The organism is Ardenticatenales bacterium (assembly GCA_020634515.1).
Lineage (GTDB): Bacteria > Chloroflexota > Anaerolineae > Promineifilales > Promineifilaceae > JAGVTM01.
Genome location: JACKBL010000006.1, coordinates 1 through 57,671, shown reverse-complemented (window position 1 = coordinate 57,671; position 57,671 = coordinate 1). Strand labels below are relative to the sequence as shown.

Sequence of the window (57,671 nt, the reverse complement as noted above, 5' to 3'; positions counted from 1 at the left end):
TCGTACCGGAGCGAATGAGCGCTTCGGCGATCTCCAGCGCCTGTTCGCCCGTATCCGGTTGGGAGACGTAGAGGTTGTTCACGTCTACGCCGCATTTGGCCGCGTAGCTGGGATCGAGCGCGTGCTCCATGTCAATAAAGGCGCATACGCCTCCCATCTTCTGCGCTTCGGCGATGACGTGCTGGCAGAGGGTGGTCTTGCCCGATGATTCCGGGCCGTAGATTTCGATGACGCGGCCGCGGGGCACACCGCCGACGCCGAGGGCTATGTCCAGGGAAAGAGAGCCGGTGGGGACGGCTTCCACGTTGAGATGTTGGGCATCGCCCAGGCGCATGATGATACCTTCGCCGAAGCGTTTGGTAAGGGATTCCAGGGTGCGACCTAACGTGTCTTCACGACCGTTTGCTTTAGCCATGAGGATTGTTCTCCTTGTGCGGTTGGTATGGGGGAAAAGGTTGGCTTCCAGTACTCTGTCAGGAAAGCGTCATTGGGGGGAGCAACGAATTGGTCAGGATGAATGTGGGTAACTGTTCCGCAACACGCCAGTCTCCGTGTTTAGCCTTCCCTTTTGCATCAGAAACTTTGAACATATGTGCTATTATACCGTGGCAAAAGGGGGTGTCAAGACCGATTTTAAGATAATGAACGGTTGTTCAAAACTTCGCGGGCAATCAATCAGGTACGCTGGCGCGCGAGCCGCCATAGTTGGGGCAGTTCCCGTCCACCGAGGAGGATATTGAGCAGGGCATACGCGAAAATGCCGGCACTTCCTCCCCCCACCACCAGCAGCAACGGCGACGACACCCAGCGTTGTACCGCCAAAATAACCAGCGCCATGCCCCCCGTCGCCAGTAGCGCCCGTCCCCCACTCACCAACAGCTCCCGCTCATACAACCCACCCAATCGCCAGCGATTGAGCAGATACAGGGCCAACGATTGCAACGTGAACGCCACCGTACTCGCCAAAGCCAGCCCCGCCACCCCCAGCGGCTGCACCAGTATTCGGAACAGCAGGAGACTCACCCCCAACCAGCCTAACGCCGCCAGCATGGGGATCAACGTGTTGTGCTGCGCAAAAAAGAGGCGCGCCAAAATCTCCAGGCTGGCCTCGCTGACCACGCGCACGCTAAAATAGATGAGAATGCTGTACACCAGCCGCGTTGAGGCCGCATCAAACGCGCCGCGCTGGAAGAACACCGCGATGGCCGGCTCGCCCAACAGCACCAGCAGCGCCGCCGCCGGAATCGTCAGCGTCCAGATAACACTCAAGGCAGAAATGGCCGTGCGCTTCAGCCCTTCTATGTCACCGGCGTTGAATAACTCCGCCAACGTGGGGAAAACGACAATAGCAATGGCCGTACCCAGCAATGTTTCCGGTAGCTGCTGCAAATAGTAGCCGTAGAAATAGCCGGACGTGCTGCCAGAAGGCAGGCCAGACGTGATGCGAATAATGAAGAGGTCGGCGAACTGCACGGTCCCCAAAGTGACGATACGTGGCCCCATCAGGCGCACAATTTCGCGCAGCCCCGCCAGATGAAAGCCCAGTAAAGGACGGAAACGAAACCGGTAGCGGATAAGGGCGGGAACCTGGATGAGAATGTGCAGGAAGCCGCCAATGACGGTCCCCCAGGCGAGACCATGGATGCCCATGCGGGGGACGAAGAAGAAGACGCCAACGAGGTAGCCAATGTCCAGGGCAATCGGGGCTAATGCCGGCAGCGCAAAATGCTGATGCGCGTTAAGCAGACTGCTAAGGACGCCGCTGACGCCAAACAACGTCGTCTGCACCAGAATAATGCGCATCAACGAAGCCGTCAGCGCCTGCTGCGCCGGTGAGTAGCTGGGAACAAGCCAGACGCGCACCAAAAACGGGGCAAAAAGGATGCCCAATGCCGAAATACTGCCGAGAAGGAGCAGCACCAGCGTCAGCGTGGCGTTTGCCAACTGGGCTGCTTCCTTTTGCTTCTCGTCGGTGAGGTGGGCGGAGTAGACGGGTATGAAGGCCGCCGCCAGCGCCCCGCCCGCGATCAGGGTGACGAATACTTCGGGAAGCTGGTTGGCGGCGGTGAAGGCGTCAAAAGCCGGGCTGGTGCCGAAAGCGCGCCCAACGAACTGGGCGCGAACCAACCCCATGAGCTTGCCAGCGGCAAAAAAGATGATAACAATAAGGCTGGACTGGAAAAGATGGCGCGCACGATTCATGGGCGCGGATTGTAACACGGAGGCGTGGCACGCGACGAGTAACCGGCGTCCACTAACCACGGTTAACACCCACCGGAGTGGTTTATGACATTAAGCGATCAACAAGTGACGATTGAAGAAAAACCAGAGTGGCAGAAGGTTGTAATGCCGGCAGAACGCAATTGGCTCCTCTTCCTCATCTACACCATCCTCATGCTCGTCTGGACCGGCATGTTTGGCATCATCCTCGCGGGGCTTCTCAGCAACCCGTTCAATTTCGAAGTCCGCGCCCTGTTCATCTGGGTGTGGCGCATCCTCCTACTGCTCTGGCTCGCCGTCTGGGTCTGGTTCGCCCGCCGCTGGCTCTGGCGCTACTGGCAGTACTACGCCGCCTCCCGCGAAATCCTCTTCATCAATGCGCAAGAATTCATTGTGCGCCGTCCCGTTTCCCTCCTGGGTGTAACCGATGTCTATGACATGAAACACGTCACCCCCCTGCGCTACGATGCCGAAGAAAAAGCCATTGCCTTCGAATATGGCGTGCGCCCCGTCCGTTTTGGCCGCGCCCTCGCGCCAACGGCAGCGCAAGACCTGGTGGAACGGCTCAACCGGCGGCATTTTGCCGTAGATGATGAGGAACCGTTCATGACAGCCTGAGCGCCCGACGCGCGAGTTGTAACCGACGAGTTAGAAAAGCGTATGAAACTCGCCACCGCCGTTGACAGCGGTTGTCACCCCTTTCTTTTCCGCGTACAATGCACCGTAACATTCCATTTTCACGAACTCCACATAGCGCAAGGAAAATGCCGATGTCTCTGATAGACGTCAACGAAATTGAAGTAAGTGAATCGCAAAAACCACGCCGCCGACCGGAGTGGATTCGCGTGCGCGTGCCCAGTGGCGAAAGTTACCAAAACCTGAAACACCTCATGCGCAGCAAGCAATTACACACCGTCTGCGAAGAGGCACGCTGCCCCAACATTGGCGAATGCTGGGGGGCGGGAACCGCCACCTTCCTCATCATGGGCGACACCTGTACGCGCAGTTGCGGCTTCTGCGACATCAAAACGGGTCGCCCCGCCCCGCTGGACTGGAACGAACCCGAGCGCGTGGCCCAGGCGGTAAAGGCGATGAATTTGCGCCATGTTGTCATCACTTCCGTGAATCGGGATGAGCGGGAAGATGGCGGCGCGCCTATTTTCGCTCTCGTCATTCAGCGCATCCGTGAACTCCAGCCCGGCTGCACCATTGAGGTGCTTATCCCGGATTTCAAAGGCTCCGCCGCTGCGCTCAAAATCGTGATGGATACCCGTCCCGAAATTCTGAACCATAACGTCGAAACGGTGCCGCGGCTTTTCAAGAAGGTGCAGCCCCAAGACCATTATGAATGGGCGCTGACCACGCTGCGTCAGGCCAAACAGATGGAACCGGATGTCCTCACCAAAAGTGGCATTATGGTGGGATTGGGGGAATCTCTGGACGAAGTGGTGACGGTGATGGCGGACCTGGCCGACTGCGGTGTGGACATCCTCACTATCGGCCAGTACCTGCAACCAAGTAAGAAACATTTGCCTGTTGAACGGTATTATATGCCGGCAGAATTCGAGACCCTGAGCCAAAAAGGATACGAACTCGGCTTCAAATGGGTTGAAAGCGGCGCGCTCGTACGCAGCAGCTACCGCGCCGAACAACAAGTCGCTGCCCTCTCCCCCATCTACAAAGCATACATGGCCGCCAGAGAGCAAACCGCCTAAACCTTCCTGGAAGCTGCGATAATGCACAACTCCAACCTGTAAGCGAGCTTCCAAAAAGGTTCATTTCATAGGAAAGACATGGACGAACAACAAAACAACCGATCTACTATCCCTCCCTGGGTCTGGATCGTTACCGCCATTCTGCTCATCTTGGGCGCGCAAATTATTTTCAGCGGCGGATTGAACACCAACGAAGTCATCCCGTTTTCCGAAGTCGTCGCCTACGTAGAAGACCAATCGGTCGAACGCCTCACCGTCAGCGGCAACCGCCTCACCGTCATCCTCAAGAATGGCAGCACATACGCTTCCGTCAAGGATGAAGGCGCAGACATTTTCCAACAACTCCAGGCCAGTGGCGTCGATACCGCTATTATTGGCTCCGCGCCCATCTACATCAACGACGCTTCGGGGCGAACCACCTTCTTCAGCATCCTCTTTTCCGTTGGCCCCATCATCCTCTTGATCTGGATTTTCTCCCGTGGCCTCCGCCAAATGCAAGGGGGTGGTAATAACATCTTCGGGTTTGGCCGCAGCCGCGCGCGCAACATCAACGAAGGCGACCGCCCCACCGTCACGTTTGATGACGTGGCCGGCGTAGACGAGGCCAAAGAGGAAGTGCGCGAGATCGTCCAGTTTCTGAAAGAGCCGGAGAAATTCATCCAGGTCGGAGCGCGTATCCCCAAGGGCCTGTTGATGGTCGGCCATCCCGGAACAGGCAAGACGCTGCTGGCGCGGGCCATCGCCGGCGAAGCAGGCGTCCCCTTCTTCCACATTTCCGGCTCCGAATTTGTGGAAATGTTCGTCGGCGTCGGGGCCAGCCGCGTGCGCGACCTGTTTAACAAGGCCAAAGAAAACGCCCCGTCTATTGTCTTCGTAGACGAAATCGACGCCGTGGGACGGCAGCGCGGCGCGGGACTCGGCGGCGGCCATGACGAACGCGAGCAAACGTTGAACCAGATTCTGGTGGAAATGGATGGGTTTTCCAACGAAACCAACATCATCGTCATTGCGGCCACCAACCGCCCTGACGTCCTTGACCCAGCCCTGCTGCGTCCTGGTCGCTTCGACCGCAAGGTTATCGTAGACCTGCCCGACATCAAAGGACGAGAGGAGATCTTGAAGGTCCACGCGCGCGGCAAGCCAATCGCCTCCGACGTGGACTTCAATGACATCGCCCGCCTGAGCGTCGGCTTTGCCGGCGCGGACCTGGAGAATCTGGTGAACGAGGCGGCCATTTTCGCCGCGCGCCAAAACAAACGCCAGATTGACGCCAAAGATTTCCAGGATGCCTTCGACCGCGTGGTGATGGGACCGGAACGGAAAAGCCGCGTCATCAGCGACGCCGACAAGGAAACGGTTGCCTATCATGAGGCCGGGCACGCCATTGTCAGCTTCTTCCTGCCCAATGCGGACACCGTACAGAAAATCACGATCATCCCTCGTGGGCAGGCAGGCGGCTACATGATGCCGCTTCCTGAGGAAAGCATAGTGAAAACACGCGAATACTTCGAGGACCAGATCGCCGTCACGCTAGGCGGTCGCGCCGCCGAGGAAGTGTTCTTCAATCGCCTGACGACGGGCGCATCCAGCGATTTACGCAAGGCAACCGAGGTTGCCCGCGACATGATCATGCGCTATGGCATGAGTTCGGAGTTGGGTCTGCGCACCTACGGCGACCAGACCGGGAACATCTTCCTGGGACGCGACATGACCTACGGGCGAGATTACAGCGAGGAAGCGGCGCGGGCGATTGATCAAGAAGTCCGAGATATTTTGGATCGCGGCTATGCGCGCGCCAAGGGAATCATTGAGGAGCATCGAGACAAAATGGTGCGGTTGGCGCACACGCTTCTGGACATAGAAACGTTGGATCGCCTCACGTTTGAAAACCTCATGAACGCCTAGCCGATTCCGTCTGATCAGCATGTCAGGTAACGGCTAAGGACTCTCGATCAACGGATGCGCCCTTAGCCAGGTTGGACCCATTTTCTCGTGAAACTGGTTCAATCTCCAGACAGTGGTAGTTACCATGTTGGTATGCAAACCCTCCCGGCAGCGAGCTGCCGTGGAGGGTTTTTGTTTACGGCGAAGTAGGAGATAATGGGGCGGCGCATGACGCTTTTGGCGCCGCGGGCTATCACGCCACGATGCGGAACGGCGATAGTGCATCACGAAAACAGGCACGGATTCACCCGAATGTGAATTGGGAGGTTTTATGGAAACGATTGCCGTGCAAACGGCCGGGCAGGTGATGACGGTGATACTGAATCGTCCCCAGAGCCACAATGCATTTAACCCACAAATGATTGCGGAATTGACGGATTTGTTTCGGGAGATAGCGGGTTCGTCCCCGGCGCGGGTCATTGTGCTCACGGGCAGCGGGCGCTCTTTTTGCGCGGGGGCGGACGTGACTTTCATGCGGGCGGCGGCGGACTTCACTTTTGCGGAAAACGTAGCGGACGGGGAGGCCATCTTCGACTTGATGCTGGCGGTGAACGATTGTCCTGCCCCGGTGATTGGCCGGATCAATGGGGCGGCCATTGGCGGTGGAGCCGGGCTGGTGAGTTGCTGCGACAGCGTGGCGGCGGTCGCGCGGGCCAAGTTTGCCTTTAGTGAAGCGCGGTTGGGAATTGTGCCGGCAGTTATCTCCCCATTCGTCGTCGCTAAAATCGGCCCGGGTCACGCCCGCGAACTATTCCTCAGCGGCGAACGCTTCGACGCCGCCCACGCCCGGCACATCGGCCTCATCCATCACCTAGCCACCGATGAGGCGGAACTGGACGCCCTCGTCGCCCATCGCGTGACCGAATACTTGCAGGCCGCCCCCGGTGCGCAGGCGACGGCCAAGACCCTGGTGCGCCAGGTTGCCGGACAGCCCCCCGCCGCCATGCGCGACTACACGACAAACCTTATTGCCCAGCGACGCGCCAGCAGCGAGGGGCGTGAGGGCATGAGCGCATTTCTGCAAAAGCGACCGCCTGCATGGCAGCAAAGCTCGGAAACTGTAAAATAGTCGTGACTATACAGGTCATCTGCCCAGATTGGACCAATTTGCTCTGGTTGAATCTTATTGATGTCTACAAAATTGGTCCAATCTCTCGGAGATGTGAATAGTTACAAATAGTCTTCCCGCAGGCTGTTCTACTGCCGTAACGTGAACGACAACCGCTTTTCGACCTGCAATTGCGCTTTCAGGAAGGTTATGTAGGTCGGTCAAATCATCTGGTGTGAGCATGTTTAAGAAAATTCTTGTTGCGAATCGGGGTGAGATCAGTGTGCGTATTTTCCGCGCTTGCCAGGAATTGGGCGTGCGTACGGTGGCCGTTTTTTCCGAACCGGACGCGGGCGCGCCGTGGACGCGGCTGGCGGACGAAGGGTATTTGCTGCCGGGCGTTTCGGCGGCGGACACGTATTTGAACCAGGAGGCGATTCTGCGTGTGGCGGAAGTGGCCGGCGCGGAAGCGATCCATCCCGGCTACGGTTTTTTGAGCGAGAACGGGGATTTTGCGGCGCTGTGCCGCGAGCGGGGCATCAAGTTCATTGGTCCCTCGGCGGAAGCGATCCGCGTCATGGGTAGCAAGGCCACGGCGCGGGCCGTGGCGCAGCAGGCGGGCGTTCCCGTCATTCCCGGCGTAGACGGTGTGGGCGCGCTGGGCATCCACAAGTCGGATGAGGAGTTGTTGTCGGCGGCACACATTATTGGCTTCCCCGTGCTGGTGAAGGCGAGCGCGGGTGGGGGCGGCAAGGGGATGCGCGTGGTGTGGTCGCCGGAGACGTTTATGAATGACTTGCGGGCGGCGCGCAGCGAGGCAAAGTCAGCCTTTGGCGATGATCATGTGCTGCTGGAGAAGTACTTCACGGAGATTCATCACATCGAGGTGCAGGTATTGGGGGATGCACATGGCAATCTGGTGCATTTGTTTGAACGTGAATGCTCGATCCAACGCCGCCACCAGAAGATTGTGGAGGAAAGTCCGTCGCCCGTGGTGACGCGCAAACTGCGGCAGAAGATGACGGAGGCGGCGCTGGCGCTGGCGCGGGCGGTGCAGTACGAAAGCGCGGGAACGGTGGAATTTGTGGTGGATAGTGCCGGCAATTTCTACCTCCTCGAAATGAATACGCGACTGCAAGTTGAGCATCCCGTCACCGAATCCGTTTCCGGGCTGGACCTGGCCGCCTGGCAGATTCGCATTGCCGCGGGCGAACCGCTCAACTTCACCCAGGCGGACCTACGCCAACGGGGGCACGCGCTGGAGTGCCGCATCTATGCCGAGGACCCGGCCAATCAGTTTCTGCCGTCCATTGGCGAGATTAAGTTCTTTCGGCCTCCGAGCGGTCCGGGTGTGCGCGTGGATGCCGGCATTGCCGACACAACTGCCGTCACACCTTACTACGATCCCATGCTGGCGAAAATCATCACCTGGGGCGCGGATCGCCCCGAAGCGATTCGCAAAATGGTGCGCGCCCTGCGTGAAACCGTCATTCTCGGCGTGACCACAAACATCCCCTACCTGCTGGCAATTTTGCAGCATCCAGTCTTCATCCAGGGTCTTACACTGACAAACTTCCTCGCCGAGCATATGCCGGACTGGCGGCACGCACCCACACCCGATGATGAAGTGTGGCTGGCCCTGGCCATGCACGAGGCACTGCAAGGCGGCAGCCGGTACGCCACCGCCGACAATGGCGGCGTGGAACCGGCCACGCCTGATCCCTGGACCTTGATAAACGGCTGGCGCAACAACGCCTGACAACAAACGCCAAATCTTAGGAACGGAAATTAGATAAGACGACGGAGTTGTTTCCTTGCCGTTCCTGCAGACTGACGATGCCATTCCGTACTTTATCGTCAGTCCTTAACGGACATCTTAATGACGCCCGGTTAACCTTGGGTTGACTTTCTGTTCTCCCAATAGCGTTGATCGGACTCCTCCCCCCGGTCAACGCTACTTTTTTGCGCCCGGCGCGTTCTTTCTTTGTCGCGCCTAATATCCGACTCACCTTGCCCTTATGGATAAGTGATAAATTGAATGATGAACCTTCTGTTCTCCTTTCTATGGCGTCACTGCTTTGTAGCAGCGACGCCATAGCCTTTTTAAGGCCGAGCCACAGCGCGCGTGAGGGCCACCCACTCAGCAATGGATAGGGTTTGGGCGCGGCGGGTTCCGTCAATGCCGGCATCTCCCAACACCCGCGCCACCGCCTCATTCGACAACCCCAACTGCGTCAGATTATTCTTCAACTGCTTCCGCTTCTGGCTAAACCCCGCCCGCGCCACGCGGAAAAACAACGCCTCATCCACCCCCTCCAAACCATCCCCCCGCGAAAAGTCCACACGCACAACCGCCGAATCCACCTTGGGCCGCGGCCAAAACGCCCCCGCCTTCACCTGCGTCACAATCCGCGGCACGCCAAACACCCGCACACTCACCGCCAGCAAGCTCATATCCCCCGCCTGCGCCGTCAATCGCCGCGCCACCTCCTGCTGCACCGTCATCACCAGCAGCGACGGGCGCGGCCGACTCGTCAACAAATGGCGCAAAATCCCTCCCGTAATGTAATACGGCACATTGGCCACCACCTTGTAGGACGCATCCCCAAAATACGCCGCCGGATTCAATTCCAACACATCCCCATGAACCAGTTCCACCTGGGGAGAACGGGAAAACGCCATCCGCAGCAACGGAATCAAACGCCCGTCTAGTTCCACGGCCACCACCCGCCCCGCCCGCGTCGCCAGGTGCTGCGTCAAATGCCCCAACCCGGGGCCAATCTCCAACACCTGATCGGCAGTCGCCAGGTCCGCCGCTGCCGCAATCTGCGCCAGAACATTCTCGTCGAAAAGAAAATTCTGGCCTAGACTCTTCTTGGCCTCAATATGATGTTGCTCCAGGATGTGCTTGGGATGATCCATTGCCAACCGCCAACCGGCATCGTCCAACAAAGAACGATGGCCGTACAAACCGCGTCTGACCACTCGCCACGACTTACTGACCCCTTCTACGGCAGCCAGGAAGGTATCAAAAAGTTGATTTGCTCGGGAGGAGGAACGGGGGTGAGGTAGTATACGTCGGTGTAGCCGTACCAGGAAACATAGCCGTCCACGTCGTAACCCAAATCGATCCAGCGCCCCTTGACGCCGCCGCCGGTGTCCGCGGCCAGGCCGACGCCATACCCTTCGACATAGACGTAGGATTTCCACGGCACGATGCTGCGATCAATAGCCACAATGCCCGTGCCTGCCGGCAAACCGCTTGCCGTGATGCCATATGCGGGATGATCAGGCGTCTTGCCCGAAGTTGCTTCCGTGTAGGACGTGACGCGCATACGCACCTTGCGCCAATATGCCAGGGGACCATCAGGCGTATCCAGCACGCGCACGACAATCTGCGTGCCATAGCCGATGATTTCCGGCACGGGGGCCAACGCCACCCACTCCCCGTCCGGCGTCTGGCTCACCTCCACGCCATTTTCATACCGCACCCGCACTCGTTGGCGCAAAATGCCAGGCGCGCCGGCTTGCAGCAAGCCCGTGTTGTCAATCTCATACCGATCCGTAGCCTGCCACAACGTCTCGTAAGGAATCGGCTGGTCCATCACGCGGTAATCGGCTGTGACACGGACAACTTCGATGATCTGGCCGGATTGGAGGAGTTGCTCCGGGCCAGGGCGCGTCAAATCCTCGCCGACGAGGCCAATGCCCGCTTCGGCCAACACGTCCAGCACGTTGTTGTGGTGGCTGCGGGTCTGGATAGTGCGCCCATCGACGAGAATGGTCAGGGGCATGGAGCGGCGGACGGTGATGATGGCGTCCGGCGTGAGCCAATCGCCCAACGGCGGCGTCACGCCATCGGCGGCGTAGATGGTGATGTCGGCTTCCCGCAAAGCCTGCCCCACGGTTTGCGCGCCCGTGCGCACAACCAGTTCCTTTGCTCCGTCCACAATGGTCACGGTGAGGAAATGGCGCAGGTCCAACCGGCGCGGCAGGGGCGTCCGTGCCAGGGCGCTAAACGGCAGCAGGGCGTTATCGGCAAACAGGCGGTCCGTACGCTGGACAGTCTGGTGGATTTCGTTGAGGAATGCGCCCGCCGTGGGTTGGTGGGTCCAGTATTGTTGCGGGCCATCGTCCGTGCGCAGGGTAACGGAGAGGGCTTGCCGCACCTGGATGGCCATGGCGGGATCGGGCGCGGAATCTGGCGAGGGCTGGACAAGGTCTGCGGGACGCAGGGGAATGCGCGCATCCGCCAGCACGGCGGCCACGGTGTCAAACTTGCCCGTCACCATTTGCGCTTCCGCCTCTTGCAGAGGCGTGGAAACGTAAACCGTATAGGTTTCGCGGGCTGCGTCTTGCGCCCACAGGTAGCCTACGCCCGCCAGCACCAGCAGCAATGCGACACCGATCAGGATTATCCATTTCGCCATTCGCGGGAATTTAATCATGGTGCGGGGAGAGACAATGCCGGCATTTATCGAGCGGATAGGGGTCATTCATGAGAACGCTACCCTGTTCGGACGACCATTGACGTTTGACGTTACGGACTTGTCACCCGTGGGGAACTCCTCCCAAAAGAGAAGCAAGGTATGCGCCCATGAGACCGACGACGACCAGGTAGTCCTGATCACCCGAAGCATCCGCCTTAGTGCTGCTTCCTTCCGGACCTGACACGATTCGGCAGCGATTCGCCGCCAGGGACCCAATCATCGCCGGCCCCATGGGCACATACAGGGAGCAAATAGTAACAAAAGTGCCGCGCGTGGTCAAATACCACTAATTCCACACCCCCAACACTTCCGGGCCACGATCAATTTCCCACGGATAGATGACGTAACGATTCGTCACCGCCGCATAGTAATCCGGCGTCAGTCCAGGGTAGAGGGAGTAGGCGGGCTTGTAGTGGAGTACGCAGGTTTCCGGATAACCGCCCGCCGCATCAATGCGGCTGGAAACAGTGACGATGTTACGTCCGCGCGTCCACACATCATCGACGACGAGAATGCGCCGGTCGCGCAGCAGGTCCGCGTCAGGAAATTGCAGGAACTCAGGCAGGGCATGTCGCTCCAGTTTGGGATCAATAGGCAGACCGGGAAAGTCGGCGGGAAAACGCACTGAGGCGGTGAGGATGTAGGTGATATTGAGCGCCTCGGCTAACATGCCGCCGGGGACGATGCCGCCGCGCGTGATAATGACCATCGAGTCAAAACGCCCATGAAACTGGGGGGTGAGGTAATCAATCAAGCGGTCTACATCAGACCAGGTAAGAACTTCTCGTTCCATCCGCAACTCCGAGTCGTGTCAGTTGTTCATTGTCAGTTGCCAGGCGTCGGGGACTGCGCCCTAGAACGGGGGCAACTGGTCGTAGTCTGTTCGTCCGCGACGTGGGATGAACAGGCGTATCAAGATTATGCCGGCAACAAAGCCACCAATGTGCGCGAAGAAAGCAACGCCGCCGTCTTGCTGCCAGCCATTCAGGCTGCCAAACCCACCGAAAAGTTGGATGCCAAACCAGAAAATGAGAACCAGGACGGCGGGCACGCGCACGAAGAAGTAGCCGACGAGGGTGAGGATGCGGGCGGAGGGGAAAAGGAGGAGGTAGCCGCCCATAATGCCGGCAATTGCCCCACTTGCACCCACATTCGGCAAAGTAGAATTCGGATCGATCAACGTCTGCGTCATTGTCGCCGCCAATCCCGTGAGAAAATAGAAGAGCAGAAAACGGGAACGCCCCAACTGATCCTCTATGTTATCACCAAAAATCCACAAGTAGAGCATATTGCCCAGCAGGTGTCCCCAACTGCCATGCAGAAACATCGCCGTCAACAACGTGGGCAGTTCCGCCAGGGGATTTTGCAGCAATTGTGCCGGCACAACCGCCCACGTCATCACAAACGCATTCAACTGCCCCTGCACCTGCATCGTCAGTTCCCACAGCCACACCGCCACGTTGATCACAATCAACGTCAACGTCACGACCGGAACCTGGCGTGTCGGGTTCGCATCCCGCAGAGGGATCATCTTCCCCTACTTCTTCCGCGACGGGAAGCGCGTCAACACCGTAACATCATCCGGTCGCGGCAGACGCGCCCCCAGCTTCATGCTCTTGGGTATCTGCAAGCCGCGCTCGCCGCCACCCAACTGGTAAATCGAGAGCGGCGTATCCGCCTGCGTCAGCGCCAAAGGCAAAACAGCCTGCCCCAACAGATACCCGTCCACGTCAATCGCGCAGCTTGTGACCGTACCCACGACTTTGCCGCGCCGATCCAACACGGGATCGCCCAACTCCGGTCGCCGCACCGCCTTATCATTCATGCGGAAGCGCGCGACCACCCGCTCCCGTGCCTGCTCATGCGCGATAAATGCCTCCCGTCCAATGAAAAACGGTTTCCATAGTTTTACATAACTGGCGAAACCCGCGTCGCCGGGATTCAATCCCAGCGGTCCCGCCAGCTCATGCCCGTACAGGGGCAATCCCGCCTCCGTGCGCGTACTATCTCGCGCCGCCAGGCCGCACGGCTTGATGCCAAACAGCTCGCCCGCGGCCAGTAGCGCCTGCCAGAAGGCGGGGGCCATATCCGGGTGTACAAAAAGCTCGTAAGCAACCCGCTCGCCTGTGTACCCCGTGCGCGAGATGACAATATCAAAGCCGCCCACGCGACCTTCCATCAGCCCGGCCCAGGGCAGTTTCTTCACGCGCGCCGCCAGCTCGCGGTCATCAACAAGCGCCAGGAGAATATCCATGGACCGCGGACCTTGCAACGCAATGTCCACGCGGCACTCATCCCCCCAACGCGGGTCGCGCAGGTCACGCAGCACGCAGGGGCGCTGCACCTTCACCCAGGGGCGTTTGGGGTCCAGCATCACCCGACCCTCGTTGACGGCGGTCAGCCAGGCCCAGTCCTTGTCGTTATTGGAGGCATTCACGACCAGCATGTATTTTTGCGGGCCGCGCCGGTAGACGAGCAAATCATCAACCACACTGCCATCGGGAAACAGCAGATAGGTGTAGTGGGATTGGCCGACCGACAGCGTATTGATGTCGTTGGTGGTCACCATGTTCAGGAACTCGGCGGCATACGGGCCACTGGCCTCCAACACGCCCATATGGCTGACATCAAACAGGCCCGCCGTCTGACGGACAGCGGCGTGTTCCTCGCTAACGCTGGTGTACCAGACCGGCATATCCCACCCCCCAAAGGGGACCATGCGCGCGCCCATGTCGCGGTGGGTCTGGTGCAGGCTGGTGGTGCGTAGAGGAGCATCCTCCGGCTCGCGCCAGGTAAAGGGCGGCAGCGCCGCATCTCCGGCAAGCGCTTCACACCCGACGAAGTAGGGTTTGCTGCCGGCAACGGCGTCCGCGTGGGGATTGGGTGCCGGCATCTGCTTCATCGCCATCACCCGCTTTACGGCTACGGGACCGGGCAACTTGGCGTATACATCGCCAAATTGCACAAACCCATCGGACAGATCACGAAAATAGGTGGCGGCCATTTCCGCCGTATCCGCATCGGCAAAGCGGACGAAGAAATGGCTCACGGTTTGGCGATGGACCGTCGCCGCCACGTCGCCCGTGGGAGCGTACCAGCGGCTGGCCTGCGACTCCCCATCGGCGAGCGCGGCCACGTTGGAAGCCAGCGCCAGGTTGAGAAAGGCCACCGCGTCTTCGCCTCGCACTTCCACGGTGTCTAACGCGGCTTCCCCGCTGACGACATCTTTGAGGTCATGGACAAGGTCGGCGGCGGTTTGCAGCGCTTCGGCGATAAAAGAACCACTCCCCGTCGCGGCGGCGTCGCCCTGGGTCAGTTCACGCACCAGTTCGCGTGCGCGTTGCAAGGCGGCGTACTCGATTTTGGCGCGTCGCAGGGTTTTTCCTCCGGGACCACTATAAGTGAAGGGGACGCAACCGTGCAAGGCGGTGGCAATGGCTTCGGCGAGTTTGTCGATTTCGGCGTCGCCGTAGCCAAGTTGGCTGATCCAGACGGTTCCCAGGCGCACGCCGGTGGCGGAGAAGGCGCTGGTGTCACTGGGAATGGTGTTGCGGTTGGTGACAATGCCGGCAATATCCAAAATCCGCGCCGCCATATCCCCCGACAAATACGCACCATCCCGGTCAATACTCTTGGCATCGATCATCAGCAAATGATTTTCGGAAACGCCGCCCACCAATCGCAGCCCACGCGCCTCCAACTGCTCGGAGAGACGGCGCGCATTACGCGCAATACGCTGCTGCAACTGCCGGAACTGCTCCGTCCCCGCCAGCCGCAGGGCCACCGCCAGCGCCGCAATCGTGTTCAGATGCGGCCCACCTTGCTCGCCGGGAAAAACGGCGCGGTCCAACTTCTTCGCCAGGTCCGCGCGATGCGTAATGATCATCGCCCCACGTGGACCGCACAGGCTCTTGTGCGTCGTCGTCATCACCACATCCGCCACGCCCACCGGACTGGGATGCACCCCCGCCACCACCAACCCGGAAATGTGGCTGATGTCGGCGGAAAGATACGCGCCCACCTTATCGGCAATAGCCCGGAAACGCTGCCAGTCAACAATCGCAGGATACGCGGAGTAGCCGGCAACAATGATCTTCGGTTTCACGGCCAGCACCTGCGCTTCGATGGCGTCGTAATCGAGCAGTTCCGTGTCCTTATCCACAAAATAGGGCACGCTGTTGTAAACCTGACCGGAGCGATTGACCTTCGAACCATGCGACAGATGCCCACCGTCGTTCAGATTCAGCCCCATGATGGTCTCTCCCGGCTGCAACAGCGCCGTGTAGATGGCGCTGTTGGCGGGGCCGCCGCTGAGTGGCTGTACGTTCACATACAGGTTGTCCGCGCCGACGCCATTGGCGGCAAACAATTCCGCCGCGCGGCGACGGGCGAGCGCCTCCAGCAGGTCGGCGTACTCCACGCCTTTGTAATAGCGCGGATCGCCCTGCCGACGATAGAGAGCCATCTCCATGTCATAATCCAGGATTTCCGCCTCCGTCTGGCGACGACTCTCCTCACGCGGATACCCTTCTGCGTAGATGTTGGCGAAGGGCGTGACCAGGGCGTCCAGCACGGCGGGCGGGGCAATGCTCTCCGAGGGGATGAGGATGACGGTGTCGCGTTGGCGCTGCGCTTCACGCTGCACCAATTCCGTTAAAGCGGGATCAAGATCGGCTATTCCACCCTGAAAAAGGAAATCTGTGGGCATGTCGGGCATACTCCTGTCTATAAGGTCGGTAGTGCCGGCAGCGCGTACGCGACAAAATGGGAACGGAAGATGCTCGCCATCTGACGATCAAGATGCGTGAAGCGCGGCCAGGGCAGGCGCGGGCACATATTGGCGGCGGTTCTGGATCAGATGACAACCTGAATCAGGCGCACCGCTATCATTTGGGAAATTAGGAAACGTGCGGATGGTCATGGTCATGGTCATGGTGAGACCACTGCCAAATTGTAACAGGAATCGGAATCGTTGCTAGTGATGGAGGCGAAACCTGTACCAGACCTTCAAGGTCTGCGAGACCTTCAAGATTCGCCGGCCTTAGACGTAGCTGAATAGTCCAGGAATCGGCGGGTGATATGGGCAACCGTTGGTTATACTTAAACCGTCCACGAAGTCGCCGATCACGCGGAAACCCTTGTTATGTCATTTGAATGGCAAACGGAAGAAGAAAATTGGGATGAAACAGCCACACCGGCACCGGTTGCGCGGTCGCGGTGGTCACGGTGGTGGTTTGTGCCGGCATTTATCCTCCCCGCCCTCCTCCTCACCACACTCCTCGTCCGCCGCCAGATCAACCAGCGCGTAGACAACGTCAGCGCCGCCATCACCAACGACGTCAGCACCAGCGTCGCCGTCCTGCGCCGCGCCGTCGCCCAAAACGACGTCGAACTATTCGTCAACCTCCTCTCCGGGCACGACCTGGATTGGGCCAACCAGCAACAAACATGGTTCCGCGGCGGCGCTTACCGCGAGCGCGCCGGACTCGGCCTCACCTGGCTCCCCAAACACGGCCGTATTATCACCACCACCCTCTCCCCCGACCTGCTGCAAGCCACCGTCCTCCTGGAAGAATCCTACGCCATCGACATCGGTCGCCAGCAAACGGAAACCGTCCGTCTGCGCCATGTAGAAACATACCGCCAGGGCGCGACCCACTGGCTTCTGTCCGCGCCCGAACCACCGCCCGCCACCGATCCCGCCACCTACGAAGGGCAGCATCTCACCCTGCGCTACACCACCGCCGACGCCCCCACGACGGAACGGCTGGGACCCGATTTAGACCGTAAGCTGATCGCTGTTTGCGCGCTCGACGCCCATCTCGATTGCCCCCTAAACGTGCGCGTCACCTTCGTGGCGGACGCGCAACTGCTGGCGAACCTGACGCAGCCGGAATGGGTGTCGCGGCAAGGGTTGGACATGACGTTGCCCGCGCCCTCGCTCGTGGGGGAGCCGGTGGACGAAGCCGCCTACCAGGCGCTGCTGCGCGGCTACGCCAACGCGATCATCACCGCGGCCTTCAGCCGGGCCACGGGCTACACTTGCTGCGCGCACGCCGCCTACTATTTCGCCATCCGCGACCATCTCTTGCATCGGCTGGGGTTGAAACCGTGGCGCTTGACGGAAAGGGATTATGCCGGCATTCTCGACCACTCCTCTACGCCCCTCAACGGCGGCGATCTCTGGTCCAACAACACCCCAGATGCCGACCAGATCCCCAACATCGAACGCGCCTACGCCCTCATCGCCTTCATCCTCGACGCCAGACCGGACGTCTCCGAAGCCCACCTCCTGCGCGAAATGACCGTTATCGACAACCCGTTTAGCTTCTGGCTCTTCACCCTGCTCCCCAACAACAGAGCCATCACGCAAGACTGGTTCCGCTTCTTGCAGCGCCAGACCCGCACCCCGGACACACCTCCCATTCCCTGGCCAGATGAAGCCGTCTACCGCCTCTGCACCGCCAGCATTGACAACTTTCGCCAGGACCTCTACGCCTTCGATCCGGCCACGCGCGCCGTCACCACCGCGCAGACATTGGGAGCGCCCCGCCTCATCGCCGCGCCCACCACCGATGACGACAACCTGCTCCTCCTGCAAACGGGCAGCAGCAATCTCCTCTCCCTCTGGCAGGCGGGCCAACCGCTGCGCCCTATCGCCCTGCCGCAACTCCCCCCCTCCCCGATGTTGTTCTTTGCGGGAAATGCCGGCAACGACCTGCTGCTTTCCATCTTCGATAACGAACTGCGCTTCCTGGACACTGGCCGCGTCGCCCCTGCCGCTTGTGCCGCCGACACCTGCTCACTCACCCTGTTCAACAACAACCGCTTCGCCCTCTGGTCCCCAGACGGGGCGCACGCGCTCTGGAGCAATCAACCGTGGAACCGTCGCCAGAGCAGCACCGAACACGCGCTCACCCTCACCGATGGCGACCTGCACCCCCTGGCGGACGCGGGCACAGGACTGCTGCCTTTCTGGCTGGATGCGCAGACGTTCGGTTACATTCGCCTGGAGATGGGACGCGATACGCCACAGCCGCGCATCTACCTGGGCACGGTAGACACGCCACAACCACAGCCGTGGCTGGAGCCGGAGACGTGGTTAAGCCTGCTACCGGGTGACGCCGCCACCGCCGCGTGGGAACCCGCCGGATTGTGGGTAGACAACGCGAATGGCGCGTATCTGCTGCTCGATTTGCGCCAGGCCACGGATGAGTCCCGGCACATCTTGCTGTTGGTGGAACGACGCAGCAAGGCGGTGTCGCTGCTGCCCGGTGCTTATGCCCAGGTGACGGACGCGAAGTTCAGCCCTGCCGGCAACTGGCTGGCACTGGCGCAACAAGATGATACAACCCACCTCGTCATCTACGACCTGCCACAAGGACGACCACTGCGCCACTTCACGCCCTCCGACGCCAGCGTCGCGGACAGCTTCGACTGGTCCGCGGATGGCTACTGGCTCGCGCGCGGCGAAACCCATTACCTGGCCCTTTACGCACCTGCTTTCGACTACCAACAGGTGCTTGTGCCCGACCTGGACTTCTGCAACACTGCCGTCTGGGTCAGGTAGTCACGAAAAACGGCAACGGCGAACCCTCTCGTAGGCTGAGCCTATCGGAGCCGATGTTGCCTTCGACTCGGCGCCGATGTTGCCTTCGACAGGCTCAGGCAACGGGCCGGGTAATTGCGAAACACGAACAACTGTAAACGAGCGGCACGCATCCTGCCGCCCACTGTCCACCAACCACGCCCATGACCTTCTCTTGGCAGACGGAAGACAACGAGAATTGGGACGGCGCGCCTGATCCCGCACAGGAACAGACACCACGCCGCCACATCTGGCCTTTGCTGCTGCTCCTCACGCTGATCGGCGCGGGTGGGCTGCTGGCTTACCGCCAGGCCACCTCTCGCATCAACGAAACCAGCGGCCTGATCACGCAAGATGTACGCGCCAGCGCCCGGTTGCTCCAACAGGCCATAGCGCGCAACGACCTGGAACTGTTTCACGGCCTTCTTTCCGGGCGCGATCCATTCTGGGCGGATGCGCAGCAGGCCTTGTTTGCGGCGGATTTGCTGCAAAACCGCGCCCCGCTGGGCCTCGACCTGGCCGCGTCCACGTCACCGGAGCCGGAGATCACCTTGTCGCCCGATTTGCGGGAGGCCGCCGTGACGTACACACGCACGTTCGTCACGCAGACGGCGAATGGCGTGACGCAAACGGTGCAACTGCGACAAACAATGTATTACGGGCAGGGGAACGAGCGGTGGCTGCTCGTTCCACCGCAAGGGGGAGCGGACCGGGCGTGGGCACAGTCGGCGCAGCCGCTGGTGACGGTGCATTATCCGTTGACGGAGGCGGTGTGGGGCGAGCGGCTGGCGGGGGATTTGCAGGCGTTTTTGGCGGATTTGTGCCGGCATTTTACCCTCTGCCCCCCCGCCTTCCACCTGCAACTCCTCCTCGACCCATCTCCCAACTCCCTCCTGCAACTCAATCGTGACCGCCTCTGGCTGGACGCCGCTGACAGCGTCACGCTGCCCGCCCCCAGCCTCGTCGGCATTCCGGCGGACGAAACCGGCTACCAGGCGATCTACCGCGCCTACGCCAGTCGCCTCTATGGCGTCGCCGTCAGCACCATCATCAACTACACCTGCTGCGAACGCAGCCTCTTTTATCGCGCCTTGCTGGATTTGCAGCGGCAGCAAATGGGGTTGACGCCCCCTCCCCTCACCCAGGCAGACTACCGCCAGGCTCTCTACGCCAACCTCGGCTTCGGCCAACTCGTCAACGCCCTCTCCTGGCAGTGGAGCCACGGCGCTTTTTTCAGCAGTGATGAAACCACTTACAAGCAGGCGCTGCTGCTGCTGGACTTTCTCTTATCGGCCGGTTCGGAGGGAAATGCCGGCACGGACCTCTACCCCGCCATCCTCTTCAACAACACGCTCGCCCACATGGTGCGCAGCGTGTTTCCTGAATTCGACGAGAATGATAGCGCGGCTGACGGCAATGCCGGCATCGAAAACGCCTGGCTGCAACACCTGCTGACGCGCGCCAACCTGCAACAGGCGCAACCGCCCATCCCCTGGCCCAACCAGGCGCTGGCCCTGCTCTGCACCCCCGATCTGCTCCCCGCCGCGGACGTGCGAGCGCAAGTTAACTTCCCCTACGCGCTCTACCGCTACGACCTGGACCAACAAACCATGCGGCCGCAGAGCAGCGACGTCTTCCTCTCTTTCGAGGCATTGCCGGACGACAGCGGCCTGCTCCTGACACGCCTACAGATTCCGGCGAGGAGCCAGGCATACGTGGAGGGAGAAGATTCGATGCAGTTCCCCTCACAATGGTTGCGATGGCAGGGGGGTGTCTGGCAAACGGTCTTTGAATCGGGAGAAAATGCCGGCTATTCCCTCGAATCCATCGCCCCCGGGGGCCACTATGCCGCGCTCTACAACTACTACACCCTCAATGACACGCCCGGCAGCCGCCGTCTCCTCGACCTGACCCGCTGCGACGCCGCCGGCTGCGCCACCGCCTCCCTCGGCGGCACGCCCATCTGGTCCCCCGATGGCCGCCACTACCTCGTCTACCTGCCCGACCACCGCCTGCGACTGGGGCAGTCAGATGCCGGCACGGAAGAGGAAATTTCCGCGGCCTATCCGGTTGCCGCCTCGGCCATCGCCTGGTTGGACAGCGACACTTTCGCCTACGTTTCCCGCCCCAACAACAATGCCTACGACGAGCTAATCATGCTGCAAAATGCCGGCAGCGGCGAAACACACCCCCTGATCCCCGCCACCGCCTTCCTCCAACTCGTTGGCGCGCCAGACTACGCCTATGTGCGTTCCTACTTCCTCGGCGCTGCCCCCGCCGACCCTGACCGGCTCATCGTCGGCTTCGCGCCCCAACCTTTAGCCCGCTTCGACGAACCCAGCTATATCGCCGCCGTGGACCGGCAAACGGGCACGGCCACGCTGCTCCTCACCCTCACCCGCGATCTGGCCGCCGCACCCAACCAGTTCCACTTCACGCCCGATGGTCGCTGGCTGGCATTCATCACCTACGCCAGCAACCAGGAGGAAGCAGAAGTAACCTGGTATGATCCGCGCCAGGGCCGCCAATTTAGCCTGCCCATCAGCGCCTGGTACGCGGATGACACCTTCGACTGGTCCGCCGACGGCAACTGGCTCGTGAAAGCGGGCGGGACCACCCTGCTGCTGACCGCGCCCGCCTACAACTACGCGCACATTCTGCTCACGGGCGTCGCCAATTGCAGCCGCGTCGCCTGGCTCAACCCCTAGTCCCCTGTAGGGCGATTTTCCAAATCGCCCACCCGATTTGGGAAAATCGGGCTACGATGGGCGGTTTTCCCAATCGCCCACCCGATTTGGGAAAATCGGGCTACGATGGGCGCGTTTTCCAATCGCCCACCCGATTTGGGAAAATCGGGCTACGATGGGCGCGCTTCCCAACCACCCACGCGCGACCGCCGGTTATTTCTGGACATCCGGGCGCAAAACGCGCCACAACCTGCTCTTCGAAACAAAAATCATGACTTTTCACTGGCAAACCGAGGACGATGGAAGCTGGGACCAACCCGCCGCGCCGCCGCCACCATCCACGCCATCGAAATGGCGCGCGTGGCCGCTGGCGCTGCTGGTTGTGGCCATTTTGACGGCGGGATCGCTCGTCATCTACCAGCAATTGACCACCCGCGTCACCGGGGCCACGGACGCCGTGCGCGCGGAAGTGACCGCCGCCTTCCACCTGATGCGCGATGCCGGCACGCGAGCCGACCGCGAGTTGTTTCTCAGCCTGCTTTCCGGGCGCGACCCCAGTTGGACCGAAGGGCAGATGCGTCTGCTTGCCGCTAATCAAGTCGGGGGGCGCGCCCAGTGGGACATGGCCACCGCCACCGACCCGGAAATTGTAGACATCTCCCTGTCGCCCGACCTGAACGCGGCCACGGTCACTTCGCGGCAGCCGCTGCGGGCGCGCCTGCCCGATGGCCGCGAGCAAATCGTCACTTTGACGCAGATAGACGTGTTCCGCCGCGGCGACATCTGGTTGTTGTCCCCGCCCGACGAGGCGTTCTGGGGGACGGAAAAGCAGACGACATGGCACTACCTTAATCTGCGCTATCCCGCGCGGGATGAATCGTGGGCACAACGGCTGGCAACTGACTGGGAAGCGGATGTGGAACGATTTTGCCAGGAAAACTTCCCCCAGCCCCCAACGCCCTGCGAAAACCTGCGCATTGACATCTCCCTCAGCCGCAGTCCCCACACCCTGATCAGCCCCCCGGCGGCCATGATTGGCCTGCGCGCCAATACCCAACTCCTGCTGCCCAGCCCCACATTGTTGGGCATCCCCGTAGACGAGGAGAGCTACCAGGCGGTGCGCCGCGCCTACGCCGCGCGCATCCTCAGCGCGGCCATGAACCAGATCGCCGACTACGACTGCTGCACGCTGCCCGCGCTCCATTTCGCCTTGCTCAATCAGGCCCTCCATCAGCTTGATTTGCGCCCGGCTTTGCTCACGACTGATGACTACGCGCAACTTCTACAGGAGGACATGGGTCTGACCGACATCCTGCGCCGCCTGCAAGCCACCCGCAATCTTCCGCCCCAGGAAATGGAGAGCGACGAACTGCCTGTCACGGAGGCGGCGGCCCTGGCGGCCTTTTTGCGCGATCTGTACCCGGAAGTAACGCCGTGGGCGTCTTTCGGGCAAGAGTCGCGGGAAGACAGCCTGGCCGTGTGGGTCTCACAGCAATTGGGGTCCGGCGCGCAGGTGCTCACGACGCAATCCAGCACCAGGCAGAACAGCGACTGGTATCACTTCCTGTTCGCGCAGGCGCAACCGGCGCAGGCCGATCCGCCGCTGCCGCTGTCAGAAGAGGCCATCTCCCTCATTTGCCCGGAGCGGCTAAGCCAGGTCGTGGTTCGCTATGATCTGACGCGGGATAGTGTATCGCGCTCGCTGGAGGGGCGCGCCGGTTATCAGATTTTGGCGACAAGCCCGGACCGGCGCGACATTATCTTGCAGGTGTCTGGCGAGGCGGCCATCGGGTCGAATCTCATGGAAGTGGCGCAGTGGGATGGGCAGACGCTACGGCGGCTGTATGCCGATGCGCAAGGGAGTTATGCCTTTCTGGCAAAATATGATCCCCACCGACGCTATCTGGCGCTGGCGATTTTTGGTCGCCAGGATAGTGAAATGCCCTACATCGTTTTGCTGGACATGGACGAGTGTAATGAAAATGGGTGCGCGGCGACGTCCATCGGTGGCTGGCCGTTCTGGTCGCCGGATGGCCGGCGCACGCTGCTGATGGGCATGGATGGCGCGATCAGTCTGGGGGACGCGCAGGGACTAAACCGCCGCGCCACGCCACCGGGCAAGATTGACGCGCTCGCCCTGGCGTTTGCCTGGTTGGATAATGAGACGTATGTTTATACAATGCCGGCATCCACCCCCACGTCAAACACCTCCGACCTGTACAGCTACTCCCTGACCACCGGCGAAAGCCGCCTGCTCATCTCCGCCGGCGAGTATGCCCGCCTGCTGCCGGACATCCCCGCCAACAACGACGTCGGCCAGATCATCTACCTCGAATCGCTGCCCAACACACCCCGCGACCTCATCTTCGTGACCAACATCAGTTCCATGCTCGGTTCTTACCAGCCGGCGGCCATTTTCCGTCTGGATACCGACACGCAAACGACAACCGTTGTCGGTTCCCAGGGCCTGGCCGTGTACGATTTCCCGCCAATACGAATTTCGCCGGATGGCCGCTGGCTGACCATGCTGGCGGGAAACCGCGAGAGCCAACCCGCGACCTCCTTGTGGCTGTATGATCTGACGGACGCGGCCGATGAGGGAAAACGGATCGCCAGTGGGGAATCCGTGGCGTATGATTGGTCCGGTGACGGTAACTGGCTGGCGGTGTACCACGACCGCCGCTTGACGACGGTGGCTCCCGCTTACAATTACGAGCGCCTGTTCATGCCTGGGGCTGATCAATGCGTGGACATGGCCTGGCAACAATGAGAACGAGAATGGGCAACCCAAAAGGCGGTCAGAGATGAGTTTTCAGTGGCAGGTGGATGAGGAAGGGACGTGGGAGGAGTCGCCGGAGGCGGAGAAGCAGGGACGGACGCGGCGGCGGGTGAATTGGCGTTGGTGGGGTGTGGTCGGCGTGGTGGTGATGAGTGCCGGCATTTTCGCCAGCCTCCAACTCCGCCAACGGGTACGCCAGGCCAACACCGACATCACCCAGGCCATCCGCGCCGCCTTCAACCTCTCCCTCAGCGCCGCCGCCCAAAACGACCTCGAACTCTGGCTCACCCTCATTGACCCCGCCAGCGACCTCGACTGGCGACGACGCGAGGAATCCCTCCTGCAAGCCGGCGCCCTCTATGACCGCCGCGCCTGGGGCCTCACCCTCCTGCCCGGCTCCGAAACCGTCGGCGGCATCACCCTCACACCCGACCTGTCCCAGGCGGAACTCCCCTTCACCGCCGCCTACCAGACCCTCGACGGCAGCCTCATCCACCTGCAACAGACCGCCCAATTCCGCCTGCGCGACGGCCAGTGGCTACGCCGCCAGGGGGATGCCGCCTTCTGGGGCGAAATGGGCACGCAGGAAGGTAAATGGCTCACCCTCAGCTACCCCCGCCGCGATCAGGGCGTCGCCATTCGCCTCACCGCCGACCTGGACGCCCTCCTGGAACGCCTCTGCACCGCCGCGAACGGCCTCTACTGCCTCTCCGAAACCTACTTCACCGTCACTCTCAGCCAGGACAACCTCAGCCTGGTCAGCACCCTGGTCCCCGAACGCACCATCAACGTGCAGCGCCTGCCCACCGGACGCCTGCTCCTGCCCACACCCAGCCTCCTCGGCTACCCCACGGACGAGGCCGCCTATCAGGCCCTCTACCAAAGCTACGCCCGCCAGATGGTCACGCACCTGTTTGAGCGCGTCTACCGCTGGCGCTACACCGGCGCGCCCGACTTCTTCGACGCCGCCTATCTGGCCGAACTGCGCCAGCTTGGCCTGCTGCCCACGCCGGCGGCAACGGCGGAACTCCCCGCCAACGCTCCCACGCCTACGGAAGACGTGCGGCTTCTTTGCCAGACGGAATGGGATGGCGCTTCTCTCTACCGCTACTCGCCCACGACGGGCGTCTGGCAGCCGGAATTGGAAGGGCAGCAGTTCGTTGGGCTGCGCGCCATTGAGGGGCACGAAGGCGTCATTCTAGCGCAGGCGGGTCAGCCATCCGATGTCACCGGCCACGCCCGCTTGTTTCTCTGGCGCAAAAATCAGCTTATCTCGTTATCCGACCTCATCCCCGGCCCATCCTTCCCCATCATCACCGGCGACACCAGCGACAACGGCCGCAACCTGCTCTTCACTTTCGGTGGCAGGGGGCGGCAAGATGACCAGCTTGGCAGCATCAACATGGTCGCCTGCGACAGCGGAAACTGCGCCGTGGATATGCTGCCTCATGCGGGGACGCTTTCACCCGATGAGGCGTATGCCCTCTCGCTTTCCCCCTTCAGCGGCCCCATGCTGTACCTGGTGAACAACAGCACCGGCGAGACGCGCCCGCTGGCGCCTGGCTATGCCACCTTCTGGTTGGACAATGACACCTTTGGTTTCATGCAGACGGACGAGAATGGCGGTGCCGGGGTGGTGGATCTGACGCTGGGGCGTGTTTCCGCGCCAGAATTGGAGGTTGTGCTGCCCGCGGCGGAATTACAGGCGGTGGCGCTCACGCACATGCCGGCAGACGTGACGCTGCGAGGGGTGTGGACGCAATCCCTCTCCAATCATGAAATTCTCCTGATCGGCTGGTCGGACCTCAACGATGCGGCCATCATGCCCATGCACATTATGCGGTATGACGTTGACAGTGGGGCGTTAACGTGGCTGGCGGATCGCAGCATCGCCCGCGATTTGCTGGTGGCTCCGGGCGGTCGCCACCTCGTCACGCAAGAACTGGCCCCCGATTTCTTGCGGCAGCAGTTATTCCTACTCGATCTGGCAAGAGGCCAGGGAGAGGAGATCCCCCTGGCCCCCAAGCCGGCTTTTGCCGTCAGCCAGACGATGGATTATGGCTGGTCGGCGGATGGCGCGTGGCTGTTGTTGTTGGATGGCGGCGTGCTGCATTTCATCATGCCGGAAACAGGCTCTCATTACAGGCTTCTGCCCCCCGTTTCCGGCTGCACCTACGCGGCATGGGGGAATTGACGAACAGCCACCGGGCTTCCGGTCAAAACAGGAGATGCCTTCCTAATCGAGGGGAGGCGTTGTTGGTTCCGCTACCGTTGGCAGCACCGATGGCAGCCGACGACGCACGCCGGGAAAAACCTCAAACAACAGCACCACCCCCATGCCGATGATTGTCAACAAGCTGATAGCCAGCCCAATATAGAATTTTGTGGGGCGGAAAATGAAGGAATAGGTATGCTCGCCTGCCGGCATCCTCGCTCCCAAATAGCCATTGACTGGTTCGAGCGACGCCGGCTGCCCATCCATGTACAGGCGCCAACCGGGAAAATCACTTACCAGCACCACCAGTTGATCGTCCGCCTGCTCAGTCTCCCCGCGAACTTCCACCTGATTCACGCCAACATAGCGAGCCATCAACGGGCGTGTGTGCATCGCAACCGGCGTGACCGCGCCAGACAATTGATCTGGAGAAGCCGCAAACGCAAAAGGCAGCGCATCCGGTAGATACCACAATCCCACGTCGCCAAATTCCGTCAGAAGTTCGGCATTGTCCGGCTTCGGTTGATCGGGCAGTGCCAGCAGGTACTTGGCGGAAGCACGGAACGGAGAATCCGGCTGCGTCTGATAATCCAGCGAACGCACGCGGCGATTATACCGAAAGTTGATCACCGGCATTTCCAGTTCGTAAGCAGCCGGAACCCAATCCCAGTAAACCACGCCACCACCAAGATTGACGTAATAGAGGCCGGGATCATAATCCTTTAGCCATTTCAAAGCCTCGGTAGATTTGGCGTTTCGTTGTTGCGTGGCAAAACCAAACTGCTGGTTGACTCGAAATACGTCGCGCACGGAAAGCGCCATCACCACAAGCAGGAAGAGGTAGACGATCCAGCGCATCGGGATCACCGTCGCTTTGTCTGCTTCGTTTTTGCCGGCAACAACCACGCGCCAGCCCCGACTCCACCGCCGCCCCGCCAGCGCAAAGTATTGCAGCCCAAGCGCCGCCAGTGCAATCAAGGGAATGGCGGCAATAACCAGCAATCGGTTGGGGAACCGAAATGTATAGAGGAAGGGGATTAAATGATAGAGGTAGCTAAACGGCGGATACCGATTCGCCTGCAAGGCCAGAAGAACGAGAAGCAGTACACCTGATGCCGACAGCGCCGGGCGATGCCAGCGGGCGCGGTTATAGACCAATGGCATCAGCATAAGAGCCAGTAGAGGCAGATAGCCGATGTAAAACCAGCTCCAGCCGCTGCCCTTCGCCAAAATATCGGCGCGGAACCATTCCGGCGCGGCCACGATGTAGTTCACGAGGGCGTAGGAAATCGGCTGCGATAGTTTCTGTTCCAGGTCTGGCAGCGCATCACGGCTGGTAAACCGATACCCGTCAATCAAAGGGAGCAAGACAACGGCCAATAACGCGGCGCTGAGCAGGGCGACCATCACGGCCCGGCGCAGCCTGGTCCATCGCTCGGATGGAGGCGTCCACAAGAGCGTCATGACCACCAGGACGCCCATGGAAATGAACAGGTAGAACGGGTAATAGCCGCCGCCGGTCGTGATGACGAGGGCCACACATATCGCGGTCAGGATGATTGAAGCCCGATCCTGGCGGCGCAAAGTCCACCACAGCGCGGCGAAACACCAGGGAAACCAGACCGCGCCGAGCAGCAGTTCATACCATCCCAGCCGCCATAACAGCACCAACCCACCGGAAAGCATGAATAGAAGTCCGGCCCATAGACGTATCAGGCCGCGAATGCCCAGTACGTGCGCAAAGACCCACTGCCCGATTCCCGCCAGCGCCAACGCCATGAACACGGAAATCTTCATGCCATTAATGCCGCCCCAAATCAAGACAGGCAGGGTTGCCACCGGGTTCCAAAAGTGATTGATGAAGTCGCCGGCATGGGGGAAACCCGTCATCATGTACGGATTCCATAAAGGAATCTGACCATATCGGGTCACGCTAATTTCGGCGAGCAAGGGAAGAGTAGCGCTTTCGTTGTGCTCCCCAGTCTGTTGTAGCTGTTGGGCATCCAGGCGCAGCAGCGTCTGACCGGCAAACAGGTAAGCAAGGACCAGTATGAGACACCAATCAACTGCGTAGCGTCTCCATTTCACCCATCGTCCTGGCCGTTGAAACCAGGTGGCGATTGATGCCGGCATTTGCAGTTCCATTTAGCCCTCCAAACAAGTACTGGCAGGATGCCCAACGTTGATTCAGCCCGGAATTAGAGCGCGTACAAAGCGCCAAACTTCGTCCGCAGGTAGCGGATATACGGGTCAATCGTCAGGGGCTGCCCCAGGACGTGCTGGAGCAGTTCCGTGGCCGTATATTTGCTGCCGTGCCGATAGACGTTATCCCGCAACCAGCCATGCAGCGTGCCAAATTGACCCCCGGCAATCTGCGCCGGAATGTCGGGATGCCCCTGCTGCGCTTTCTCAAAAAACGCGGCGGCCATCACGTTGCCCAGCGTATAGCCCTGGAACGCGCCGCCGACGAGGCCGCCATACCAATGCACGTCTTGCAGCACACCGTCCACGTCGCTGGGAGCGTGAACGCCCAGATACGCTTCGTAACGGTCGTGCCACGCTTGCGGCAGGTCCTTGACATCCAGCTTGCCTTCCAGCAGTTCCAGTTCCAGTTCAAAGCGAATGATGACGTGCAGGTTGTAAGTCACTTCGTCCGCGTCGGTGCGGATGAGGGAGGGCTGCACTTTGTTGATGGCGCGGTAGAAGGCGTCCTGGGAGACGCTGCCCAGTTGCTCTGGGAAGGCGCGTTGGAGGGCGGGGTAGTAGTGGTTCCAGAAAGCGCGGCTGCGGCCTACCTGGTTTTCCCAGAGGCGAGATTGGCTTTCGTGAATGCCGGCAGAAGTGCCATTCCCCAGCGGCGTTCCCTCATACTTCATATCAATCCCCTGCTCATACATGGCGTGGCCCGACTCATGCAGGGTGCTGAACAAAGCCTCCGACAGATCATTCTCCTTCACCCGCGTCGTAATACGCACGTCCCCCAGCGAGAACTTGGTCATGAATGGGTGATGGGTCTTGTCCTGCCGCCCCCGGTTGAAATCGTACCCATAGTCCTTGATGACGCTGAGGCCGAACTCAAGCTGCTTCTGCTCCGGGAAAGTCTGATGCAGCGGCGCATCCTCCACGGATGGGTTCCGGGCAATGGCCTCCACAATGGGCACAAGCTGCTGCCGCAGGTTAGCGAACAAATCACGCAAACTGGCAACCGTCATCCCATAGTCGCTAAAATCAATCAGCGGGTCGGCGATGTGCGCGTAGCCGGGGAAGTAATCCGCCAATTGGCGGCTGAATTCAATCGTCTTCCGCAGATAAGGCTGCACGGCGGCGAAATCATTCTTGGGGCGCGCATCCGCCCAAACCTGATAGGATTCCGCGCCGTGGGCGTACACTTGCTCCAGAAAACTGGGCGGTACTTTGATGGCCCGCTCGTACTCGCGGCGGGCAACGCGGACCAGGCTGGCGTCGTCGTCGTCAAAGGGCAGGCCCTCGGCATAGGGCTGCAAATCGTCCAGCAGTTTGCCAACGGCGGGGTCAATGAACATCTCCTGGGCAATGCGGCCCAGCAGCGCCATTTGACGACCACGCGCGGGTGCGCCGCCTGCCGGCATATACGTTGCCTGATCCCAATTCAAAACAGCCGCCGCCAGATTCAGGTCCGTCACTTCCTGCAAACGGGACTTCAACTCACTTAATTTCTCGTTCATCTGTTTCTCCAATCCAAGAATCAACCGCGCTACCTAACAGCTTGGCTTTGCATCGCGCCGCGCGGAATAAACCAGTTTATCCCAACCACAACCCGATTCCAAACGGCTGTCTCACGCTCTTTGCCTTTTTGCCACTTTTGCAGTACGTTTCTGGACATTCACCTTCCTGGAGGCTCGTAGCTTCCAGGAAGGTTTCATTCTGAACCCAACCATCTACCGTCAGCCCGTCGCCATCCTCCCCACAACCGCGCCCGGCTGTCGCCAGACCCATTGAGATGCCGCATGTTCACCGCCATCACCAGCCTGCTTGTCATTTTCCTCTGCGTCTATTTCCTCTCCATCATCACCGATGAATTCTTCATTGAAAGCCTGGACGAAATCGCCAGACACTGGCAGCTCCCCAGCAATGTCGCCGGGGCATCGCTCATGGCCATGGGGTCTTCCATGCCCGAACTCTCCATCGCCTTGCTCGCCCTCGTCCAGCGCGGCGGGCAGCACAGCGACATCGGCGTCGGCAACATCGTTGGCTCCGCCGTCTTCAACATCCTGGTCATCACCGGCCTTTCCGCCCTCATCCGCCCCGCCCGCGTCTCCTGGCAAGTCGTCGTGCGCGACTGCTTCGTCTACAGCGTCAGCATTGGCCTGCTGCTCTTTGCCTTTCAGGATGGCGTCATCACCATCTGGGAAGTACTCGGCTTCCTCGGCCTCTACGCCATCTACATCTTCATCCTCTTCCAATGGGGCCTGATCGTGCCCAACGGCGACGCCGACGTGATCGAACTGGTGGAGACGGAAATCGAAGAGCAGGCGCAAAAGACGGGCGTCTATTACCGCGTCACCGCCTCGTTTGGCAAGGCGCTACGCCGGATCACGGGCGAGCCACGCGAGCATTACGTGCGCACCTTTCTCGTCTCCATCGCCATTATCGTGGGCATTAGCGCCCTCCTCGTAGAAAACGCCGTCATCTTCGCCGAAGCGATCCACGTCCACCCGGTGATCATCGCCCTCACCGTACTCGCCGCCGGCTCCTCCGTGCCTGATCTGATTGCCTCGCTGCTGGTCGCGCGCGAAGGGCGCGGCGAAATGGCAATCTCCAATGCCGTCGGCTCAAACATCTTCGACATCAGTATCGGACTGGGGCTGCCGTGGCTCCTGGTCATCCTCTTGCAGCAACGAAACATCACCGTCGGCACCGATGGCTTGTCGCAATCGGTCTTTATTCTGCTGGTGACGGTGGTCATTCTCTTCATCTTTCTTTCCACAGGCAGACGACTCACGCGGGTTGAGGGAGCCATATTGGTATTGATCTATATCGGCTACGTCCTCTGGATGTGGCTGGGAGGATAACCGTTATGGACACGCCATCAATCCATCCACTGCGGCGGCTGTGGCAATATGGGGCGGCGCACCGCCCCACGATCATCCTGGCAACCGTCAGCTCCATCGCCAACAAAATCTTCGACCTGGCGCCGCCGGCCTTGATCGGCGCGGCGGTAGACATCGTCGTGCAGCAGCAAGACTCCTTCTTTGCCCGCTTCGGCATCACGGACGTGGGCACGCAGTTATGGGTGCTGGCCGGTCTGACCATTGTCATCTGGGGTATTGAATCGCTGTTGGATTATGTTTCCAGCATTCTCTGGCGCAACCTGGCACAAACCGTTGAGCATGAAATGCGTCTGGATGCGTATGATCACGTGCAGCGGCTGGAACTGGCGTATTTCGAGGACCGCAGCACGGGCGGATTAATGTCCGTCCTGAATGATGACATCAACCAGTTGGAGCGATTCTTGGATGGGGGGGCGCACGCCATCATCCAGCTTCTGGCGACCGTGATCATCATCGAAGGGTTGTTCTTCTACGTGGCGCCGACGGTGGCCTGGATGGCGGCGCTGCCAATGCCCTTGATCATGTGGGGGTCGGTGCGTTTTCAGCGTTTTTTGGGGCCGCGCTACGTGGATGTGCGCGAGCGCGTGGGACTGATGAATGGGCAGCTTTCCAACAACCTGGGCGGCATTGCCACGATCAAGAGCTTCACGGCGGAGGGGCACGAACTGGGGCGCATTTCCCGCCTGAGCGACGATTATCGCCGCAGTAATCAGGAAGCGATTCGCCTCAGTTCCGCCTTTGTCCCCCTGATCCGCATGGTGATCGTGATGGGTTTTATTGCTATCCTCGTGTTTGGTGGGCAGTTGGCGCTGGCGGGGAGCCTGAACGTGGGTGTGTACAGCGTGATGGTGTTTATGACGCAGCGGCTGCTGTGGCCGCTGACGCGCCTGGGGGAGACGCTGGACCTGTATCAGCGGGCGATGGCTTCGACGACGCGGGTGCTGGATTTGCTGCACACCAAACCGCAAAGCGACGATGGAAAAAAGTGCCTGCCGCCGGCTTCGGTGCGGGGCGAGGTGGTTTTTGACCAGGTGACGTTTGCCTACCAGTCGCACCCGGAGAAGCCGGTGGTGCGTGATTTTTCGCTGCGGATTCCTGCCGGCACGGTGGCGGCATTTGTCGGTTCTACGGGCGCGGGCAAGACGACGCTGGTTAAGCTGCTACTGCGTTTTTATGATGTCACCGGCGGGCGGATTCTGCTGGATGGGCATGATTTGCGCGACTTGCGGCTGGCGGACCTGCGCGGGGCGATTGGGTTGGTGAGCCAGGATGTTTTTCTGTTTCATGGTTCGGTGCGGGAGAATATCGCGTATGGGACGTTTGATGCCGGCATCAACGACATCATCAACGCCGCCCAAATTGCCGAAGCCCACGACTTCATCATGCAGCTTCCCCAGGGATACGACACCATCGTTGGCGAACGCGGCATTAAACTCTCCGGCGGACAGCGGCAGCGCATCTCCATCGCCCGCGCCATCCTGAAAGACCCGCCCGTCCTCATCCTGGACGAAGCCACCTCCTCCGTGGACAACGAAACAGAAGCGGCCATCCAGCGCTCCCTGGAACGCATCGCCGTGGGGCGCACCACCATCATCATCGCCCACCGCCTCTCCACCGTGCGCAACGCGGATCAAATCTTCGTGCTAGAAAACGGGCGCTTGCAAGAACAAGGTCATCACGGGGAACTGCTGCAAAACCACAACCTGTACGCCGCCTTATGGCGCGTGCAGACGGGAGAGCGCGAGCGGGCGACGGCGTGGGAACCGGAGGAAATGGTCGGCTGAGTCACTCCTCGCGCCGCGCCGCCAGTTCCGCGCAGTAGGCATCGAGAGAGGTGGGCGCACGCCCCAGCAGCATGGTGAGGACGGCCGGGTTGCCCACCATGCCATAGTCCGCGTAATAGCGAAACATCTGGCGCAGCGTGTCCAGCGCATAGCCACGCAGCCCACTCGCGCGCGCCCGCGCTTCCCAATCCACCAGCGGCAGTTCGACCGCCCGCACCACACGCCCCAACGCCCGGCTCAATGCCGCCGCCACGTCCGTTTGCGCCAGCCCCGGCGTCCCCACCAACTCGTAGATGGCGCCCTCATGCCCTGGCTGCGTCAACACCCGCGCCGCCACGTCGGCCACGTCCGCCAGATGCACCAGGCTCAGGCGCGTGGTCACGGGATAGGGAACCCGGTACACGCCTTCCGCTTCAATGCCGGCCCAACCGCCGCGAATGTTTTGCATGTAGGCGCAAGGCTGCAAGATGGTGAAAGGAATGCCGCGGGTAAAAAGCTGCTCCTCCACCCGCATTTTGCGCCAGTGGTGGGGCATGGCCTCCGCCTGCGGGTGCAGCACGGAATGGTAGACGATGTGGCGCACGCCCATTTCCCGCGCCGCCGCCAGCAACCGTTCTGCCATGGCCTCCTCCTGTGGGTGCATGTTGGGGCAAATGTGGTAGACGGCGTGGCAGTCCGCCAGCGCCAGGCGCAGGGTGGCTGCGTCTTCCATATCGCCGACGATGACGCTGGACGCGCCATGCGCCTGGGCGACAGCCGCCTGCGCTTCGCGGCGCACCAGGACGCACGCGAACGCGCCGCGCGCGGCCACGGCCTGCGTGATGGCTAATCCGGTTTTGCCCGCCGCGCCGGTGATGAGGATCTTTTGCACAGGGGATCTCCTGATACGGGTCGTCAGTGGGTGGTAAAGGCAATCGAGTTCTATTTTATGTTATAATCGGCGTCGTGGCACTGTGGAAGATGCCGGCATTGTTCTCACACCTCTACCCATAAACCAGCCCGGCCACGTTCAGCTTCCACCCACCGCACCTATACACTGTTCTCACCCATCGCCAGGAGGAAAGCATGACGGATCCTGACAGCCCCTTGTTCATTGAAGATGACGATGACGAAATGAAAGAAAGCCCCACGCCCGCCGAAAAAAGCAAAAAGGACACGGCCATCACCGAAAAACCAGACAAAGACCCACGCTACAAGAAAAACGGACGCCTACGCAAGCATTTCTACGAAAATGAAATCAAACGTCTGCAAGAAGAACTGGTCAAGCTGCAATACTGGGTCAAGGATCAAGGACTGCGCGTGGTGGTGTTGTTTGAGGGGCGGGACGCTGCCGGCAAAGGAGGCGTGATCAAAACGATTACGGAGCGCACCAATCCCCGTATTGTGCGCGTCGTGGCCCTGGGCGTCCCCACGGAGCGGGAAAAGACACAGTGGTACTTCCAGCGTTATGCGCAGCATTTGCCGGCAGCCGGCGAAATGGTCCTCTTTGACCGCAGTTGGTACAACCGCGCCCTCGTGGAACACGTCATGGGCTTCTGCACCGAAGAGGAATACCGTGAATTCATGCGCTCCTGCCCCCAGTTTGAACGAATGCTTGTCCGTTCCGGCATCCTCCTGATCAAATACTACTTCTCCATCAGCCGCGAAGAACAGGAACACCGCTTTCAGTCCCGCGTCCACACCACCACCAAGCGATGGAAGATCAGCCCCATGGACCTGGAATCCCGCCAGCGGTGGGTCGAGTACTCCAAAGCAAAAGACGCCATGCTCGACTACACGGACATCAAGCAATGCCCCTGGTACATCGTCAACGCGGATGACAAGCGAAAAGCCCGCCTCAACTGCATCAGCCACATCCTGAGCATGATCCCTTATGAGGACGTCGTCCCCGGCATTATCGAACTGCCACCGCCCCAGGACGCCAGCGGCTACATTCGCCCCCCCATGGAAGACCAGACCTTCGTCCCCGAAATCTATTGAGTGACGTGGCTCGGTTTACCAGGAGCGAGGGCCATCACGGCACAGGAAAAAGAATCTGTCCGGCCCATACAAAACCGGCCAGGGCATCCGCGCCGGAGGATGCTCCCAGGGACAGGACTGCTTGCAGGGCTGCCGGCATTTGCTCCTTATCCCCGGCCACCATCACCCGCAGCAGATCGTGCCAATGGTCGGCAACCTCGCCCGCCGCCGCCGCCTTGAGCCACGCCGCCGAAAGGGCGCTCGTGCGCGGGCAAACCGTGTCCACCATGGCCATCGAGAATGCCTGCGCGTCCCCGGCAGGCCAGCCCAGGCGCAAGGCAATCATCACCCCCAGCAGGAAATCATCCCCCGCCGGCGTGAGGCCCGGTCCCAGGCCGCCTAACTGACCTGCCGCGCGCGCACACCGGCTTACCTGCCCGGCACGCAAGCCGGCGTCCAGTTCCGCCAGCGCCGCCTGCACCCGCGCCGCGTAGGGCTGGTGATACAGGCTAAAGGGAGGCAGCCGCGCGGCCATGTCCATCCAGAACGCGGCCGGCGCGGACCGGGAAACCCGCTCCCAATCGGGGCGCGGGTCCCACAATGCCGCCGCGCCAAACTGCACGGAGAGGTTTCCGGCTGATAAGGTTTGCTGATGGATGAATGCCGGCATTCCCGGCCGCAACCAATCACGCCAATCCCCCTGCGCCAGCGGCACAATCGCGCCAAACGGTCCCACGCCCACGGCGGGCACGGTCAGCGACAACCAATCGCCCTGATCGTTAACGAAATTGGCCGCCTGCGCAAAGGCGGCGTGCACGGTGGCCTGTCGGGTGTTTCGCAGCCAGCACCAGGCAGGGAGGCTAATGATCTTCGCGGAAAGAATCGTCACGGTTGGGGACGCGCCAGGAGGCGCGGCAGAATGGGGCCGCTGAGGAAGGAGGTGACGAGGGCCATGGTCACCAGGGCGACGAAGAGGCGTTCGTCGATGATGCCATAATCAAGGGCGACCGTGGCCAGAATCATCTCCATGGCGCCGCGCGCGTTCATGCCCACGCCAATCGCCAACGCTTCTCGCCCGGACATACCGCCCAGGCGTGCGCCCAGACTGGACCCGGCAATTTTGCCCACGGTAGCCACCGCCAGCACGAACAGCACCAGTCCCACATCAAAATTGGCGGCGAAGTCCGCTTTGAGTCCTACGGAGACGAAGTAGAGGGGCGCGAAGAAGCTAACGGCGAACTGATAAATGACGTCGTGGGCTTCGTTTTCTTTTTCGACGACCTGGCCCAACGCCACGCCCACGAGGAAGGCGCCAAAGATGGCGTGGATGCCGATCCCCTCGGCGATAGCCGCGCCCAAGAGGATGAGGACGGCGGTGACGCTGATGAAGCCGCTGGGCCAGGCGAGGGTGCGGCGCAGCCAGTGGAGGATGGGGCCGCCGACGTATCGCCCCAGGGCCAGCACGGTGATGGTGAAGAGGACGAGGAGTAGGAGGGTTACGCCGATGCCGTGGGAAGCAGATGCCGGCACAAATTGCCCCAGCACCACCGTAAACAAAGCCCAGCCGATCAGGTCGTTGACGGTGGCCGCGGCCAAAACGATGCCGCCGATGGGCTGGTTGAGCAGGTTCAGGTCCATGAAGATGCGGGCAATCACGGGCAAGGCGCTGATGGAAAGGGCGGCCCCAATGAAGAGGACGAAGGTGATGCCGGAGGTGGTCGCCTGTGGCCCCCAGAGGCGGGGGAAGAGGAGGACGGCGGCGGCTCCGAGGGCAAAGGGAATGGTGATGCCGGCAACGCTGGTCAGGATGACGGCACGGCTATTGCGGCGCAGGTGGGGGAGGTTGACTTCCAGCCCGGCGACGAAGAGGAAGAATAACATGCCGATTTGCAGCATGATGTCTTGCGCGGCGATGACGGAGGAAGATGCCGGCAGCAGCGCCGCCGACAATCGGGGAAATAATGCGCCGAAAACGGTTGGTCCGAGGAAAATGCCGGCAACCAGCTCCCCCAACACGCGCGGCTGATGCACACGGCGCATAAGCTGCCCACACAGCAACGCCGCCGCCAGCATCACCCCCGTGCGCAGGAAAAACGCGACCAAATCCTGATGTGCCATCTCGTTCATACGCCTGCCCTTGCCTGCCGCGCGATTTCCCACAGGCGGCTGGGATGCAGCGGAATCGAGTTCAACTCCAGCGCGGGAATCCGCAGCGCATCCTCCACCGCCTGCGCAAACAACGGTCCTACCGGGATCGCCCCCGCCTCCCCCGCCCCTTTCACGCCCAGCGGATTCAGCGGCGATGGCGTCACCTCATGCCCCACCTCCACGCGGGGCACATCCAGCGAGGTGGGCAGCAGATAATCCATGAACGATCCCGTCAACAATTGCCCACTCTCGTCAAACACCAATTCTTCGTAAAAGGCATTGCCCAACCCCTGCGCCACGCCGCCGTGAATCTGCCCATCCAAAATGAGCGGGTTGATCACGCGCCCACAGTCATGGACGACCACATATTTCAGCACGTCCACCAGCATCGTCTCCGGGTCCACTTCCACGATCATCGCGTGGACGCCGCTGGCCGTAGCCCCCCGTTCCGGGCCGAAGTAATTGGTCGCCTCCAGTCCTGGCTCCGTGCCCGGCTTCACCGCGCCACGCAGGGGATTGGCCTGCTGCGCCAGTTCGCCCAACGTCACGTAGCGATCCGGCACGCCGCGCACGCTCACCCGGCCCCGCGCCAGTTCCAGGTCCTCCTCCGCCGCCTCCAACTGCTCGCCGGCCAGGCGCAGAATCTTCCGGCGCACATCACGCGCAGCTTCATTGATGGCATTACCGGCGACAACCGCGCCGCGGCTGGCAAACGTGCCCGCGCCCCAATAAAACTGGTCCGTATCCCCCGTCACCAGTTCCACATCGCGCACGTCCACGCCCACCTGATCCGCCACAATCTGGGCAAAGCTGGTGAAATGCCCCTGCCCCTGCGTGCCCACCCCGGTGGCCACGGAGACCTTGCCGCTGGATTGCACCTGCACGCGCGCCCCCTCATACGGGCCAATGCCCGTACCTTCCACGTAGGCCACAATGCCAATGCCCACGTGACGCCCCTCGGCGCGCAGGCGGGGCTGTGTCTCCGCGATGAACGCATGATAGCCGATCATGTCCAGCGCCTTGTCCAGCACCGGCTCATAATTGCCGCTATCGTACACCAGCGGCGCAAAATCCTGGTAGATGATTTCGTTGTTGTAGGGGAAAGCATCGGGCGGGATGAAGTTGCGCCGCCGAATTTCCGCCCGATCCACCCCCAGCGCCTTTGCCCCCAGGTCCAGCAGCCGCTCAATCACGAACACGCCATGTTGCCGCCCGGCTCCCCGATAGGGCGTGACGATGGGTTTGTTGGTGAAAATGGCTTTGAATTCGGAGTAGTAGTTGGGAATGTGGTAGGGTCCCAGCAGCGTACACTGACTGTTGATAGGCACGGTCAGGCCATAGGGCATGTACGCGCCGCCGTCGTGCAAAAACGTGTCGGACACGCCCAGGATATGCCCCTCACCGTCCAGGGCGATTTCCGCTTCGTGTACCTGGCCACGCTCCTGCGTGGTAGCCACAAAATTCTCAGCGCGGTCCTCAATCCATTTGACGGGGCGGTCGAGCTGGATGGCGGCCCAGGGGATAAGCATCTCCTCCGGGTAAAACATCATGATTTTGGGGCCAAAGCCGCCGCCAATGAAGGGAGCAATGACGCGCACCTGTTTTTCGGAGAGGCCAAGCATGGCGGCCAGCCCATTGCGGATGGGGATGGGGGCCTGCGTCGTGTCCCAGATGGTCAGCCGGTGGGCGCGGCGGTCCCATTCGGCGACAACGCCCCGGTTTTCCATGGCGGCAGCCGTGCCGTGATCATAAACAAAGCGGCGTTTGATGACGGTGTGGGCTTGCCGGCGCGCCTGTGCGTAGTTGCCTCTACTCTGCACGACGTGCGCACCGATGTTGCCGTCAAGGTCATCGTGAACGAGTGGGGAATCCACCGAGAGGGCCGCTTCCAGGTCCGTAACCGCCCCAACTGGCTCATAGTCCACCCACACCTCCGCCGCCGCGTCCTCGGCCACGTAGCGGCTCTCCGCCACCACCATGGCCACAATCTCCCCTAAATGGCGCACCTTCTCCTTCGCCAGCGGCACCTGCGTCCGCTCGTGAAACACGATGTCCTTGATCGGCGGCGGCGACACGAGGAGGGGACCATGCTGCCAATAATCGCCCAGGTCGGCGGCGGTGTACACCGCATACACCCCTTCTTTTGTGCGCGCCGCCTCGGCGTCAATGGAGAGAATGCGCGCATGGGCATATGGGCTGCGCACAAATGCCACGTGCGCCATCCCCGCCAACTGCACATCATCCACGAACAACGCCTGCCCCATCAACAGGCGCGGGTCTTCATTCCGCTTAATCCGCTCACCAAAAAACTGTGTCGCCATATCTTGTTACCTTTTTGCCACGAATTGCACGAATTTACACGAATTTTGAGCTTTTGACCCGAAATTTGCTCATCGCACAACACGCTTCTGCTGCAAAGATTCCGCACCGAAATTGAGTAAGATTGCCAGCCGAAGACGAGTCGCCGCGAGATAGTTGCGCGCTTGTGCTTCATGTCTGGCATGAAATTGAGAAACAGCCTTAATCTCCACGATGATCCTGTCTGCTATGACAAAATCCGCCTCATACTGGCCAACCAGCAAATCCTTGTAATAGACGGGCAAAACCTTGTATTGCTCATGAGGAACCTGGCGCAACCTCAATTCGTGAGCCAATGATACCTGATATACTTTTTCCAGAAAACCACCGCCCAGGAGCCGATGCACTTCCATTGCCGCCCCAACGACTTGGTAAGACAGCTCTTTATAAAGGATTTCAGCCACAAATACCCCTCATTTGCTCACGTACCCACGCCTGTTACATCCCCTCTGCAAGCCCTTCACCACAGGGGAATCCCCACTTTGAAACAGCAATCATAAATTCGTCCAATTCGTGCAATTCGTGGCTAAATCTTTTCCGTAAATGCCACAAAGCGTCCCCAGCAGGAAGCGAGTTCCATACCTTTCTGGATGAAGGCAGCGATGAAGGTGCGCCCGCTGGGCGCCTGGGCGATGTCGCGGCCCAGGTTTTCCGCGTGGACGATGCCTTTGGGGAACAGGTTGAGGTGCATGTCCTGGTAATATCTGTCCAGGGGATACATCTCGTCCCAATCTTTGCCGTATTGCGCTTGTAGTTTGGCGTTGGCTTCGGCGAACGTTTGGGGATGCCAGAGGCGTTGAATGGTGTTCATAGGGTGTTCCATGGCTACGCAATCGACGGCGAGCCACTTGATTTGCTTCCGCAGACACCAGTCGGCGAAGTCGGGGGAGGGGCCGGGGTGCTTGATCATGTAGCGGAACTCATCGGAGTCCGGGCTGTTCCAGCCGTAGCGGTAGTAGCCGGTTTTGACGATGAGGATGTCGCCGGGTTGGACGTCCACGACGCTCTCGATCATGGCGGGGGTGTAAACGCTGCTGTCGCTGACGAGGTGGGAGATGTCGGCGATGACGCCAGGACCAAACCAGTAATCGAACGGCATTTGACCGATGGTTTTGCCGGCACTATGGAAATGTTTCTCCCCGTCCATATGGGAAGCCAGATGGAAACTCGCGCGACAATGCGCATTATTGCGCCCCAGCCCAAAGTACTGCCCCCCCACCCGTTTCGTATACTTCACGCTCAACGGCTCATAATTCGCCCACTGCGGCGTCTGCACACTAAACGGCAGCGTCATATCCAGCATTTCCAGGCCACCCATGAAGGCAAAAAACGCCTCTTCGGTCATGCCGGTCGGTGGCTGCAAAGCAGCAGCGCGACACCAGGCGGATTCCACTTCCATGAAAGGGATCGGTTGGATCATGATCCAGGCGCGCCGGTCGCCCAGTTCGCCTATCTGCCCACCCAATGATTCCGCCAGCAGCAGACCCGACCGGGGCATCACGACATGGGTCAGGTGATGATACGCTTCCGGCGGGAACATCTCGTCCCACGTTTTGCCATATTCCCGTTGCAGCTTCGCTTCCGCCTTCTGGAACTCGCGCGCGTGGGCGTAGCGAATATTCGTGTTCATAGGATGCTCGGCACTGCCACAATCCACGCCCACCAGTTTGAGCTTCATTTCCAGCGCCCAGGGGAAGAAGTCGGGCGACGGCCCCGGATGGCGCACGTAGTAGCCGAACTCTTTGTTCTCAATGCCCCCTTGCGCCTCCGGGTTAGGTACGTCGGGCTGGTCCCAACCGTACTTGTGATACCCGGTGTTGATGATCAGGATGTCACCCTCTTTGACGGTGACGCGGCTGGTGATCATATCGGGGGTATAGAAGCCGTAATCGGAAACAGCGTCCGAGAGGTCCACGACGACGCCTTCGCCGCAAAGGTCTGTGAGGGGGATGTCGGCGATGGCGCGCGCGCCGGAGTGGAAGGCACGCGGACCGACGAGGTGCGTGCCGGTGTTGTTGCTCCACTCGATGAGCTGCCCGTTGGCCCCCTGCCCGCCCCCCCAGGAACCGGTGAGCCGCTTGAAGAAGTGGACTTGCAAGGGCATTTCACCCGGCCAGGGAGGCGTGAAGATGCTCAATGCCTGTGTCAAATCGTACCATCTGGCATCGTTCAATACCTGTATCACGTTCATAATTTCCAGCATCCTTTACTGGCTACGTTACTCGAATCTGGCAAAATCCACATATGGTGATCGGCGTCGCGGCTTTAGCCGGGTGTTGCCCGTTTCTTAAAAGACGCGCCCGCGTCCGCCGAGGCGTTCCACGTGGACGGGATCGTAGCAGTCGCCATACTTTGTCTTGGGCATGCCCGCTTTCCGCGCCATCAAATCGGCGTACTCGTCGTCCTCGACCATCGCCACAATGCGCGCAATGCTGGCCTCGCCGTCCACGAAGCGCCAGGGGAAGCAGCCGATGCGCACGCGCCGATTAAGGAGCAGGTCGATGTCGCCGCCGACGCATTCGGCGTGGATGATGCCTTTATCGAACAGCCACAGGTGCATCATCTGGTACATCTCTTTGGTGAAGTACTCGGTGAGGGGTTTGCCATATTTCTGGCGGAAATGGGCATCGGCGTCGGCGGCTTGTGCCGGCATCCACTCCCGTATCTTCGTATTCATCGGATGGTCCGCGCTGCCACAATCCACGCCAATCCAACGCAACTTCTTCTCCATGCACCACGCCGCAAACCGCGCATCCGGCCCCGGATGCATCACCATATACCGCACCTCATTCCCATACGGCTGGTCCCAACCAAAATGATGATACCCCGTGTGGATGATCAGAATATCCCCCTCGCGCACCTCCACCCGCGCCTCAATCATCTCCGGCGTATACACGTCATAGTCGCCGCAGCAGTCGCTCAAATCCACCACCGCCGCCTCGCCGCAGAGAAACTCCAACGACAACGAGGCAATATCCTTGCCCGGCGTGTAGAAATGGATTTCCCCGTCCAGGTGCGTGCCCACGTGGTTGCTGTGCGTCACCACCTGCCCGTTAGCCCCATTTGGGGCCAACCGCTTAAAATACTTCACCTGCAACGGCTCATACGTCGGCCACGGCGGCGTCCCAATTCCCAAAGGCATCGTCAAATCAATAAACTTCATACCTTCCCTCCATACGCAGTGCGCGCGGCTATTGCGCTAACGCCTCTTCTCCGACGGCTTAGTAGCCGTCCCAAAATAACTTCACGCCTTTTACGGACGGTTACTGGCAAGCGATCCATGATAGCCGCTGTCCGCACATTTCCGCTGATCTCATTGCGGACAGCCACTGTGGACAAGAGTTGGCTCGCTGGTGTCCTGTCAAGTGTCATTTGATGGTATGCCGCGGGTCAATTTGCCAAGATTGACCGGGCAAGTAGCATCTTGTCCTACAATGCGTTTCCACCATTTCATGCTTGACGAGGCGGTAGTGCATGATCAGGAAAGCATTTTGACGGGACAAGTGGTCAGATCGCGGGCGCGATTCACAAAGCCTTTGTCAAACGTCGCCATTTGCTCACAATGGTTTGACTGCGCCAGATGCAGCGCGTCGGCGAAATCCAGGCCTGACTCATGCCACTCAACCGCCTTGGCGAGTACCGTTCGATTCCGAAAATGGACATTCGGCAATCCTAACAACCCATGGAGCGCTTCAGCGACTGGCTGTGGCCCAGCTTTGTAAGCCCAGCGCAATACCCAGGCTATTTCCAAAAAGACAGTATCAGAGATAAACACCTGATTCGCCTGAAACAGGCGTTTGCTCACCTGGAACTGGTCTGGGTGGTCGCCCGTGAGCAACCGGACCACGATGTTGGTATCAACGGCGATCACGCCAGCTTTCCTCAATTGCCATCTGAATCGCTTCATCCATTTCCTGGATCGTCTTAGGAGGACCTTCGTATGGGATACACCCGGCAACATCTTCCAATGTTGTCGGTTTGATCCCTGGCACAGGCTTAAGCAATACGCCATCCTCCATATCAATCACGATAAACTCAAGTCCAACCTGCCACTCATGCTGCTCCCGAATATTCTTGGGAATGATCACTTGCCCTTTGCTTGATAGTCTTGTCTTTTCCATGGTTCACACTTTTTGATCGGCAAGATACTGGTAAGATGTCGGTAAGATTATAGGCGCGCATTCACTGCATGTCAATGTCAAGGAAGCTACAGATACTGTTCAGCAAAAGCCAGCAGCGCATTCTCGAAGACGGCCAGCGGCGGACGCACGAGGCCCGCGCCCACCTGCCCCACGCCCGCTTCGCGGTGGGCGATGCCCGTGTTCACGCGCGGGGTGATGCCCAGTTCAATCACTTTGCGCAGGTCGATGCCCACGGGGGAGCCGCGAAAGTCCAGCGAAGGAATGGTAAAGTGGGTGTGTTCGGCGGTGGTGATTTCGTACATCTCCAGGGTGGCGTTGAGGGCGTCCTGGGGCGTGCCGCTGATAAAGGTGACGATGGCGGGAGCGGCGGCCATGGCAAATGCACCAATGCCGGCAGTTTCCGTGATCGTACTATCGCCAATATCCGCGTTCGCGTCCGCGCTGCTGAAGCCGGGGAAATAAAGGCCATCGGGAACCTGTGCCGGCGCCGTAAACCAGGCATCCCCCAGGCCGCTAACGCGAATACCAAAATCCGTGCCATTGCGGGCCATCGTCGTCACCACGGTGCTGCCGGCAACGCCATGCCCCGCGTCGCACATCGCCTTACACGCCGCCATCACCGGATTAAGAACAGTAAGCGCATTATCGCCCAGGAATTGCAGGATCGTGGCCGTGGTAAAGCGGTTGTCGCGCGCCTTGCTCAGCAGCGGCGCCAACGCCTTCAAAAAAAGCAGCGACCCCGCCTTGTTCCGATTATGCCCCTCATCCCCCATGTGCAGCGCCTCCGCCAGCAAGGCGCGCAGGTCAATGGCCGCGCCTTGCAGCGCATCCGCCAGCGCCGGCCCCATCACCTCGTTCATCCAGCGCAGTTTGCCGATCACTTCCGGGCTGTACGCGCCGTAGCGCAGCACTTTGCCGTACCCCTCGTTCAGGTTGGAGAAGGCGCGGTTGCCGTGCGTCTGGTTTTCAATCACGTACACCTGCATGGAAGCGGAGGTGACGCCGGCCATCGGCCCCACGGTCTGGTGGTGGTGGCAGGGGGCAAAATCGACCTCGCCCGCTTCCACCATGCCCACGGCTTGCGCCTCGTCTGCCGCCAATCCTTCAAGCAGCAGCGCGCCGATGACGGCCCCGCGCAACGGCCCCGACATGCGCTCCCAGGTGATGGGCGGTCCGGCGTGCAGCAGCAGGTTGTCACGCATGTGGGGAATGACGTCGCGGGCGCGGGCAACGCCGGTGAGCATGGGGCGCGCGGCCATGATGCGCTCGACGGCGGTCTGGTTGGCTTGGTCTATGTCAATCATGGGAACTCCTGTGAATTGCGAAGGACGACGGATGAATTACGAAGGACGAGTTGCCGTTATGCCGGCATCACATACCGAACCATCACCAGAAAATGACAGGCGCTGCCACCCAACACGAAGAGATGCCAGATGGCATGATTGTACGGCACTTTGGGGAAGGCGAAAAACAGCACGCCTGCCGTGTAAATGACGCCGCCGGCCAGGAGCCAGGCAATGCCGGCAGGATCGATCCCCCCCGCGATCTGCCGAAATCCCAACACCCCCATCCAGCCCATGGCCACGTACAAAACCGTGGACAAATTCTCGTACCGGTGAATCGCCACCGCTTTATAAATGATGCCAACCAGCGCCATGCCCCACACGGTGGCGAACAACGTCCACGCCAGCGGGCCACGCATGGTCACGAGGAGGAACGGGGTGTACGTGCCGGCAATCAGCACATACACAGCGGAATGATCAAAAATGCGCAGGATGCGTTTTGCCGGCAAATACGTCACCGAATGGTACAACGTGGAAGCCAGATACAGCAAAATAAGCGAGCCGCCATAAATCGCAAAACTCCACGTGCGCCGCGCATCTCCATGCGTCGCCGCCATCACCACCAACACAAACATACCCGCCACGCTCAACAGTGCCCCCACACCGTGCGTGACGCTGTTTAATAGCTCCTCCCGCCGTGAATAGTAAGCGCGAAACGCCGCGCCTCCCTTCCGCTTTTCTTTACCTTTATCCATCGTCTCCTCTTGATTCGGGGCGCAGCCGCAGGTCTGCCGCGTAGGGGAAAATGTGGAACAATTCCCCGCGCCGCAACCCTTCCTGCGTCTCGCGCCAAAACGCCGCATCGCACAAATCGCCGTGATGCGCCATAAACACGGCCAGCAGCGCCGGCGGCAGCCCCAAAAAGCGGGGAAACTCCTCGGGGAAAATATCCCCCTTGTTCACGTGGAACCACGGCTCCGCCGCCAGGTCGTCATCATACCCCCGGCTCGGCGGAATGCGGCGGAAGCGGCACTCCGTCAGCAGCGCCAGTTCGTCGTAATCGTAAAAAACCACCCGCCCATGCCGCGTCACGCCGAAATTCTTTAGCAGCATGTCGCCGGGGAAGATGTTCGTCACGGCCAGGTCTTTGATCGCCTGCCCGTAATCAATCACGGCTGCCTCTGCTCGCGCCACGCTCTCTTCGCGGATGTACAGGTCCAGGGGAATCACGCGCCGCTCAATGTAGGCGTGCGCGATGATCACGTGGTCGCCATCGGCACAAACAGTCTGCCGCATCTGTGGCAGCATTTCCGCCAGCAGTTCGTCGGAGAAACGGCAGCGGTCAATCTGCAAGTGTTCGAAGGTCTGCGCGTCGATGAGTCTGCCGGCACGATCGTGCGAAAAAACCAGGTCGTATTTACCCCGTACATCCTGCCGCGTCATATCCTTCGGCTGCGCAAAGCGATCCTTGATCAATTTGAATACCATATCGTAACTGGGCAGGTCAATCACCATCATCACCATGCCCCGCTGCCCCCGCGCCATCTTAAATTGGTCATCGGAATGGGCCAGATGGTGCAAAAAGTCACGGTACAGTTCCGTTTTGCCATGCTTGTTGTAACCGACGGAAATATACAGTTCCGCCACGCGCTTGCGCGGCATGATCTCCTTCAAAAACCGCACCAGATCATAAGGCTGCGGCACGTCTATGTGGAAGTAGGATCGGGCAAAACTGAAGAGAATGCTCACCGCATCCTCGTCCGTCAGCACGGCATCCACGGCCAGGCCACGCGCGCCGTGGGTCAACGCCAGCACCAGCGGGACCATGTGCGCCCCGCTGATCATGCGCCCCACCAGGTAAGCCCCCTTGCCACGATAGAAGGGCGTCTGGATCATCTCCACCCGATCCACGGTGTGCCGCGTCCCCACCTGCCGCAAACGCCGCTCTACGATCCGTGCCGCCAGGGCGGCATCCTGCGCCAGGTCGGCAAACGAAACGGGAAACGCATAAGCCCGCAGAATGTCGCCGATCAGATCGGCGGTGGTGGGCTGGCGGGTGTGGGAACGATAAATCGGCGTGGTGGACGGATGGGGTGGCGTGTCGTAGTCGGTATCGACAAATTCGATTTGGGGATCGACGCCAATGGTGGCAAAAATGCGACGGGTGATGGAGTTGAAGAAGGTTTCCGCCAGTTCCCAATCATCATGGTTGAAGAGATAACCGGAGTAGACAGCCTTCATGCTGGCCCAGATGAGCTTCTCCGTCAGGCGCGCCGCCAGCAATTGGCGAATCTCGCCCACGACCTGATCGACTACCTGGCGATAGAGCGCCAGCCGTTGGCCGGCGTCCGCCTGCATTCCCTGCCAATCTCTGGCCACGAACCGCTCGCCGGCACGCCGGGTGATAGCCGTGAACCGGGCGCGGTAGGTGAGGAAGCCCTGGTGAATGGTGAATGCGCCAATGTTGGCGATGCGGCTATCCGTGAGACGAGACATGGGCAATGGTAACAAACAACTGGGGTAACTACGAACGCTCTCTGGAGATTGGACCAATTTCACCAGAGAAAATGGGGCCAATCTGGCCTGGCAGTTACCAATCGGGAACGATCAACAAGTGGTCACTAATGACCGACGGCTCTTGTGTAGCCGTGGCGAAGCAGGAGCCAGGTGCGCCAGAAGGCGAGTGCGGCCATGCCATGAGCGAGGACGGCGAAGAGGGGCGGGGTCTGGCCGGTGTAATAGGTCCAGCAGAGCCGGGTTGTGCCCCATCGCTCCAGGAAGTAGCCCAAACCGGTGCCGGCAAAAAACGTCAACAAGGCCAGGCGATGATCCGTCGGCGAGAGGATCATGAGGCCACAAGCAAGGAGCGCCAGCAGCGTCAATGATTTATCCACTGTCGGCCAGACAAACCAGAGCATCAGGGCATAGAATGCAGGGAAAACGAGCCAATACAGCGCCGGGTAGCCGCGCCAGCCCGGTGCGGGGGTCAGCTGGGCCAGCGCCCGCACCAGCCGGTCAATGGTCAAACTGGCGATGGGCCAGGCGGGAATGATCCACAACGGGGGGCGTTCTAGCGTGTAGTAGGTCCAGAGCGCGGTTTGCGTGCCCCAGCTTTCAATGACCAGCCCGCCAAACAGGCCGACGAGGATGATGCCGGCATCGACGCGCAAATTAGCCCCCGTCATCATCGCCACGGACATGAAAGCAAAAATCCCCAACAGCAGCCAATCCAACTGCCGCCACAGCGGTTGTTCCCGGTCGATTTGGGCCAGGTATTCCCGCGCCAGCGGCCACCAGACATAGCCGAGGAGGAACAGCGTAAGCAGGAAGAGGCTGAGCAGGGTGTAACTGGCGCGCGTCCAGGGTAATTTGCTGGCACGGAGCATACTGACTTATCCCTTCTGGCGCATCTTTGCCAGCAGCGCCATCATCTTCTCATTTCCTCCTGCCGGGGGTCGCCATTCAACATGAATGCCGGCAGCCGACTGCCCAATAAGACTGTCATAGAACGACTCCAGCCCCAGGTTAATCGCCGCCAACGGCTTTTGCAACGTCGCCAGCGAAACCGGCGGCTGGGGGAAAGCGGCCTCACCACGGCCATACGCCGCCACAATCCGCGTCAGGGCATCCACATTACTCGTCACGACCGCGCCCACCTCTGCCAGTTGCTCCATCTGCGCCCGAAGCCCTTGCGGATCCTCCTCCGTCCCCACCAGCAGCACGGCCACGTCCAACGGCCGCCGCGCCTTGACGGCGGCAATAGCCGGAGCCAATTCCGCCGCCGGGTTTGGGTGCGCGCCCTCCCCCAGCACCACATCCAACACAATCAAGCCCACGTCCGGGTCGGCGGCCTCCTGGCGCAATCGCCGCAGCCGCAGGTCATTGTCCATCATCGGGTGCAGCCGCCCCTGCGTAAAGGCATCCGCGCCCATGTCCAGCAGCGTGTGCGCCTGGCTGCGCGTGAGTTGGGGCAGCGCCTGCGCAGGGCGCAAGGGGACGTTGCTGTACAGCGGCGTGAGCAGCGGCTGCCAGGCGAGCATCGCTTCGTAGGCCAGCGTGCCGCCGGAAAAGAGGCCACGCACATAACCGCTGGCCGCGAATGGGGAAAGGAGCGGCGTTTCCCGTGGCGGGACGATTGCCACCGCCTGGCGCGCGGCGTCCTCCAGGCTACGCGCCATGATGACGCGGCTGTTGATGCCGTCCAGCGCGGTGGGATAGCCCAAAAAGTAAATGATGACGGGCTTGTCCGCGGCCTGCGCCGCCGCCATCAGGCGGGTGACGATTTCCGCGTCCGGGGGTTTGGAGACAAGCACAATCACGTCCGTCTCCGGGTCGCGGCGCAGCAAGTCGAGGGCTTGCAGCGCCGTGCTGCCGCCAATGCGTGCCGAGAGATCCCGCCCGCCCACGCCAATCGCCTGGGAAACGCCCGCGCCGAGCGTGTGGAGTCGGCTGGTGATGGCTTGCAGGCCGGTCCCCGAGGCCCCAACCAGGCCAATACGCCCACGCCGCACGCGATTGGCGAAGCCGAGACCGACGCCGTTGATAATGGCCGTGCCACAGTCCGGCCCCATGAGGAGGCGTCCGGCGGCGCGGGCTTGCTCTTTCAGGGCGGCCTCTTCTTCCAGGGAGACGTTGTCGCTGTAGAGGAAGACGTGTTTGCCCATGTCCAGCGCTTCGCGGGCGACGCCGGCGGCGTAGCGGCCCGGCACGGAGACCAATACCCATTCCGCGTCGGGCAAAAGGCGAGCGGCGGAGGCGAGACTGCGCGGGCGGAAGGTTTGCCCGGCCTGGGTGCGGCGCTGTTGGATGAGGGTGTCCAGTTGGGCGAGGGCGGCGGAGGCGGCGTGTTCGTCAACCGCTTTGACGACAATGAGGAGGTCATCGGCGGAGGCGCGTTGGGCGGCGGGGGGGAGGAGGTCGCTGCCGGCAAGGAGTTCTCGATTGGCGGGGGTGGCCATGACAATGCCGGCATCCAACACCCCCGCCAATCCCGCCAACCCCCGCTGCAACTGCATCAACACAACTGAGTCAAAATAAGCCCCCGCCCGCATCTCAAACCGCATCACACTCGTCATTCAAGCTGCTCCAATTCGACACTGACTGCATTCCACCGGTGCGCGAATGCACCAACACACAGCGAATTATACCCCACCGCGTAAAAAAAAGACCCCCGGCGACAGGTCGCCAGGGGTCTCTATGAAAGCCAAATTAGTTCATTCTTGGAGAATGAACCAATCTAAGTGCCTACCTACGGGTAGCTCACCCAGAGTTGCCAGGAGCCGGAGCCATTGTAGGAGCGGATGTACCACAGGTAGTAACCGGAGGTGCCGCTGTAGGTGATAGCCTCACTGGAGGTCGGACCGGTGGAGCTGGCGACCATGCTCCAGCCGCCGAAAGCGCCGCGCTTCAGCAGGTAGAGGTCGAAGTCGGGGCCGGTTCCTTCCATGCACAGTTCCTGCGCACCGGAGCCGGCGGAGTACCAGCCGTAGTCCACGTCGCCCGTGCCGGTGAGGGTTCCGGTGAAGTCGGGCGAACCCTGGCATCCACCACCACCGCCGCCGCCTTCCAGCAGGGAGTAAACCAACAGGTTGGGGGAGCCGCTACCGGGGTTGCCGACGACGCCGGCCGTAGCGGTGGAGATGATCTGCGCGCTGGTAGCGGCAGGGGAGTCGGACGGATTCGCTTGCAACCACAGGGCAGCCACGCCGGCGACGTGCGGCGTCGCCATGGAGGTGCCGCTGATGGTGTTGGTGGCGTTGTCGCTGGTGTACCAGGCGGAGGTGATGTTGTCGCCGGGCGCGAAGATGTCCAGGCAGTTGCCATAGTTGGAGTAGCTGGCGCGGTTGTCGCTGCTGGTGGTCGCGCCAACCGTCATGGCGGCGGCCACGCGGGCGGGGGAGTAATTGCAGGCGTTGGCGTTGGAATTGCCGGCAGCAATCGCATAGAAAACGCCGTCGTTGATGGAATTATTCACAGCCGAGTCCATGGAATTGGACGCGCTGCCGCCCAGGCTCATGTTCGCCACGGCGGGGTTGCTGCCCGTGTGCTGGCTGGTCACCCAGTTCACGCCGTCGATAACGTCAGACGTGGGGCCGGAGCCGTTGCAGCCCAGTACGCGCACGGCGTAGAAGGTAACGCCCTTGGCGACGCCGTAGGTGGAGCCGCCAATCGTGCCGGAAACGTGCGTGCCGTGGCCGTTGCAGTCATTGTAGCCATTGTTATCGCCCGTGGCGTTGTAGCCGCCAACGACGCGCCCGCCAAACTCGTTGTGCGTCACGCGAATACCGGTGTCAATGGTGTACACCTTGACGCCGGCGCCGGTGTAATTGTAAGTATAGGAGTTGTCCAGAGGCAGGTTACGCTGGTCGATGCGGTCCAATCCCCAGGTGGGATTCGGCTGCACGTCCACAATGTACATCATCTGGTCTGCTTCAACGTAGTCAACGGACGCATCCGCCATCACCGCATCTAATGCACGCGCGGGCAGGTAGGCGGCAAAACCGTGAATCGCCACGTCCCATACATGGTCCACGCGGCCACCCAACGTTTCTACCGTATTGATGATGGCCGCCGCATTAACGGCAGACGTCCCTTTCTTGAATACGACAATATATTGATCAGGAATGGCGGTGGGGCTGTCGGTGTGCAGCAGTGGTGCTGTCCTGCTCTCAAATTGGGCGCTGTCCGCATAGGAGGGCGCGGCGGCGAAACCGAGCGCAATCAGGGCCAGCAAAACAAATACGGGCAAATAAGTTTTGATTCGCATATTACTACTCATCTCCATGGGTCTGTCCAACAATTCCGCGGTGAGATTGTTGGCTACATTTGGGGAACTCCGATTTGCCGGTAAACCACACGGGGCGGTTTGGGCTGGTCACTCCATTTCTGTGTACAAATTGGGAAATGGAAAACACGAAAAAGGGAAACGGGCTTCTTCCATACACCACAGTTTTATGTACCGGTGGCACCACCTCCTTTAGGGGATCATCCGTCCCACGGGTTCATTACCTCTAGCCCTTGCCCGCAAGGCGTGGGGCTATCCGCTCCGTGCAAACGGCACGATCATAACATGAAAGTCTCATCGAATTCTCGTGAAAATGTATGCGAAGCACGGGGCAGCGCGACAAAATTTTTCCTGGACAGATGCCGCGGCGGTTGTTGCCGGCATTTGCCAGGCCGTTACTCAGGATTTGGATGGGAAAATGCCGATCACCCGGCAGGTTCCTGAAGCGACTTCGTCATGAAATAACGTTGATGACCCGTGGGAAAATCCTCCAGCACGCCAAACACATGGTAGCCATGCTTCTTATAAAAATCTGGCGCTTGAAAACTAAACGTATCCAGATAAGCCTGCCGCGCGCCTCGCTGGAGGGCCTCTTCTTCCGCCAGCCGCAAGAGGCGGCTGCCGTAACCAAGACCGCGGTATTCCGCTTTGATCCACATCAGGCTAACATGTAACCAGTGCCAGTAGGTTGTCCCAATCACCCCGCCGACAATTTCCTCATCGGCATCATACAGCAAGAAACAGACGCTCTGCGCGTGATCCTCGCCCGCCTGCTGATCATTATAATCATTAAGCGCCGGTCCAATCACCCCCCATGCCGCATTTTCCGCAAAAACGATTTTCAGCTCTTCTGCCATGACCTTCCTCCCGATTTCCACGCTGAGGCTGTCAACAGATCCAAAAGGCAACGCCAGTATACCACGTTGCCGGACACGACGAAAGCGCGCCGGTTCCCGGCAGGACGTAATTCCTACATCATCACGAGCGACGCGGGTCAAACCATTCATCCAGATGCAGCCAGAGAACGCGCGTGTAGCGCAGCGTAAAAGGCGAAATCAGCACAAGCCCTACGGCCATCCCCCCCAACATGAGCCATATCGGGAGTTTATGCACCACGGACCAGACAATAAAAGGCCCGATTGCCAGCACATCCACCGCATAAGCGAAGTAGATGGACATGAGGAAAAAGCCCGTCTCCCGCTCAAACGGAATGCCGCATTCGGGGCAGTGGGTGTTCATGCGCCACAACGAGGCAAACACACGTCCACGCAGGCAGTGGGAACAACGCAGCAGCAAGATAGCGCGTAATCGGGACATGGCTTAGTTACGCTCCATCTGGGCGAGGGCGGCGGCGATGGGTTCCGCCCAGGCCAGGAGATATTCGTCGGTGTACCAGTTGCCGGCAATCTGCAATCCCCACGGCAGCCCATTCTCCGCAAAACCGGACGGCACGCTCACCGTCGGCAGCCCCGCGTGCGTCCAGGGCAAATTCATCACCGGGTCGCCCGTACTCTCCAGCCCTCGCGGCGCCGTCCCCGGTGCCGATGGCGAAAGCCACAAATCTACCCCGGCGGACCGCATCAGGTCCACCAAACCGTGGCGCAACGTCATCCGTCCCTGGCGCGCCGCCGCTATCGCTTCCGTGGAAACAGCCTGCCCGTGCCCGATCAGTTCCGCTGTTTTGGCGTGGTAGCGGTCGGCAAACTGCGCGAACCATGCCGCATGGACGGCGGCGGCGTCCGCGGCCACGAGCAAGTTGTGGCGCGCGACGATTTCGGCGAAGTCGGGCATGGCCTCCACGCGCTTCACCTGCCAGCCAGTATCCGCCAGATGGCCGCACACACGCTCAAATTGCGCCAACGCCGCCGCATCCGCCCGTAATAAGTACGGACCAGCCGGCACGCCCAAAACCGGTTGGCGCGTGGGCGTCGTAGCCTGCCAGTCAGGGCAAAGTTGGGCCGCCGCCAGCGTCGCGCCGCCCACGTCCGGCGCAAACACGCCCACGTGGTCCAGCGATGGCGACAGGGGAATGACGCCCGCGCGCGAGATGCGGTCGTAGCTGGGCTTGTATCCCACCACGCCGCAGAACGCCGCCGGACGGCTGATGGAGCCTATTGTCTGCGTGCCCAACGCCAGCGGGCACACCCCCGCGCCCACCGCCGCCGCCGAGCCGCTGCTGGAGCCGCCAGGCGTGTGGTCGGGATGGCGCGGGTTGCGTGTGGGGCCGGGGGCGAAATAAGCGAACTCGGTGGTGACGGTCTTGCCCATCACCAGCGCGCCCGCCTGTTTTAGGCGCGTCACCGATTCCGCTTGCGCGCCCTGGAGGAGGTCGGGAGGGAGTTGGCTGCCGGCATTTGTGCGGAAACCGGCCACATGAAAAATATCCTTCACGCCCACCAACAGGCCAAACAGCGGCGGGCGGGCGGGCGGGTCCGGGTAGCGCGCCAGCAGCGCCTCCGCCTCCCGCCGCAAACGATCAAACCGCACCGTGCCGGGCACAAACGCCAGCACGGACGGCTCCCGCGCCTGAAAACGCGCTTCCACCTGCGCCAGATAATCCAACAAGGGCAACGCGCCGCTGCGTAATGCCATGCTTAGGGCAAATGAATCCATAGGTATCACTTGAACGACCGACCTGGTTCCTGCTACAATGACAATAAACTGCCGGCAAAAGAGCAAGAGGGCATGGTCATGAGGTTGCTGAAGGCAGAAGAAGAGATTTTACAAATGAAGTGACCTTCTAACCTGCAAAATGGCGGGTTGTTTTTAGACGGTTCACTAGTGTCATGTCAAGGGTATTTTGATGGTAGACCGTAGGTCAATTCGCTGAATTGACCGGACAAGACGGCGTCTTGTCCTACGGCGCGTTTCCATCGTTTTATGCTTGACGGCACACTAGCAGTACACCCTGTTGATCAGGGCGAAGACGGGTAATGTGACGAGGCGTGGCTATCGCCAGCTTTGAGATTCCCGTGCGGGCTATTTTTGATGCGGCTGTGAACCGGAAGATATTGCCGGCATTAATCGTGGAAACGTGAAAAGGAACGTATGATGAACACTGCTAACGCTGTGACGACTGCATACAAGCACATTCATCTTGATGAGGAAGGCGTTGCCTTTGTTGCGGGAACGACAATGAAGGTCATCGAACTCGTCATGGCGCAAATAGCCTATGGCTGGAGTCCCGAAGAGCTTCATTTTCAGCATCCGTACCTGACAATGAGTCAGGTTTACTCGGCTTTGGCTTACTACTGGGAACATAAAGACACATTCGACGCTGAAATGGGACGTCGCCTGCGCTATGCGGAACAATCGCGCCAGGCTACGGGTCCGTCGCCACTGGCCAGGCGATTGCGTGAAGAGGGATTGCTTGAATGACGATTACCCTCTATATGGATGTTCATGTACACCGAGCTATTACCGCAGGTTTACGCCTACGTGAGATTGATGTCCTAACAGCTCAAGAAGATGGTCATCGAATGGCTGCTGATGTCCGCTTGCTTGACCGTGCCACAGAACTACAACGGGTTCTTTTCACTCAAGATGAAGATCTGTTGGTAGAAGCAAAATATCGCCAGACCGAGGGAATCTCCTTTGCCGGTGTTGTTTACGCGCATCAATTACGCATCACCATCGGTCGCTGTATACAAGACCTGGAATTGATAGCAAAAGCAAGTGAGTTGGAAGAGATGATCAATCGCGTTGAATATCTTCCCCTTTGAATCCGCGAACCTCTCCTTTCAGGGAGTAGCCAGACGTCGCGCCGCCAGTTTCACGGCGTCCACAATATGCTGATACCCGGTGCAGCGGCAGAGATTGCCGGAAATCGCCTCGCGGATTTCCGCTTCGCTGGGGTCGGGGTTGCGCGCCAGGAAGGGGACCAACGTCATCAAAATGCCGGGCGTGCAAAAACCGCATTGCAGCCCGTGCGCTTCCCAGAACGCCGCCTGCAAGGGGTGCAAATCGTCCGCGCTATCCGCCAGTCCCTCCACCGTGCGCAGTTCGCGCCCATCCGCCTGCACCGCCAGCAGCAGGCAGGAACGCACCGCCTCCCCCTCGAACAAAATCGTACACGCGCCGCAAACGCCATGTTCGCAGCCCACGTGCGTCCCCGTCAGCCCCAGTTCGTGGCGCAGGAAGTCGCTCAAGAGCAGGCGCGGCTCCACGTCGCGCTCATACGTTTTGCCGTTGACGGTGAGTTTGATGGTGTGCATATCGTTGCTGCCTTTTTTTATCCTACTTTGGCGCGGGCCGCCGCCGTGGTGAGGGCGCGGCGGGTGAGGACGCGGGCCAGGTGGCGTTGGAAGTCGGGGGTGGCGTGGATGTTGCCGGCAGGCGCAATCTCTTGCGTGGCACCAAAATCAGCCGCCGCCTCGATGGCCGCCAGTGTGAGCAACTCGTTTTGTAGCAAACCCGCCGCTCCCTCCGCGTCAATGGGACCATCCCCCAGGTTCAGATAGACGATGCGGGCGCGCGCGCATTTGCCGGCATCATCCAGCGTCACCACCACAGCCACGCCGGCCAGGGCGTAATCCCCACGCCGCCGCGCCACTTCCACGAACGCGCCGCCGGTGCGCGCGGGCCAGGGGGGGAATTCCACCGCCGTGAGGATTTCGTCGGGGGTGATGTCTACGGTGAAGAGGCTTTGGAAGAAGGATTTTGCCGGCACGCGCCGCACGCCCCCCTCGCCGGCAATCTCAAACACCGCGTCCAGAGCCACCGCCGCCACGGGCAGCTCCGCCGCCGGGTCCGCGTGTACCATGCTACCGCCAATCGTGCCCCGGTTGCGGATTTGTGGGTGGGCGATCTGGGGCATCGTCTCCGCCAGCAGCGGGGCCAACTGCGCCGTCAGGGGGCTGCGCTCCACCTGCGCCTGCCGCGTCATCGCCCCCAGGCGCAGCCCGCCCGCCGCCGTGCGCGTGATGCCGGCCAGTTCCGTCACGCGGTTCAGGTCAATGAGGACGGACGGTTGTAGCAGGCGAAAGTTCAGGGCGGGGACCAGGCTCTGCCCGCCCGCCAGCAGCTTCCCATCATCCCCATACGCGGCGATTAAGGAGAGAGATGCCGGCAACGAATCCGGCGCGGCATAATCAAACGGAGCAGGCTTCATAGGAACTCCTATCTATCCACAGGCGGGAGAGAACAAAACCAGGTCGCGTAATTATTCTGCAACCCTCACCCCCTGTCAAGCAATATAAGATCGTTAAAGAGTCGGGAATGAAGCTCTTACCTGGAGCAAATGGGTTATAATTCAGAAAATGTGTTCTCTTTGGTTTTCCGTAAATGGGGTTTGAAGCACCAAAATTCAAACCCCATTTACGGAAAACCAAAGATTTTTCCCGACGTTACAATAGAGTTTTGTAAGTTTTTTGTCCACCACCAATTATGGAGAAGATACCCGCAAACCTTAAAAAATAGCGAAAATGTTCTAAAACGA

44 protein-coding genes, 1 other RNA gene and 1 pseudogene (1 of these 46 running past the window's edge) are annotated in these 57,671 nt (G+C 60.5%); 15 read left to right on the top strand and 31 right to left on the bottom strand.

Translation table 11 applies throughout. The features are described from left to right. Positions 1-415, bottom strand: the start of a protein-coding gene (gene recA, locus H6650_16150) for a recombinase RecA (protein MCB8953539.1). 644 nt of this gene lie to the left of the window's left edge; 415 of the gene's 1,059 nt are visible here — the first part of the coding sequence; its start codon is at positions 413-415; the stop codon falls past the left edge of the window. Positions 416-675: 260 nt separating this feature from the next. Continuing rightward, positions 676-2,202, bottom strand: a complete 1,527-nt coding sequence (gene murJ / locus H6650_16145) for a murein biosynthesis integral membrane protein MurJ (GenBank protein MCB8953538.1) — start codon at positions 2,200-2,202, stop codon at positions 676-678. Positions 2,203-2,286: 84 nt separating this feature from the next. Here murJ and H6650_16140 point away from each other — a divergent pair, with 84 nt between their 5' ends. The 5 genes from H6650_16140 (at position 2,287) to H6650_16120 (ending at position 8,686) form a co-directional block, all read left to right on the top strand. Continuing rightward, positions 2,287-2,838: a hypothetical protein gene (locus H6650_16140; GenBank protein ID MCB8953537.1), complete on the top strand. Its 552-nt coding sequence runs from the start codon at positions 2,287-2,289 to the stop codon at positions 2,836-2,838. A gap of 146 nt (positions 2,839-2,984) precedes the next feature. Then, complete coding sequence (gene lipA / locus H6650_16135; GenBank protein MCB8953536.1) at positions 2,985-3,935, top strand: lipoyl synthase; 951 nt, start codon at positions 2,985-2,987, stop codon at positions 3,933-3,935. A gap of 78 nt (positions 3,936-4,013) precedes the next feature. Further along, the gene (locus tag H6650_16130) at positions 4,014-5,840 is read left to right on the top strand and encodes an ATP-dependent metallopeptidase FtsH/Yme1/Tma family protein (protein MCB8953535.1); all 1,827 of its coding nucleotides are present in this window, start codon (positions 4,014-4,016) and stop codon (positions 5,838-5,840) included. Between the two features lie 310 nt (positions 5,841-6,150). Beyond that, the gene (locus tag H6650_16125; protein MCB8953534.1) at positions 6,151-6,948 is read left to right on the top strand and encodes an enoyl-CoA hydratase/isomerase family protein; all 798 of its coding nucleotides are present in this window, start codon (positions 6,151-6,153) and stop codon (positions 6,946-6,948) included. Positions 6,949-7,162: 214 nt separating this feature from the next. Further along, the gene (locus tag H6650_16120) at positions 7,163-8,686 is read left to right on the top strand and encodes an acetyl-CoA carboxylase biotin carboxylase subunit (protein ID MCB8953533.1); all 1,524 of its coding nucleotides are present in this window, start codon (positions 7,163-7,165) and stop codon (positions 8,684-8,686) included. 344 nt (positions 8,687-9,030) lie between these two features. On the opposite strand, the gene rsmA is transcribed toward H6650_16120, so the two are convergent. From rsmA to gcvT, 6 genes are all read right to left on the bottom strand, one after another. Then, positions 9,031-9,849: a ribosomal RNA small subunit methyltransferase A gene (gene rsmA / locus H6650_16115; GenBank protein MCB8953532.1), complete on the bottom strand. Its 819-nt coding sequence runs from the start codon at positions 9,847-9,849 to the stop codon at positions 9,031-9,033. 86 nt (positions 9,850-9,935) lie between these two features. Next, entirely contained in the window at positions 9,936-11,423 is a 1,488-nt protein-coding gene (locus H6650_16110) for a DUF348 domain-containing protein (protein ID MCB8953531.1), read from the bottom strand. A 112-nt stretch (positions 11,424-11,535) separates the two neighbouring features. Then, positions 11,536-11,635, bottom strand: an RNA gene (ffs, locus tag H6650_16105) — signal recognition particle sRNA small type. A gap of 68 nt (positions 11,636-11,703) precedes the next feature. Beyond that, positions 11,704-12,210, bottom strand: coding sequence for a phosphoribosyltransferase (locus tag H6650_16100; GenBank protein ID MCB8953530.1), 507 nt, complete (start codon positions 12,208-12,210; stop codon positions 11,704-11,706). 60 nt (positions 12,211-12,270) lie between these two features. Continuing rightward, positions 12,271-12,948 carry a rhomboid family intramembrane serine protease gene (locus H6650_16095; protein ID MCB8953529.1) on the bottom strand — a complete coding sequence of 226 codons (678 nt, stop codon included), beginning with the start codon at positions 12,946-12,948 and terminating at the stop codon, positions 12,271-12,273. Positions 12,949-12,954: 6 nt separating this feature from the next. Continuing rightward, positions 12,955-16,125 carry a glycine cleavage system aminomethyltransferase GcvT gene (gene gcvT / locus H6650_16090; GenBank protein MCB8953528.1) on the bottom strand — a complete coding sequence of 1,057 codons (3,171 nt, stop codon included), beginning with the start codon at positions 16,123-16,125 and terminating at the stop codon, positions 12,955-12,957. 56 nt (positions 16,126-16,181) lie between these two features. On the opposite strand from gcvT, the gene H6650_16085 reads away from it, so the two are divergent. The 5 genes from H6650_16085 (at position 16,182) to H6650_16065 (ending at position 26,665) form a co-directional block, all read left to right on the top strand. Further along, complete coding sequence (locus tag H6650_16085; protein MCB8953527.1) at positions 16,182-16,319, top strand: hypothetical protein; 138 nt, start codon at positions 16,182-16,184, stop codon at positions 16,317-16,319. A gap of 241 nt (positions 16,320-16,560) precedes the next feature. Beyond that, positions 16,561-18,987, top strand: coding sequence for a hypothetical protein (locus tag H6650_16080; GenBank protein MCB8953526.1), 2,427 nt, complete (start codon positions 16,561-16,563; stop codon positions 18,985-18,987). Between the two features lie 182 nt (positions 18,988-19,169). After that, positions 19,170-21,713: a hypothetical protein gene (locus tag H6650_16075; protein MCB8953525.1), complete on the top strand. Its 2,544-nt coding sequence runs from the start codon at positions 19,170-19,172 to the stop codon at positions 21,711-21,713. Positions 21,714-21,963: 250 nt separating this feature from the next. Beyond that, positions 21,964-24,462, top strand: coding sequence for a hypothetical protein (locus H6650_16070; protein MCB8953524.1), 2,499 nt, complete (start codon positions 21,964-21,966; stop codon positions 24,460-24,462). Between the two features lie 34 nt (positions 24,463-24,496). Then, positions 24,497-26,665, top strand: coding sequence for a hypothetical protein (locus H6650_16065; protein MCB8953523.1), 2,169 nt, complete (start codon positions 24,497-24,499; stop codon positions 26,663-26,665). A 42-nt stretch (positions 26,666-26,707) separates the two neighbouring features. Here H6650_16065 and H6650_16060 read toward each other — a convergent pair whose 3' ends face one another. Further along, the gene (locus H6650_16060; GenBank protein MCB8953522.1) at positions 26,708-28,831 is read right to left on the bottom strand and encodes a YfhO family protein; all 2,124 of its coding nucleotides are present in this window, start codon (positions 28,829-28,831) and stop codon (positions 26,708-26,710) included. Between the two features lie 53 nt (positions 28,832-28,884). After that, positions 28,885-30,390, bottom strand: a complete 1,506-nt coding sequence (locus H6650_16055; GenBank protein ID MCB8953521.1) for a carboxypeptidase M32 — start codon at positions 30,388-30,390, stop codon at positions 28,885-28,887. A 282-nt stretch (positions 30,391-30,672) separates the two neighbouring features. Here H6650_16055 and H6650_16050 point away from each other — a divergent pair, with 282 nt between their 5' ends. Further along, positions 30,673-31,737, top strand: a complete 1,065-nt coding sequence (locus H6650_16050; protein ID MCB8953520.1) for a calcium/sodium antiporter — start codon at positions 30,673-30,675, stop codon at positions 31,735-31,737. Positions 31,738-31,742: 5 nt separating this feature from the next. Next, on the top strand, positions 31,743-33,560 hold the full coding sequence (locus H6650_16045; protein MCB8953519.1) for an ABC transporter ATP-binding protein: 1,818 nt from the start codon (positions 31,743-31,745) through the stop codon (positions 33,558-33,560). A 1-nt stretch (position 33,561) separates the two neighbouring features. On the opposite strand, the gene H6650_16040 is transcribed toward H6650_16045, so the two are convergent. Further along, positions 33,562-34,431 (bottom strand): NmrA family NAD(P)-binding protein, encoded by an 870-nt coding sequence (locus H6650_16040; protein ID MCB8953518.1) that lies wholly within the window; start codon positions 34,429-34,431, stop codon positions 33,562-33,564. Positions 34,432-34,673: 242 nt separating this feature from the next. On the opposite strand from H6650_16040, the gene ppk2 reads away from it, so the two are divergent. Next, on the top strand, positions 34,674-35,540 hold the full coding sequence (gene ppk2 / locus H6650_16035; protein ID MCB8953517.1) for a polyphosphate kinase 2: 867 nt from the start codon (positions 34,674-34,676) through the stop codon (positions 35,538-35,540). A 34-nt stretch (positions 35,541-35,574) separates the two neighbouring features. On the opposite strand, the gene H6650_16030 is transcribed toward ppk2, so the two are convergent. The 18 genes and pseudogenes from H6650_16030 to H6650_15945 all read right to left on the bottom strand — a co-directional run bounded on the left by H6650_16030 (position 35,575) and on the right by H6650_15945 (position 54,847). After that, complete coding sequence (locus tag H6650_16030) at positions 35,575-36,408, bottom strand: DUF2877 domain-containing protein (protein ID MCB8953516.1); 834 nt, start codon at positions 36,406-36,408, stop codon at positions 35,575-35,577. Further along, positions 36,405-37,646, bottom strand: a complete 1,242-nt coding sequence (locus H6650_16025) for a cation:proton antiporter (GenBank protein MCB8953515.1) — start codon at positions 37,644-37,646, stop codon at positions 36,405-36,407. The genes H6650_16030 and H6650_16025 overlap by 4 nt, the downstream gene beginning before the upstream one ends. Continuing rightward, a complete protein-coding gene (locus tag H6650_16020) occupies positions 37,643-39,988 on the bottom strand; it encodes a xanthine dehydrogenase family protein (GenBank protein ID MCB8953514.1) in 2,346 nt (781 codons plus the stop codon). The genes H6650_16025 and H6650_16020 overlap by 4 nt, the downstream gene beginning before the upstream one ends. Before the next feature lie 69 nt (positions 39,989-40,057). Beyond that, positions 40,058-40,429 carry a GxxExxY protein gene (locus H6650_16015; protein ID MCB8953513.1) on the bottom strand — a complete coding sequence of 124 codons (372 nt, stop codon included), beginning with the start codon at positions 40,427-40,429 and terminating at the stop codon, positions 40,058-40,060. A gap of 122 nt (positions 40,430-40,551) precedes the next feature. After that, positions 40,552-41,370 carry a cyclase family protein gene (locus H6650_16010; GenBank protein MCB8953512.1) on the bottom strand — a complete coding sequence of 273 codons (819 nt, stop codon included), beginning with the start codon at positions 41,368-41,370 and terminating at the stop codon, positions 40,552-40,554. 6 nt (positions 41,371-41,376) lie between these two features. Then, positions 41,377-42,216, bottom strand: a pseudogene (locus H6650_16005) (cyclase family protein). A 96-nt stretch (positions 42,217-42,312) separates the two neighbouring features. Then, positions 42,313-43,188 (bottom strand): cyclase family protein, encoded by an 876-nt coding sequence (locus H6650_16000; GenBank protein MCB8953511.1) that lies wholly within the window; start codon positions 43,186-43,188, stop codon positions 42,313-42,315. Between the two features lie 315 nt (positions 43,189-43,503). After that, positions 43,504-43,896 (bottom strand): type II toxin-antitoxin system VapC family toxin, encoded by a 393-nt coding sequence (locus H6650_15995; GenBank protein ID MCB8953510.1) that lies wholly within the window; start codon positions 43,894-43,896, stop codon positions 43,504-43,506. Then, positions 43,883-44,146, bottom strand: coding sequence for an AbrB/MazE/SpoVT family DNA-binding domain-containing protein (locus H6650_15990; protein MCB8953509.1), 264 nt, complete (start codon positions 44,144-44,146; stop codon positions 43,883-43,885). The genes H6650_15995 and H6650_15990 overlap by 14 nt, the downstream gene beginning before the upstream one ends. Positions 44,147-44,232: 86 nt before the next feature. After that, on the bottom strand, positions 44,233-45,471 hold the full coding sequence (locus tag H6650_15985; protein MCB8953508.1) for a DUF1116 domain-containing protein: 1,239 nt from the start codon (positions 45,469-45,471) through the stop codon (positions 44,233-44,235). Positions 45,472-45,527: 56 nt separating this feature from the next. Further along, positions 45,528-46,205 carry a hemolysin III family protein gene (locus H6650_15980; protein ID MCB8953507.1) on the bottom strand — a complete coding sequence of 226 codons (678 nt, stop codon included), beginning with the start codon at positions 46,203-46,205 and terminating at the stop codon, positions 45,528-45,530. Next, on the bottom strand, positions 46,198-47,946 hold the full coding sequence (gene aceK, locus H6650_15975) for a bifunctional isocitrate dehydrogenase kinase/phosphatase (protein ID MCB8953506.1): 1,749 nt from the start codon (positions 47,944-47,946) through the stop codon (positions 46,198-46,200). Before aceK ends, H6650_15980 begins: the two co-directional genes overlap by 8 nt. 125 nt (positions 47,947-48,071) lie before the next feature. After that, positions 48,072-48,836 (bottom strand): hypothetical protein, encoded by a 765-nt coding sequence (locus H6650_15970; protein ID MCB8953505.1) that lies wholly within the window; start codon positions 48,834-48,836, stop codon positions 48,072-48,074. A 6-nt stretch (positions 48,837-48,842) separates the two neighbouring features. After that, positions 48,843-50,525, bottom strand: coding sequence for an acyl-CoA synthetase FdrA (gene fdrA / locus H6650_15965; GenBank protein ID MCB8953504.1), 1,683 nt, complete (start codon positions 50,523-50,525; stop codon positions 48,843-48,845). A gap of 173 nt (positions 50,526-50,698) precedes the next feature. Beyond that, on the bottom strand, positions 50,699-52,216 hold the full coding sequence (locus tag H6650_15960) for a S8 family peptidase (protein ID MCB8953503.1): 1,518 nt from the start codon (positions 52,214-52,216) through the stop codon (positions 50,699-50,701). Positions 52,217-52,659: 443 nt separating this feature from the next. Then, positions 52,660-53,091: a GNAT family N-acetyltransferase gene (locus H6650_15955; protein MCB8953502.1), complete on the bottom strand. Its 432-nt coding sequence runs from the start codon at positions 53,089-53,091 to the stop codon at positions 52,660-52,662. A 121-nt stretch (positions 53,092-53,212) separates the two neighbouring features. After that, complete coding sequence (locus tag H6650_15950; GenBank protein ID MCB8953501.1) at positions 53,213-53,551, bottom strand: DUF983 domain-containing protein; 339 nt, start codon at positions 53,549-53,551, stop codon at positions 53,213-53,215. Between the two features lie 3 nt (positions 53,552-53,554). Then, the gene (locus tag H6650_15945) at positions 53,555-54,847 is read right to left on the bottom strand and encodes an amidase (protein MCB8953500.1); all 1,293 of its coding nucleotides are present in this window, start codon (positions 54,845-54,847) and stop codon (positions 53,555-53,557) included. Positions 54,848-55,285: 438 nt separating this feature from the next. Between H6650_15945 and H6650_15940 the strand changes: the two genes are divergently transcribed. Both H6650_15940 and H6650_15935 read left to right on the top strand, forming a co-directional pair. Then, a complete protein-coding gene (locus tag H6650_15940) occupies positions 55,286-55,612 on the top strand; it encodes a DUF433 domain-containing protein (protein ID MCB8953499.1) in 327 nt (108 codons plus the stop codon). Continuing rightward, complete coding sequence (locus H6650_15935; protein MCB8953498.1) at positions 55,609-55,956, top strand: DUF5615 family PIN-like protein; 348 nt, start codon at positions 55,609-55,611, stop codon at positions 55,954-55,956. The genes H6650_15940 and H6650_15935 overlap by 4 nt, the downstream gene beginning before the upstream one ends. An 18-nt stretch (positions 55,957-55,974) precedes the next feature. On the opposite strand, the gene H6650_15930 is transcribed toward H6650_15935, so the two are convergent. Then, complete coding sequence (locus H6650_15930) at positions 55,975-56,448, bottom strand: (2Fe-2S)-binding protein (GenBank protein MCB8953497.1); 474 nt, start codon at positions 56,446-56,448, stop codon at positions 55,975-55,977. A gap of 17 nt (positions 56,449-56,465) precedes the next feature. Continuing rightward, the gene (locus H6650_15925; GenBank protein ID MCB8953496.1) at positions 56,466-57,344 is read right to left on the bottom strand and encodes a xanthine dehydrogenase family protein subunit M; all 879 of its coding nucleotides are present in this window, start codon (positions 57,342-57,344) and stop codon (positions 56,466-56,468) included. Positions 57,345-57,671 lie beyond the last annotated feature (327 nt).

What these genes read in the sequence shown, in the direction of transcription:
- murJ (MCB8953538.1), bottom strand. Translation starts at nt 2,202, where the DNA reads ATGAATCGTGCGCGCCATCTTTTCCAGTCCAGCCTTATTGTTATCATC.
- H6650_16140 (MCB8953537.1), top strand. Translation starts at nt 2,287, where the DNA reads ATGACATTAAGCGATCAACAAGTGACGATTGAAGAAAAACCAGAGTGG.
- lipA (MCB8953536.1), top strand. Translation starts at nt 2,985, where the DNA reads ATGCCGATGTCTCTGATAGACGTCAACGAAATTGAAGTAAGTGAATCG.
- H6650_16130 (MCB8953535.1), top strand. Translation starts at nt 4,014, where the DNA reads ATGGACGAACAACAAAACAACCGATCTACTATCCCTCCCTGGGTCTGG.
- H6650_16125 (MCB8953534.1), top strand. Translation starts at nt 6,151, where the DNA reads ATGGAAACGATTGCCGTGCAAACGGCCGGGCAGGTGATGACGGTGATA.
- rsmA (MCB8953532.1), bottom strand. Translation starts at nt 9,849, where the DNA reads ATGGATCATCCCAAGCACATCCTGGAGCAACATCATATTGAGGCCAAG.
- H6650_16110 (MCB8953531.1), bottom strand. Translation starts at nt 11,423, where the DNA reads ATGACCCCTATCCGCTCGATAAATGCCGGCATTGTCTCTCCCCGCACC.
- H6650_16100 (MCB8953530.1), bottom strand. Translation starts at nt 12,210, where the DNA reads ATGGAACGAGAAGTTCTTACCTGGTCTGATGTAGACCGCTTGATTGAT.
- H6650_16095 (MCB8953529.1), bottom strand. Translation starts at nt 12,948, where the DNA reads ATGATCCCTCTGCGGGATGCGAACCCGACACGCCAGGTTCCGGTCGTG.
- gcvT (MCB8953528.1), bottom strand. Translation starts at nt 16,125, where the DNA reads ATGCCCACAGATTTCCTTTTTCAGGGTGGAATAGCCGATCTTGATCCC.
- H6650_16085 (MCB8953527.1), top strand. Translation starts at nt 16,182, where the DNA reads ATGGGAACGGAAGATGCTCGCCATCTGACGATCAAGATGCGTGAAGCG.
- H6650_16080 (MCB8953526.1), top strand. Translation starts at nt 16,561, where the DNA reads ATGTCATTTGAATGGCAAACGGAAGAAGAAAATTGGGATGAAACAGCC.
- H6650_16075 (MCB8953525.1), top strand. Translation starts at nt 19,170, where the DNA reads ATGACCTTCTCTTGGCAGACGGAAGACAACGAGAATTGGGACGGCGCG.
- H6650_16070 (MCB8953524.1), top strand. Translation starts at nt 21,964, where the DNA reads ATGACTTTTCACTGGCAAACCGAGGACGATGGAAGCTGGGACCAACCC.
- H6650_16065 (MCB8953523.1), top strand. Translation starts at nt 24,497, where the DNA reads ATGAGTTTTCAGTGGCAGGTGGATGAGGAAGGGACGTGGGAGGAGTCG.
- H6650_16060 (MCB8953522.1), bottom strand. Translation starts at nt 28,831, where the DNA reads ATGGAACTGCAAATGCCGGCATCAATCGCCACCTGGTTTCAACGGCCA.
- H6650_16055 (MCB8953521.1), bottom strand. Translation starts at nt 30,390, where the DNA reads ATGAACGAGAAATTAAGTGAGTTGAAGTCCCGTTTGCAGGAAGTGACG.
- H6650_16050 (MCB8953520.1), top strand. Translation starts at nt 30,673, where the DNA reads ATGTTCACCGCCATCACCAGCCTGCTTGTCATTTTCCTCTGCGTCTAT.
- H6650_16045 (MCB8953519.1), top strand. Translation starts at nt 31,743, where the DNA reads ATGGACACGCCATCAATCCATCCACTGCGGCGGCTGTGGCAATATGGG.
- ppk2 (MCB8953517.1), top strand. Translation starts at nt 34,674, where the DNA reads ATGAAAGAAAGCCCCACGCCCGCCGAAAAAAGCAAAAAGGACACGGCC.
- H6650_16025 (MCB8953515.1), bottom strand. Translation starts at nt 37,646, where the DNA reads ATGAACGAGATGGCACATCAGGATTTGGTCGCGTTTTTCCTGCGCACG.
- H6650_16020 (MCB8953514.1), bottom strand. Translation starts at nt 39,988, where the DNA reads ATGGCGACACAGTTTTTTGGTGAGCGGATTAAGCGGAATGAAGACCCG.
- H6650_16010 (MCB8953512.1), bottom strand. Translation starts at nt 41,370, where the DNA reads ATGACCGAAGAGGCGTTTTTTGCCTTCATGGGTGGCCTGGAAATGCTG.
- H6650_16000 (MCB8953511.1), bottom strand. Translation starts at nt 43,188, where the DNA reads ATGAAGTTTATTGATTTGACGATGCCTTTGGGAATTGGGACGCCGCCG.
- H6650_15990 (MCB8953509.1), bottom strand. Translation starts at nt 44,146, where the DNA reads ATGGAAAAGACAAGACTATCAAGCAAAGGGCAAGTGATCATTCCCAAG.
- H6650_15985 (MCB8953508.1), bottom strand. Translation starts at nt 45,471, where the DNA reads ATGATTGACATAGACCAAGCCAACCAGACCGCCGTCGAGCGCATCATG.
- H6650_15980 (MCB8953507.1), bottom strand. Translation starts at nt 46,205, where the DNA reads ATGGATAAAGGTAAAGAAAAGCGGAAGGGAGGCGCGGCGTTTCGCGCT.
- aceK (MCB8953506.1), bottom strand. Translation starts at nt 47,946, where the DNA reads ATGTCTCGTCTCACGGATAGCCGCATCGCCAACATTGGCGCATTCACC.
- H6650_15970 (MCB8953505.1), bottom strand. Translation starts at nt 48,836, where the DNA reads ATGCTCCGTGCCAGCAAATTACCCTGGACGCGCGCCAGTTACACCCTG.
- fdrA (MCB8953504.1), bottom strand. Translation starts at nt 50,525, where the DNA reads ATGACGAGTGTGATGCGGTTTGAGATGCGGGCGGGGGCTTATTTTGAC.
- H6650_15960 (MCB8953503.1), bottom strand. Translation starts at nt 52,216, where the DNA reads ATGCGAATCAAAACTTATTTGCCCGTATTTGTTTTGCTGGCCCTGATT.
- H6650_15955 (MCB8953502.1), bottom strand. Translation starts at nt 53,091, where the DNA reads ATGGCAGAAGAGCTGAAAATCGTTTTTGCGGAAAATGCGGCATGGGGG.
- H6650_15950 (MCB8953501.1), bottom strand. Translation starts at nt 53,551, where the DNA reads ATGTCCCGATTACGCGCTATCTTGCTGCTGCGTTGTTCCCACTGCCTG.
- H6650_15945 (MCB8953500.1), bottom strand. Translation starts at nt 54,847, where the DNA reads ATGGATTCATTTGCCCTAAGCATGGCATTACGCAGCGGCGCGTTGCCC.
- H6650_15940 (MCB8953499.1), top strand. Translation starts at nt 55,286, where the DNA reads ATGAACACTGCTAACGCTGTGACGACTGCATACAAGCACATTCATCTT.
- H6650_15935 (MCB8953498.1), top strand. Translation starts at nt 55,609, where the DNA reads ATGACGATTACCCTCTATATGGATGTTCATGTACACCGAGCTATTACC.
- H6650_15930 (MCB8953497.1), bottom strand. Translation starts at nt 56,448, where the DNA reads ATGCACACCATCAAACTCACCGTCAACGGCAAAACGTATGAGCGCGAC.
- H6650_15925 (MCB8953496.1), bottom strand. Translation starts at nt 57,344, where the DNA reads ATGAAGCCTGCTCCGTTTGATTATGCCGCGCCGGATTCGTTGCCGGCA.